Below are 55,487 nucleotides of genomic sequence, written 5' to 3' on the forward strand. Positions count from 1 at the left end.
CTTGGGCGAGGGTGCCTTCCCCCACGGCGTCAAAGGAGCGGGGGGAATGGTGGTAGCGGGAGAGGGACTTGAACCCCCGACCCCAGGATTATGATTCCCGTGCTCTAACCAACTGAGCTACCCCGCCAAGGCGGCGAAGGCCCGAAATCCAGCTTAAATCGGCAGGCATATCGGCGCGTTCGCCAAGGTCGCGCGGATATAAGGTTGCGAGGCCAAGCCTGTCAAGCATCGAAGTGGCTGCCGCGCCGGCATATTGCTGGCGCCTAAAGCTTTGCCGGGCAGACATTTGGGCGCACAGGCCGGGGTTGAGTTCAGCGAGGCACGTCGCTATGTCTCGGCCACGAAAGCCATGGTCATGAATTGATGAAACCGCGCATTGCAGTCCTCGGTTGCGGATACTGGGGCAGCAACCACATCCGCACCCTAAAGGCGCTCGGCGCGCTGCATGCGGTTTCGGACGTCAACCCCGCGCGTGCGGAGGGTTTTGCCAGCGAGCAGGATTGCCTGGCGATAGAGCCGGAGGCGCTGTTTGCCCGCGACGATGTCGACGCGATTGTCATGGCGCTGCCGCCGCAGTTCCATGCCGACATGGCGGTGCGCGCCGTGCTCGGCGGCAAGGACGTGCTGGTGGAGAAGCCGATCGCGCTGACGGTGGCCGATGCCGAACGCTCGGTGCAGGCGGCCGCCGATAATGGCCGTGTCTTCATGGTCGGCCACGTGCTGCGCTTTCATCCCGCCTTCGAGACGCTGAAGGCGCTGATCGACAATGGCGAACTCGGCGAAGTCCGCTACATCCATTCGCATCGGCTCGGCCTCGGCAAGTTCCACACCGAAAACGACGCGCTATGGGATCTGGCGCCGCACGATCTGTCGATGATCCTGGCCATCACCGGCACCGAACCGGTCGAAGTGCGCGGCGAAGGCGCTGCTCTCCTCGACAATCTCAGCGACTTTGCGCATCTGCACATGCGCTTTCCCAACGGCCTGCGCGGCCATCTGTTCGCCTCGCGGCTCAACCCTTACCGCGAACGGCGGCTGACCGTTGTCGGCACCAAGGCGATGGCGGTGTTCGACGATGTCGAGCCGTGGGAGCGCAAGCTTGCCGTCTATCGCCACGCGGTGTGGCAGGACAGCGGCCAATGGGCGTTCACCGCCAACGAGCCGTCCTATGTCGCGGTCGGTGAGGGTATGCCGCTGACGCGCGAGCTGGAGCATTTCATCCACTGCATCGAGACGCGGGCCGAACCGCGCACCAGCGGCGAGGAGGCCATCCGCGTGCTGCGCATCCTGACCGCCGGCACCGTCGCCCATACAAGGCCCGCCCATACAAGGCCCTAAGAGAAAACGCCGTCTATTCGGCGGGAACCCGCGCCGGCTGGACGGCAAGCCGCGTCAGCATCGCCTCGGCCTCGGCGCCGCGCTCGGAGCGCTCGATGAAGCCGCCGCCGAACACGCGCGCCTCGTTGCCATCGTCGGAATAGAGCACGCAAGCCTGACCGGGCGCGATGCCGGATTCGCCGTCGACCAGTTCCACCGAAGTGACACCGGCGCGGTGATGCAGCACGGCCGGGCGCGGCGGCCGCGTCGAGCGCACCTTGGCGAAAAGCTCAAGCCCGGCCGCCGGGATAGCGGTCAGCGGGCCATCGCCCAGCCAGTTCATGTTGCGCAAGAAGATCTTGTGGGTCTCCAGCGCCTCGCGCGGGCCGACGACGACGCGGGCCCGGTCGGCGTCGAGATGAACGACGTAGAGCGGCTCGCCCGAGGCGATGCCGATGCCGCGGCGCTGACCGACGGTGTAGCGCAAAATGCCCTCGTGGCGGCCAAGCACGCGCCCGTCTATATGGACGATGTCGCCCGGATTGGCGGCAGCCGGCTTTAGCTTGGCGATGATGTCGGAATACTTGCCCTGCGGCACGAAGCAGATGTCCTGGCTGTCCTGCTTGGCCGCAACCGTCAGTCCCATCTCCTCGGCGATGGCGCGAACCTCAGGCTTCGACAGGCCGCCGAGCGGAAAACGCAGATAGTCGATCTGCGCCTGGGTGGTGGCGAACAGGAAGTAGCTCTGGTCGCGGTCGGCGTCGACCGGCCGGTAAAGCGCGCGGTGGGCGCCATTGGCGCCGGAACGGATGTAGTGGCCGGTCGCCAGCGCGTCGGCGCCGAGTTCCTTGGCGGTCGCAAGAAGGTCGGCGAATTTCACCGTCTGATTGCAGGAAACGCAAGGGATCGGAGTTTCGCCGGCGACATAGCTCTCGGCGAACGGGTCGATCACCGCCTTGCGGAAGCGCTCCTCGTAATCGAGGACGTAATGCGGGATGGCGAGCGTCTCGGAGACGCGGCGGGCATCGTCGATGTCCTGGCCGGCGCAGCATGAGCCGGCCCGGTGCGTTGCCGCGCCGTGGTCATAAAGCTGCAGCGTGACGCCGACGACGTCGTAGCCCTCGCGCTTCAGGAGGCCGGCAACGACCGACGAATCGACACCGCCCGACATGGCGACGACGACGCGGGTGTTTTCGGGGCGTCCGGGAAGATCGAGGCTGTTCATGGTTCTTTCGTTCTGCGCGGCGCTTCAATGCCAATGGCCGGAATATAGGTCAAGCGTCTCGGCTGCGCCAGCTTTGCCGGGCCGGCTCATTTTTCCTGCCGGGTTCAATGCGCTTGCCGGCAGATGTTTCAAATGCCGATGAAAAGGCTAACGCCGCGTTCATGATCCTTACCTAACCATTAGGGTCTGCTTAGGCAAATTTTAAAGCTGTGGCGGTAATGTGGTGGGGATTGGGTCTTTGAGTTTTTTGTAGAGAGTACGATGACCGATCTAATTAGACCGCGAGTCAAATATGTTATCGGGCCAGACGGCAGCCCACTTACCATCGCCGATCTGCCGCCGACAAACACACGTCGCTGGGTTATCCGGCGCAAGGCGGAAGTGGTGGCGGCGGTGCGTGGCGGGCTTTTGAGCCTCGAAGAGGCATGCCAGCGCTACAAGCTCACCACCGAGGAATTCCTGTCCTGGCAAGCGTCGATCGACGAATACGGCCTTGCCGGCCTGCGCACCACGCGCATCCAGCAATACCGGCATTAGGCCGATAAGGGCGCTGATCAGCGCCCTTATGTTTGCGAGGGGCGACGATCTGCAATTTCAGACCGTCAGCACCACCTTGCCGATCGGCCTGGTGGCGAGAAAGGCATGGGCGGCACCGGCCTGTTCGAGCGGAAACGCCTTTGCCACGTGGACGGCCAGCTTTTTCGCGTCGATCAATTTGCCGAGCTCCACCAGAGCGGCACGGTCGGGCACTACGGACATGCGCTCGACGCGGATGCCTCGCGTCCTGGCCTTTGCCTTGGTGGCATCGCTGACATCGAGCAGCGACACCAGCACGCCGCCGGCCGTGAGCACTTTCAGTGATTGCTCCGCATGCACGCCGCCGAACGGGTCCAGAACCAGATCGATGTCGCGGGCCTTCCCGGTGAAATCATCCCTTGTGTAGTCGATCACCTCGTCGGCGCCGAGCGAGCGGACGAAATCGAGCTTTTCCGGGCTGGCGGTCGCGACGACGTAAGCGCCGTGCGCCTTGGCGATCTGCACCGCCAGATGGCCGACGCCGCCGGCTCCGGCGTGGATCAGCACGCGCTTGCCAGAATCGAGCCGGCCATGGCGGACAAGGCCTTGCCAGGCCGTCAGGCCGGCCAGCGGCAGCGCGGCGGCTTGCGCGTGATCTATGCCTTCAGGTTTCGGCGCAAGCTCATCAGCCGGGACAGCGGCGAGTTCGGCGTAGGCTGCCGCCTGTTTGGGAAAGCGCGTCATGCCGAACACGGCATCGCCGACCTTGAGGCCGGAGACGCCGGAGCCCAGCGCCTCGACAACTCCCGAAACGTCCCAGCCAAGGACAAAAGGCGGCTCGCCGAGCAGCGGATAGTGGCCGCCGCGCACCGCACCATCGACCGGATTGATGCCGGCCGCCTCGATGCGGACGAGCACTTCGCCGGTCTCGGGTGATGGCGCGGGGCGATCGGCAATGACGAGGACGTCGGGTCCGCCGAAGGAATTCTGGATAATGGCACGCATGGAAGGCTCTCCTGCTGGTTTTGATGTGCCACTATCATTTGGATAGTTACATTCTCTTGTCTAGTATGTACCTTTTTGATATATACGCACCTCATGGATAGTGAAGATGTTTCCCCTTTCGGCTATGACGCCTTTCGGCGGTCGTGCCCGTCACACGCCGTGCTCGAGACGCTCGCCAGCAAATGGGTCCACCTGGTGATCTGTGCGTTGCGCCGCGGCCGGCTTCGCAACGGCGAACTGGCGCGCAAGCTCGAAGGCGTCACGCCGAAAATGCTGACGCAGACGCTGCGCATCCTCGAACGCGACGGCCTTGTGCGGCGCGAAATCTTCCCGGTCATTCCACCGCGGGTCGAATACGAGCTGACCGAACTCGGCCAGAACCTGGCAGGACTGCTCGATCAGATCAGAGCCTGGTCGGAGCAGCATGTGCCCGACATCAAAAATGCGCGCGCACGGGCGGCGGAACAGCAAGAAGATCTGGATGCCTGAGGCGGCACAGTTCGGTGCGCAGCAATAGCGCGCAAGCGCGACGTGCGTTAAAATCTTGTTTTCAGCCGATCATGGCGCTGCGGCCGCCGGCTTCCGTGTCGCGCGCCTTGGTGTCGCGCGATTCCAGCATCTCGGCCTTGGAAAGCTCCGCTTCGGCTTCGCTCAACAATGATTCGGCGACATTTCGCTGCTGGGCGAGGTCGCTTTGCGAATTTCTAAGGTTGTCGCGGCGTAAACGTGCCGCCTTGGCGAAGGTCGGATAAGCAAAATGATTGATGTCGGTGATGCCGGCCTTCTTCTCTTCGGCGGCGATCTGAAGTTCCAGCTCGACGGCCATGCGCTCGAATTCGGCGATCATCATGTCGAGCTGCAGCAGCTGCCGCCGCTTCTCGCTCACCTGAAATTGCTTCAGCCGAACGAGGTTTTCACGTGACTTCATGATTCGGTACTCCCGGAAACGCACACCTGCACATATCGTCCAATTCACCCGGCAAGGCCCAGGCCTGACCCGTTTCCACCGGCTTTCCCCGAACTATGGGAAACAAACTCCTAAAGTTTTTTGCCGGCGGTAACCATTCGTTTACGGGCATTGTTAATCATACGGCTCAGGACTTAAGGGCGGGTAAAAATTCTGCTTCTCGTCGGGAAACCTGGCCAACGAGTCCGGAGAGTCACTTAGTCTGGCTTATTAATGTGCTGCATTAACGGTTTTGGTCTGTGATTCATTATTGGATTCAACAAGGTGTAGAAAGGGGTTAAAAAATCTGATACCGTCATGGACGGGGAATTAGGTTTTATTAACCATTCGATGGCAGCCTCTGCTCAGGCAATCACTGCTCCGGTCCTGGACGGGTCGTGAAATGGTCCGGCAGCAGAAAAGGGGAATGAAATGCGCGTTCTGCTGATAGAAGACGACAGTGCAACCGCACAAAGCATCGAGCTGATGCTGAAATCGGAAAGTTTCAATGTCTATACGACCGACCTTGGTGAAGAGGGTGTCGATCTAGGCAAGCTTTATGATTACGACATCATTCTCCTCGACCTCAATCTCCCCGACATGTCGGGCTACGAAGTGTTGAGAACACTCCGCCTTTCCAAGGTGAAGACGCCGATCCTCATCCTCTCCGGCATGGCCGGCATCGAGGACAAAGTGCGCGGCCTCGGCTTCGGCGCCGACGATTACATGACCAAGCCCTTCCACAAGGACGAACTGGTCGCCCGCATCCATGCCATCGTGCGGCGTTCCAAGGGCCATGCCCAGTCGGTCATCACCACCGGCGACCTGGTGGTCAATCTCGATGCCAAGACCGTTGAAGTCGGTGGCCAGCGCGTCCATCTGACCGGCAAGGAATATCAGATGCTGGAACTGCTCTCGCTGCGCAAGGGCACCACGCTGACCAAGGAAATGTTCCTCAACCATCTCTATGGCGGCATGGATGAGCCGGAGCTGAAGATCATCGACGTCTTCATCTGCAAGCTACGCAAGAAGCTCGACGCCGCGTCTGGCGGGCAGAATTACATCGAGACCGTCTGGGGCCGCGGCTATGTGCTGCGTGAGCCTGAAGATATCCGGGTCAGCGCCTGAACTGAGGGCATGATCCCAAAATGGGCGCCGTTTTTCGGAAAGAACCTGGTAAAACAACGAGATAGAGCTCATCCGATTTTCGTCGGAATGGAACAGGCTCTGATCAGGCGGCAATCTTCAAGGCGCGGAAACACTCGAGCAGTTGCGGCCGGTTGAACGGCTTCAGCAGGTAGCCCTGGGCGCCGGCGCGCTTTGCCCGCATGATCGCCCCGACGTCGACCTCGACCAGCGAAATCAAAACCTGCGGCACTACCGGGCTTTCCATGGCGCGCACGCGGCGGATGAGGTCCTGCGCCTGCATGTCCGGCAAGGCGCCGTCGGCGACGATGATATCAGGCATGTCGACCGCGCACATCTCGATCGCCTCACGGCCGCTGGCGGCTTCGATCACCATCATGCCGGAACCGCCCAGGATACGCCTTGCAACCTTCCTGATGACGCTCGAATTGTCGACGAACATGCAGCGTTTCATTCCGGGACCCTCTTGCCGTTTGGCGAACCGGCAGCGTCGTGGCATCTGCCGGGGAACATAGGCCGATCTGGTAAAGAAGCCGAAAAGCCGTTAGGTAAAATTTTCCTGAAGGTGTTTTTTAGCGAAATCTTCTTTCGCAATGCTTCACGCAATCAATCTGCAAGCGCGTCTCACAGATGTTAAGACCACGCCGTAAATATGATTTGGAGAAAATACTTTCCCGGGTCTTAGCAGAACTTCAGACTGCAGAAAGGACGATCTCGTCGGCGGTCGCATGGATCGAAATCGTCATGTTGGCTTCGCGGGCCAGGAGCAGCGTGTAATAGGGCTGCACCGAATGCGCGTCGATCGGCTCTTCCGGCCTGTGGCCGGAATGCAATTCCAGGAATTTGGGCGGCACGCGCAGCATCGGGCCGCTCGCCGCGAGCGCAAAGCGCGGCTCGGTCTCGAGGTTCTCCAGCGTGACCACCAGCCTGCCGCCGCGCGGAATGGCGGCGTTAGCGACGAGGATGAGATTGAGCAGCAGCTTGACCTTGTTCTTGGGCAACAATGCGCGGGTTCCGTTCCAGATCAGTTCCGGCTTCTCGTTCTTCAGGAAGGCGATGGCCACGGCCTCGGCGTCCCCGGTGTCGATCAGCATGCCGGCGGAACCGGCGGCGCCGAAGGCGATGCGGGCGAATTGCAGGCGAGCGGAGGCGTTTTTGGCGCTTTGGCGGATCAGCTTCATGGCGTCTTCGTCGGCGCCGCCTTCGTCGAGCAGCTCAAGCCCGTTGTTTATGGCGCCGACCGGCGAAATGATGTCGTGGCAGACCCGGCTGCACAGCAGCGCGGCCAGATCGGGTGCGGAAAGGGTGAAAAGCTCGGCCATCGGCAAAAATCCCTGCAAATTTCACAACACAATGACCGGGCGATCATGATCACGCCTGTCCACACGAATCACGCTCTCTCCCAAGCATTCTGAATACACAGCGCTTGTGCGTGCAGCAACAAATCCGAAATTAGGATTGTCGAAAATGGCGTGTTCACGCAGCAAGGTGCTGCGCGGGCGATGTGAAACAGCCTTCGAACCGCCATCTTCATGTGGGAGTTTAATGGTTGAAAAAGGATTACGGCATAGTTTGCCCCTAACAGTCATCCTTAACGGCCGCCAAAGAGCCGTACGGGTGCGAGGCGTCGGCGAAAGTGCTCCCTGACGGAGATTGGAAGCATGGTTTCCCGATTCTACGACCGGACTTTTTTCCGTGTCATCTCAATGACGATCGCCCTCATCGGCCTTGTCGCCTTTTCGGCATCGGCCGCGCGGGCGCAGGAATACACCGCGCAGGAGATCGTCGATTCCGGTCATAAATTCTTCGGCGCGACGTCGGGCGGGCTCGCCACCGTCGTCGAGAAGATTTTCGCCACCTATGGCCTGCCGAACGGCTATCTGCTCGGCGAAGAGGGGTCCGGGGCGCTGATCGGTGGCCTGACCTATGGCGAAGGCACGCTCTACACCAAGAATGCCGGCGATCACAAAGTGTTCTGGCAAGGCCCTTCGCTCGGCTGGGATTTCGGCGGCGAGGGCTCGCGCGTCATGATGCTGGTCTACAATCTCGACGATGTGAGCAGCCTCTATAATCGTTTTGGCGGCGTCGCCGGCTCCGCCTATGTCGTCGCCGGCGTCGGCTTCAACGTGCTGAAGAACAACAATGTGCTGCTCGTGCCGATCCGTACCGGCGTCGGCGCCCGTCTCGGCGTCAATCTCGGCTACCTCAAGCTCACCCAGCGCGCGACCTGGAATCCGTTCTGACCTGCATGACGGCCACTGCGATTGGACCTGTGATGCCACGGTCTGAGCTTTGCCGCGGCATACTCTTGCCGTGGCGCCGGATTTCCGTCATGCGAAGATGGCAAAGTCGACCTTTGGCGGTTGCCATGCACAACGGATAGTCATCTTGGTCCAGTCGATCCTGTTCTTTGTTCTCGGCTTTCTCTGCGCCGGCTTTCTGGCGCTGATGATTGCTCCGGCCGTGTGGCGGCGGGCGGTGGCGCTGACGCGCAAGCGCGTCGAGGGCTCGATGCCGTTGACGCTGGCCGAGATCCAGGCGGACAAGGATCGCATTCGCGCCGAGTTCGCCGTTTCGGTGCGCCGGCTTGAAATGACCGTCAAATCATTGCGCGAGAAAGCCGCCGAACAGCTGGTCGAGATCGGCCGCGACCGCGAAGCCCTGAAGGAATTGGCGGCCGAGCGACAGGACAAGAACCGGGTCGTCGCCGATCTTACAGCCAGGGGCGAGGAGCTTCGCAAGCGCGATGAGCAGCTGCAGCAGCTGTCGGAACGGCTTGCGGAGACCGAGCGCGCCCTCGAAAAGCGCGGGCTCGAACTGCGGAAACTGGAGCACATGTATGACGACGCCAGTTTTTCATCCAGCAGCCGGCAGATCGAACTTGTGGCGCGCGAATCCGAGCTGCAGAAGCTGGCGAGCGACATTTCGCTGCTGCGCGGCCAGCGCAAGGAGGCGGACAGGCGCAGCCAGGAATTGGCAGCCGAAAGCAAGGTTTTGCGGGACGCGTTGAAGGCCGAGAAGAAAAGAACCGGCGACCTGGAAAAGAAGGTCGAACGCCTGCTCGCCTCGCTGGCCGATCGCGAGGACAGGCTCGAGCGCCGCGAGAAGGAACTGGTGCGCCTTCGCGAAAAGCCGAAAGGCGCTGAAAGGACGCTTGCGGTGGGTCTTGCCGGCGTGCCAGGCAGTCAGGTTAATGTGGCCGCCAACGGCGACATCGAAAAGACAACCGCCAAGCTCGATGCCGACCGCGAGCGGCTGGAGGCCAGGCTGACATCGCTGGCACGCGAGAACAGGCGGCTGAAGACAGATCTTGCTGCCGTCGAAACGTCGAAATCACAGGCCGGAGACGATACCGGCAGCGCCAGCGCCGCATTGCGCGAAGAGATGAACGATCTGGCGGCGCAAGTCGTGGCCTTGACGGCAAAGCTCGACGGGCCGGATTCACCGATCGCCCGGGCGCTTGCAGCGCCTGAGGATCCGCGGCCGGGGAGCGGCGGACGCAGCCTTGCCGATCGGGTGCGGGCGCTGCAGAAGGCCGCTTCGACCGACTGAGATGCCGCCACTTGGCCGCAAAATGCCCGACTCTCAAATTCCGGAAAAATGATGAAGTGCGATGGCTGACGCGGCGGCGACGTTCAGGCTGTCGAAATCTTGCGCCATACCGATCCGCAGCGTCTGCAGGCGGGCAAGCAGGCTTTCCGGCAGGCCTTCGCCCTCAGTGCCGAGATAGAGCGCCAGCCGTTCGTTTGTCTTGGCATCGCGAATGTCGGTCTGCCCGCGCGGCGACAGGGCGAATTGGCTGAAGCCTTGCCGGTCGAGCATGGCGGTGCAGGCGGCGGCGTCGGCAAAGCAGGCGAAGGGAATTTTCAAGGCGGCGCCGACCGAGACGCGGATTGCCTTGCGGTACAGCGGATCGCAGCAGGTCGGATCGAGAAGCACGGCATCCGCGCCAAAGGCGGCGGCATTGCGGAAGATCGATCCTATATTGTCATGATTGGCGATGCCGACCAGCACCACGATCAGCGCGCGGGCGGGCAGTGCGCCGAGCAAAGCTTCGGCGGAGACGGCCGCGCCCTTGCGGCCGATCGCCAATATGCCGCGATGCATGTGGAATCCGGCGATCCTGTCCATGACTTCGCCGGATGCGACATAGATCGGAAGCCCGGCAGGCGCCTTGCGCAGGACGTCATCGAGGCCGGCAAGCCGGTTCTCGAGCACCAGCACCGATTCTGCCTCGAAGCGCCGGGCGGCAAGCAGCGTGTCGAGCACCACCTTGCCTTCGGCGACGAAACGGCCTTGCCGGCCGGCAAGATCTCGCTCCCGGATGTCGAGATAGGCGGCGACGCGAGGATCCTGCGGGTCGTCTATGCGGATCGGATTCATGGCTTCCTCGGCGGACCCTGGCGTCGGCCGCGAATCGGGATTCGGTTTCGGAAGGCACGATGCCCGATCCGAAGGAGTTCAGACCGTATCTCAGCGTCCAAATGGATGCACGCCGTTCTAACGGTCAAATCCAATCACTGGGCGCCGGGCCAGGATGGAATCTGCCTGGGCTTTGGCGACAAGGATATTGATTCCCGCGGCACGGCTCGTCGGCAAGCCGCTTCAATGCAGAATTTCGATGGGCGAAGGAACCACACAGGGCCATGCCGCGTCATAGAGGCGGGCTCCTGCTGCGGTCCTGGGAGGACATCGATGATCAGGCTCCTCCTCGTCTTTGCCGCCACGCTTGCCCTCGCATGCGGCGTGGCTCGCGCGGCCAAGCTCGATCCAGCCACCGTCAATCAGGCCCAATTCACTATCGGCGAACCGAAGGGTGTCGATCCGATGCTGCTGAAGGCGCAGATCCTTCTGGATCGCGCCCGCTTCTCGCCGGGCCTCATCGACGGTCGCCTTTCCCAGAATTTCGCCAAAGCCGTCGCCGCGTTTCAGGCGGCAAACGGACTTCCGCCCGATGGCAAGCTCAGTCCACAAACCTGGAGCAAACTCATCACAACCTCCGCCAAGCCGGTGCTGGTGACCTATGAGGTGATGCGCAAGGATGTGCGTGGACCGTTCACCCGGCGTATTCCGGCCCGCTTGGAGAGAATGGCCCGCTTGCGGCGGCTCGGCTACCGCAATGCGGTGGAGCGGTTGGCTGAGCGCTTCCACGTCAGCGAACAATTGCTGCGAATGCTCAATCCGGGCACCAGCCTCAGGAAACCAGGCAGGACCTTGGTGGTGCCTGGTGTCAGCAGGGGCGACCCTCCCGCCGGCGTTGCCGCCGTCGAGGTCGACAAGGGCGCCCGCCTGGTGCGTGTGCTCGACCGTGCCGGCAAATGGCTGGCGGTCTACCCCGCCTCGATTGGGAGCGACGAGAAGCCGGCGCCAAGCGGCATGGCGGAGGTCAGGCGCGTGGTGCACAACCCTACCTATCACTACGATCCGGACTTCGCTTTCAAGGGGGTCAAGACCAAGCGGCCCTTCACCATCGCTGCCGGGCCGAACAATCCCGTGGGATCGATCTGGATAGATCTCTCAATCGAAAGCTATGGCATCCACGGCGCGCCCGAACCGGGCAAGATCGGCACCACCTTTTCGCATGGCTGCATCCGGTTGACCAATTGGGATGCCGAAGACCTTGCCTCGATGGTGCAGCCGGGCACGAAGGTCGAGTTCAAGGACGAGATTGCGCAGGCCGCCGACGAGCGCGTTCAGTAGCAAGGCTGACTTGGCAGCAAGGCGGACTTGGCAGCAAAGCGGATTTGGCGGGGCGTTCTCCGCCTCGGCCGCTCAGGTCCCGGCGCGACGCAGCCGGTGAGCCATCTGCGACAGTTCACCTTCGCCGAAAATGCCGTCCAGCATGTGCAGCAATTCGCGCACCGCCGCGGACTTGCAGGAATAATAGATCATTTGCCGGTCGCGGCGGGTCTCGACAAGGTCGGAAGCCCTCAGCTTGGCCAGATGCTGTGACAGGGCGGATTGGCTGAGCGACACCTTCTCGGCTATGGCGCCGACCGACATCTCGCCCTCGGCTAGATAGCTCATGATCAACAAACGTTTTTCGTTGCCCATCAGCGTCAGAAACGCAGCCGCGGTTCCGGCGTTGGCGACTAGTTTGTTCGAGACCATAGATCCCCCATGCCTTCTTGCTCATCCGCCGCTATGGGGGCAATAGCGTCGGATTCCATAGACTTTCCCTATAGATGCACGCCAGCGATTCAGCGTCACTCGCAAAGGTAGAACATTTCGCTCAAATCTCAAGGCTTGCTTTCCATGCAAGCCGATTAACCGTGCGGCTGTGATTATTTTGCCGATCGGGCGGCCTTGGCCATGTCGACCAGGACAGGCCTGAGGTCGCGCGCCGCTCTCAGCGGCTCGGGGAAGAAAACCCGACAGACATTGTCGCCCGATACGAGATCCATCCCGTCGGCGTCGAACCCGGTGACGATCCAGCCGTCACTCTCGGCCCCGCCGAAATGACTTGCGTAGAGGGCAATCGCATCGAGATGGTCGGCGTTCATGTGGTCGAGCGCCGATTGCTCCCCGGCGGCAAGCTCTTCGACGATCGCTCCCGTCGCGACCAGATCGGTGCGGTCGAGCAGATAGGCCTTGCCGAAGCCGCCGTTCAGGCTGGCGCGCTCCGGTTCGAGCCGGAAGATCGAGAAGTCGCCGAGCCCGGCATAGAGTTTTGCCTCGGCGTTGCGGTTGAGGTAGCGCCGCTCGGCGCGGGCGTGTTCGTTCGATCTGCGTTCGAGCCGCACGGCGCGGCAGACGAGCGTCAATCGCGGATGCGCCAGCGGATCGCCCTTGCCGGGTTGGCCGACGAGCAACGAGCAGCGCGGGTCGGCAAGGATGGCGCCGGTATGGGCGGACAGCATCGATACCAGGATCAATGGCGTGCCGTCGATGTCTGTGGCGACGCCGACCCGGCTGGCCAGCGGCGAACCGGTTCCTGGTTCGAGCACTGCCAACGCGCCGAAACGGGCGCTGCGGATCAGCGTCTTTGCCAGCCTGATCGCCTCGGTATCGGTCGCGCGGATCACGTCTTTCCTGGGTTCGTCCAAGGCATCACCGTCGCATTTATTTCGGCGCCATGCGGATGGCGCCGTCGAGGCGAATGGTCTCGCCGTTGAGCATCTGGTTCTCGATGATGTGCAAGGCAAGTGCCGCGTATTCCGAAGGCTCGCCCAAACGGGAAGGGAAGGGCACAGCGGCGCCGAGCGAATCCTGCACCTCCTGCGGCATGCCGGCCATCATCGGCGTCCTGAAGATGCCGGGGGCGATGGTGCAGACGCGAATGCCGGAGCGGGCGAGATCGCGCGCCACCGGCAGCGTCATACCGACGACACCGGCCTTGGAGGCGGAATAGGCGGCCTGACCGATCTGGCCGTCATAGGCCGCGACCGACGCGGTGTTGATAATGACGCCGCGCTCGCCGCCCTGCAGCGGCTCGAGCCTGGCGATCCGGTCGGCAACCAGGCGGATCATGTTGAAGGTGCCGATCAGATTGACCTCGATCACCTTGCGGTATTGATCGAGCGGATGCGGTCCGTCCTTGCCGATCATCTTCATGCCGATAACGATGCCGGCGCAATTGACCAGGATGCGCGGTGCGCCGAGCGTCTCTGCCGCTTCCGCGACTGCGGCGGCACCGCTCTCGGCGTCGCTCACATCGCATCGGACGGCGATGCCGCCGATGTCAGCCGCCACCTTGGCCGCACGCTCGATACCGAGATCGAGGACGGCAACCCTGGCGCCGCCGGCGGCAAGAGCGCGCGCCGTCGCCTCGCCAAGGCCGGAGCCGCCACCGGTGACGATCGCAATCTGGCCGTTCGGGTTCATCTCGACGTCCTCCTCCGTGCCCAGACTATGCCGCCAAGCCACCGTGCGACAGCACCGGCACGGTCATGCCATCGCGGCGATGTGCGCGGCAACCCTTGCCTGGTCGGCGTGGCAAACCTCGCCCGCCAGCCTCGCCAACGCGCCAGGCACGATCTCGTGCGCCAAAAGCCGGTCGGGGTCGACCGGACGCGGCATCGAGATCTGCCCGCGCGCCAGCCTTTTGAAGCCGAGCGGGCCGTAATAGGGTTCGTCGCCGACCAGCATCACCGCCGGCGCGCCGGCCTTGGCGGCGGCTTCCAGCGCGATTGCCACCAGCCGGCGGCCGATGCCGAGATTTTTGAAGGCCGGCCGCACGGCGAGCGGCCCGAGCATCAGCGCGCGGCCGGCGCCGGCGGCGATGCGCGTCATCCGGACCGAGGCGACGACGATTGCGCCATCGACAGCCACGAAGGACAAAGCCCGCTCATGCGGGCCACCTTGGCGGATCTTGTAGGCGGCAAGCACGAAACGGCCCGGCCCGAAGGCCTCGTCATTGATGGCTTCGATTTCAGGATCATGCGCCGGAGTTTCCGGCAGGTATTTCACGTCGGCCAGGTATTTCAAGTCGGCAAGGCTCATGGTCTTTGCGTTCCGGTATGCGAGGAAAGGTTTGCTGCAAGCGGCAGCGTTCGCCAGTCAGCGCTTCATCAAGCGCGGGCGCTCTTTCGTCGTCGGTCGAACCGGATCATGGCAAAGTCGAACATGCGGATGTCCGCTAGCACCAATTTTCAGCCGCCGCAATCGGCCGGCGCAGCCGACCGCACTCGACGACGCAGCCGTTGACGATCTGTTCAGCATCGGGGATTTCCGCGGCGCCGCTTGGTGCCCTACATCGGGTAGGAACGCGAAAGGATATTGCATGGGATTGCTAGTCGAAGGCCAATGGCAGGACCGCCGGTACGATAGCGGGGAGAGCGGCGGCAAATTCGTGCGCGCGCAGTCGCAGTGGCGCGACTGGGTGACCCGCGACGGCGCGTCGGCCGAAGGGCGAAAACGCGGCTTCAAGGCCGAGCCCGGCCGCTACCACCTCTATGTCTCGCTCGCCTGCCCGTGGGCGCATCGGACGTTGATCTTTCGCGTGCTCAAAAAACTCGAGGACGTGATTTCCGTCTCGGTCGTCCATCATTTCATGGGCGCCGACGGCTGGACGTTCCTGGCCGAGGACGGCGCCACCGGCGACACGCTCTACGGCCTCGATTTCCTGCACCAGATCTACACCAGGGCCGATCCCGGCTATTCGGGCCGGGTCACCGTTCCCGTGCTGTGGGACAAACGCGAGCAGACCATCGTTTCCAACGAATCCTCCGAGATCATCCGCATGCTCAATTCGGCCTTCGACGAATGGGGCGATGCCAAGCTCGATTTTTATCCGCAACCGTTGCGCGGCGAGATCGATGCGGTCAATGCGCTGGTCTATCCCGCGGTCAACAACGGCGTCTACCGTGCCGGCTTCGCCACCACGCAGGCAGCCTACGAGGAGGCGTTCGGCGAATTGTTCTCGGCGCTCGACATGCTGGAGGACCGTCTGTCAAGGCAGCGCTATCTCATCGGCGGCCGCATCACCGAGGCGGACTGGCGGCTGTTCACGACACTGGTCCGCTTCGACCCGGTCTATGTCGGCCATTTCAAGTGCAATCTGCGCCGCATCGCCGACTATCCGAACCTGTCGAATTACCTGCGCGATCTCTACCAGGTGCCGGGCGTCGCCGGCACGGTGAATTTGCACCACATCAAGTCGCATTATTACGGCAGCCACGAGACGATCAACCCGACGCGCATCGTGCCGGTCGGGCCAGAGCTCGACTATTCCGCGCCGCACGACCGCGCGCGCTTCAGGAAGGCTGCGTGAGACCGGCGACCTAGCGGAAGGTTTCGGAGTCCATCTTTGCCCTTCTAACGAGTTCAGCTTTCAATATGGTATTTCCAAATCGATTGGAGTAGCCGAGCGACGTTGCAAGGAACGCAACGATGCCGCCGATCATGACGGCCAGGACCGACGTCTGGGGCGGGATTGCGCGTAACAATCCCGACGGCAGAAGCACAGCCATTCCCAAAATCATTTCTATCAGGGTTGAGAAGCCGACCATTTTCCAGAATTCAGTGCGAGTAAAAAGCTGAGCATGTCGCTTTATAAAAACGAAATATGTCACGAATGCCGCAACTAATTGTATTGAGAATTGGATAAATCTTCCAATTTTTGCTAACATATATGGATCTATCGCAAGAACTATTGTAGAAATTAAGGCTGCCACAGAAAATGTTATCACATACATTCCCGTGTACAGTGATACATAGAGCGCGATTCTAAATCTATCGTTTTGGCTGTGTTGCATTTTTTCTCCTCATCGCTCAGCATTTATCTCTCTGAGAACAATGGATGCTGCCGGTCTATACCGACGCAGCCAAAGCTGTTGAAGAGATGATCTACCAGTAAGGCGATGCCGAATTCCCCTCAAAAACCTCGGCAATCCGCCGCAAAGTTGCCGGTGTCGTGCCCACCGGCAAGCGGTCGAGCGGGAAGAAGCCGGCTTCGGCGATCTCGCGGTCGGGCAGCTTGGGTGCTGGCTGGTCGAACTCCTCGACCAGATAGAGGCCGACATGGTCGCGCCGGCTGGCGCGGTGGTTGAAATGCAGGGATTTCAACACCGGCGGTCCGGTCAGCGCGATGTTGCCTTCCTCGAACAGTTCGCGCGTCAGCGCTTCGATCATCGTCTCGCCCAACTCGACGCCACCGCCCGGAAGGTGCCAGCCCGGGACATAGGTGTGGCGGATGAGGAAGACGGAATTGGAGGGGCGTTCGTGGATCAAGCCGCGCACGCCGAGCGTCATCGGCCGCCGCAGTACGAAATACAGGTGAAACAGCCTTGCCCTGACGCCCGGCCAGCCGGTCTGGCGCAGGGCTTGCTCCGGATCCGGCATCATCGTCCGCGAAACCGTGAGTGGAAAGCCGCGCGCGGCTCGCCTATGAAGAAAAGATGTTCAGGCTCGCGCATATTTCCGATGTCCATCTGGGGCCGCTTCCCGATGTAACCTATCGCGATCTCGCCTCCAAGCGCGTGGTCGGTTACGTCAATTGGCAGCGCAACCGCCGCCGCTACATGCACGATGCCGTCATCGACACGATCGTCGCCGACATGAAGGCCAGCGGGCCGGACCATCTCGCCATCACCGGTGATCTTGTCAATCTGGCGCTCGACGGTGAGCTCGAGATGGCCAAGCACTGGCTGGAGACGCTGGGCTCGCCCAACGACGTGTCGGTGGTGCCTGGAAACCATGACGCCTATGTGCCGGGCGCCTTCGACAAGACCTGCCGGTCCTGGGCGGCGTGGATGACCGGCGACGGCGTCAATACGCCGGTCGACCGCAACACCTTTCCGTATCTGCGGGTGCGCGGCGAAGTTGCGCTGATCGGCGTCTCGACGGCGCGCGCCACGGCTCCCTTCATGGCCAACGGCTTCTTTCTGGAAGGCCAGGCGGAAAGGCTGCGCGGCATGCTCGACGCCACGGGCAAGCAGGGCCTGTTCCGAGTGATCATGATCCACCACCCGCCGGTGCGCGGCGCCGTTTCGCAGAACAAGCGGCTGTTCGGCATCTCGCGCTTCCACAAGGTTCTTCACCGGCACGGCGCCGAGCTTGTGCTGCACGGCCATTCGCATGTGCCGTCGCTCTTCTTCATCGGCGCCCGCAAGACCAAAATCCCGGTGGTCGGGGTCGCCGCCGCCGGGCAGGCGCCCGGCAGTTCGCATGCGCCGGCGCAATACAATCTGCTCGACATCGACGGTGAAAAGGACAAGTGGCGGATCAGGCTGACGCGCCGCGGCCTGACCGGGCCGGCATTGCCGCCCAGCGACCTGCAGACGCTGGAGCTTGGCGTCGAAGCCGAGGCCTCGGTGGCTAGAACAATTCCAGGAAAAGTGTGAAACGGTTTTCCGTCCGGAATTGCGTCAAAACAAAGAGATAGTGCGGTTCAGCGTTTCCGTGAACGCTGAACCGCTCTAGAAGCTGATTTTCATTGCAACGATGCGGTCCCAGAACAACACGAGCGAAATCGCTAGGCCGACCAGGGCGCCGGCGGCGATCAGGCCGAGGCCCGAGAAGAACGCCGACCAGCCGTTGCTGCGTGCAGGGACATGCAGCGGCGGCTCGGCCTCCGCCACCAGGGCGCGTTTCAGGCCGGCGACGGCTTGCTCGATGCCGCCTTCCATCATCCTCTGGCGTTCGACGACGCGCTCGGCGACATAGCGCGTCACCTGATCGGCAACGACCTTCATCTCGGTCGACTCGGCGAGCACGACGCGGCCGATGCGCGTGTCCTTGAGAAAGCGATAGGTGCGGCGGTCGCGTCCCATGGCGACATGGCTGATCGCGTCGATCCACAGCCGTGGCTGCAGGCCGGACGAGACGGCGAAGTCGAAACTGTCCATGTCGGTGGGTACGTCGCCGAAGACCGGCGCGAGTTCGGCGGCAAGCAGATCGAGCCGCATGCGATGCGCTTCGCGCATCTCGACGACGACGTCGTCGCGGTCGGCGAAGGCGTTCTTGACGTCGCGAATGGCATCGGACAGTTTTCGCGACTGATCGATCTGGGTGATGTTCTCGCCTGCGTCCTTCATCGGCGTTGCCTCGCGGGGTTTGGTTAACACCGAATTAACACAGCCGCCGGCAAATTGCACTTGCGAGATCGATGAGCGGGCAAGGGTTCGCTGGATGAGCACCAGCGCCGCCGCCGTGCCTGCGCGAAGACCGATCAGCTCGCCGCAGCGGCGAATCCCCGACGAAGCCGCCTGCTGCGGCGTCGCATATTGCGACGGACGGCCTCGACGACCAGGCCGGGCGCTTCCTCGACCAGCATATGGCCGGCTTCCAGCACGTGGTGCAGATGAAAATGCTTCGGCACGCCGTCCGCCTGGCTGACCGGCAGCACCGCGTCGTCGGTTCCCCAAACCACCATGACCGGCATGTTTAGCGTTTCCAGCCGTTCGCGCTGAATGACGCCTTGCCGATCATCCCTGGTCATGGCGGCTGCGAACTCGACAAGTGTCCGCGACTGGCCGGGACGCCGGCGCATCTCGTTGACGAGATCGACCCTGTGCTGCAAGGGCCGGCTTTGCGGTCCCGACATGGCGGTAAGACAGGCGCGGATTTCATCCGTGCCGGCAGCGGCGGCGTAGCGACGCAGCAGCGGACCATTGATCTCAGGACCAAAACCGCCCGGCGACAGCAGCGTCAGCGAGGCCATCTTTTCCGGCTCGCTCAATGCCATCAGGGCGGCCACGGCGCCGCCCATCGAATGACCGACGAGATGAGCCCGCTTTATCCCGCGAGCGGAAAGATCGGCAAGGACGGCACTGGCTGCAATCCTGGCCGGACCGCCGCCCGGAAAATCGAGCGACAGCCCATGTCCCGGCAGATCATAGGCCAGGGTCCGCGCGCCGGGCGCCAGAGACTCGGCCACATCGCGCCAGTCGTCGTGGCAGCCACCGAAACCATGCAGGAAGGCAATCGTTGTCGGGCCGGTGCCCCGTTCGGCAGCGTAAAGGGATGGGGTCATGCAAACTTTATGGCTTGGTGCCGGGATCAGTCAGGATGCCGGGGGCGGTCTTATGCGGATCAGTCTTTGCGGGAGGTCAGACTTATGTGGAGATCAGTCTATGCGGGATCAGACCTATGCGGGATCAGATTGGCCGGTTCAAATTGTGTCTGAATTGCGCTTTGGCCGTCCGGATGGCCAGTAAAATCTTCGCGATCACCTGACGTCGTGCACGCGCCGGGAGACGTCAGCTGGCGCCGCCAAGGCCGGCGGCGCGCAGGGCTTCCACCAGCCGGTTGGTCAGATCGGCGGGATATCTTCGTTCGACGAAAGTTGCGCGCGGATCGGCTGCGAATTTCGGGAATTTGGCGGTCAGTTCCTGCAGCAGCCTGCTCGCCAGCTTCTCGCGGCCGGCAGCCTTGGCGCCGATCAGCCGCGCCGCCAGATAATGCGATTTCATTTCCGTCGTTCGCAAGCCGTCGCTGGCGAGCGTGGCCTTGTTCATGTCGCCCATCATGAACTCTCCGGCGAACAGCCCGTAATCCCACCATGTCGGATGGGCGCTGGCGATGTCCACCGCGTGAGCGATGATCGGGGTGCCCTCGCTGTACCTGCCGGCGAAAACCAGCCCGTAGCCATAGGCGGCGGCCATTGCGAGATCGTAGGGATTGAGCTCATAGGCCCTGCGCATCCAGCGGATCGATTCCGCGGAATCGCCCATGCGCGAATTGAGATAACCAAGGGCGCGGTGCGCGTAGGGGCTGGTCGGGCCCATCTGGATGGCGCGATGGGCAAACGTCATCGCTTTGTCGATCGTCGCGTCGGCGGGATAGGGATAGTGGTCGGTGACCGCTTCGAGATGCAAGGAAGCGAGTTCCGAATAGACGAGCGACGACTTCGCCTCCCGGTTGGCAAGATCTTCGAGGCAGCGGTAAGCGGCTTCGTGCGTCTGGGCGTTCTGGTCGAGATAATATTTGCCGTTGAGCACCAGACACGCCGTCAGCCCGGTCTGGATGCCGCTCTGCTCGATGTAGTTGTAGATCGTGCCCGAGGCGGGAAGAGCCGAGCTCAAAATGCCGGAGATCTGGTCCTCGATGGCGGTGTTCGCGCTGTCGCCGGCGGTCAGGTTGCGTGAGAGCAGCACGCGGCCGGTCGCCACGCTTTGCAGCTCGAGCATGATGTCGCCGCTACGCGGCCCGGGCAGGACATCGAATACGAAGCTGGCGGCGTCGGTTACTGGATCGGGCGGGCTGTCGGCATCACGGCCGATGAAATTGATGGTATCGAAGCCGCTGAGGCCGGCGCGCAGCGATGCGGCGACACGGCGAGCCAGGTCGCTGTCGGCCTTGATGGCGATGTAGACCTGGGGGAGGTTTTCAACGGGAGGCGCTGCAATGCTGCCGGTCGCCACCGCGGTCTCGACCGCCGTGTCGCCGCCGGTCAGCAATACCACGCTGCCCTGGCGAAGGATCAGCACACCCAGCATGAGGATGACCAGCGCGATCGCCAGCCAGAAGAACTGCAAATGGCGTTGCAGCGAAGGAGCAGCAGGGGCGACGGCTGGAACGCTCAGCAATGCAGCCGGATGTGCCCGGTTGCGGGCGTCCTCCAGCGATCCGGGCGGGGCGGTCGTCGCCGCTTCCTCTGTTGCCAGCTCCGGCTTGTTTTCTGCCTTGGGCTCCACCTCCGCCGGCAAGCGAATGGCGTTGAGTTCGTAGGACGGAACATAGCCGCCGCGCGGAATGGCGATGCGGACCGGTTCGGCAACGCCCTCATTGGCGAAATACTGCTGCAGAAGCTCGCGCAGCCTGCCGGCCTGCACCCGCACCACCGCATCGGTCGACGGATCGAAATCGCCGTCCTTGCCGAACACGTCCATCGCGATGGAGAAGCCCTTGAGCCTGTCGGCTTCGCCTGCCTGCTCGCGCTCGACCAGGTAGCGGAGCAGCTTGCGCGCGCGCTCGGATCGTCCGAACGTTTCGCTGGCAAGCAATCGCTCCAACGTTTCGCGCACTGCGGGGGCGGCAGGCGTGGTATGCTGCAAGTGTCGATCCCTTCGAATTCGGCACAGGTTGAGGTACAATCATATCGCGCTGGCGGCGCCTTACAAGCATGTGCTTATGGTGCGATAGCGTACCCACCGGATAAATTCCGGTGGGCCGATGGCGGGAGCCTGACCGTTTCGGCTAGCCGCGCTTTCGACCGACGATGCGGTTGGCGGCCGAAACCACGGCTTCTAGCGAGGCGGCGACGATGTTGGTGTTGATGCCGGCGCCGAACAGCTTGCCGCCCGGATGTTCCATCTCGACATAGGAAATGGCCGAGGCATTCGAGCCGCGCTGCATGGAATGCTCGGAATAATCCAGCACCGACATCGGCACCCCGACATGGCGCGACAGCGCATCGACGAAGCCGTCGATCGGGCCGGTGCCGGTGCCTGATATGGTCACCTCCTTGCCTTTGTCGAGGATCACCGCTTCGACCACACGCCGGCCCTTGACCTCGGTGTCGGGGTAGGTGTGGTGGTCGAGGAACTTCAGCCGCGCGCCGGGCTGGTCGACATAGGTGTCGAGAAAGCGCTCGTAGATGCGCTTGACCGGCACCTCCTTGCCTTCGGCGTCGGTGATCGCCTGGATAGCCTGGCTGAACTCGATCTGCAGGTTGCGCGGCAGGTTGAGGCCGTAATCCGCATGCAGCACATAGGCGATGCCGCCCTTGCCGGACTGCGAGTTGATGCGGATGATGGCTTCATAGCTGCGGCCGACATCGGCCGGGTCGATCGGCAGATAGGGCACCTCCCAGTGCGGCGTGTTGGCCTTGCGCAGCGCCTTCATGCCCTTGTTGATGGCATCCTGGTGCGAGCCGGAAAAGGCGGTGTAGACGAGCTCGCCGACATAGGGATGGCGTTCGGGGATCTTCAGCTGGTTGGAGTATTCGTAGACGTCCTTCATGCGGTTGATGTCGGAGCAGTCGAGCCCGGGATCGACGCCTTGCGTGTACATGTTGAGCGCCAGCGTGACGATGTCGACATTGCCGGTGCGCTCGCCGTTGCCGAACAGGGTGCCTTCGACGCGGTCGGCGCCCGCCATCAGGCCGAGTTCGGTGGTGGCGATGCCGGTGCCGCGGTCATTGTGCGGATGCAGCGAGATCAACAGGTTCTCGCGATTGTCGAGGTTGCGGCACATCCATTCAATGCGGTCGGCATAGATGTTGGGCGTCGACATCTCGACCGTGGAGGGCAGGTTGATGATCAGCTTGTTCTCCGCCGTCGGCTTGACGATCTCGGTGACGGCGTTGCAGATCTCCAGCGCCACGTCGAGCTCGGTGCCGGTAAAGCTCTCCGGCGAATATTCGAAACGGTAGCCGCCGCCGGCCTTGGCCGCCATGTCGGTGATCATCTTGGCCGCATCTGTGGCGATGCGCTTGATGCCGGCGACGTCCTTCTCGAAGACGACGCGGCGCTGCAATTCGCTGGTCGAGTTGTAGAAATGGACGATCGGGTTGGTGGCGCCCTTCAGCGCCTCGAAAGTGCGGGTGATCAGTTCGGGCCGGCACTGCACCAGCACCTGCAGCGAGACGTCGGCGGGCACGTTGCCTTGTTCGATGCACCAGCGGGCGAAATCGAAGTCGGTCTGCGAGGCCGACGGGAAGCCGATCTCGATCTCCTTGAAGCCCATGTCGAGCAGCAGGGCGAACATGCGCGCCTTGCGTTCCTGGCCCATCGGATCGATCAGCGCCTGGTTGCCGTCGCGCAGGTCGACCGAGCACCAGATCGGCGCCTTGTCGATCACTTTCGAAGGCCAGGTGCGATCGGCGAGGCCGACGGTCGGATAGGGCTGGTATTTCCGGGCGGCGTCCGGCATGCCCCTCGCGGGCTTGGCGGTTTCCTCTACATTCAGACGGATATCTTCTCGTGCGTTCATCGTCTTTTCTCCCGGCGGCTCGCGGATCCAGCTTCAGGCGGATTGGTGGCGAGCGGCGCCTTTACCAGAATTTCGTTCGCTTGATGTGACGTGCCAATTTGGCCAAGGAGCGTGCGCGTGAGCGGCGAATTCGACCGCCGGGCGCTCCTTCAGCGAACCCGGCGATCGCCGATAAGGCCGAGAAGCAGCAGGGTGGAGGCAAGCGCGCGAACGGTCTGGCCGGCAATGCCGGTCGGACGGGACGCAAAAGAGGTGGCGCGCGGGCTCATGGCGGTTTTCATACAGGAGCGGGCAAAGCGAGGCAAGTGGGAGCCTCGCTGTCGCAGAAGCTGCCGATCCAGCCTCAAGACCTGGGTTCCTCGCCGTCGCGAAACGGGGGAGAGGTGGCCGCCCACGGGTCTTGCCTTCGGCAAGCCCGAGGACAGGCTCCGCGGCCGGAGAGAGGGCCTTCGTAGGGCGCAGTCCCCTCTCCGTCTCGGCTTCGCCGAGCCACCTCTCCCCATTTTCGTGGGGCGAGGAACCCAAGCTGCAATGAAGGCGCGGCGCCGACATGAAAGCGATTTTTGCTGATTATAGCAACTTTGTTCTTGCTTTGTGCCGGCAGCTATGCTACTAATTTGGGTATGGTGCTGATTGGCGCCGAGGACCCGCCGTCGAGGCGGGTTTTTTATTTCACGGTTTTGGCGTCACCTTTCGCGGACCCAGCCGCTCACCTGATCCAGTTGCTCTTCCCCGAGCCCGGCAAATGCGCCAGAGTCGATTGTCGGCGGGGGTACGATGGCTCGCCGCCGGGAGGGATCGTCCATGAACTTCGTGTTCTTCTCGCCGCATTTTCCGGCCAATGGCGCCGATTTCTGCGACCGGCTGAAGAAGGCCGGCGCCACCGTGCTCGGCATTGGCGACGCGCCGTTCGATGCGCTGGACGGCAAATTGAAGGCAGCCCTTTCGGAATATTACCGCATCGACGACATGGAGGAGTACGAGCCGGTGTTCCGGGCGATCGGCCATTTCATCCACAAATGGGGCCGCATCGACCGGTTCGAATCGCTCAACGAGCATTGGCTGGAGCTGGAAGCCAATATCCGCACCGACTTCAACATCTTCGGCACCAAGCTCGACTTCGTGAAGAATTTGAAACGCAAGAGCCGCATGCGGGCGTTCTTCCGCAAGAGCGGCGTCGAAACCATCCCGCAACGCAAGTGCTCCGACCGCGCCGGCGCCATGACCTTCATCCGCCGTGTCGGCTATCCCGTGGTGGTGAAGCCGGATTCCGGCTCCGGCGCCTCGAACACTTTCAAAATCTCCAACGCCGGCGAACTCGACAGGTTCTTCAGGGACAAGCCGGAAGGCGTCAGCTTCGTCATGGAGCAATTCATCGAAGGACTGGTGGTGACCTATGACGGGCTGGTCAACCGCGACGGCGAGGTGGTGCTGGCCGCCAGCCACCGCTACGACCAGAGCGTCATGGAGGTGGTCAACCGCGACCGCCATATGAGCTATGTCTGTTTTCCCGAGATCAGCCGGGCGGTCGAGGAGGCCGGCAGGAAAATCCTCAAGGCGTTCGACGTGCGCGAGCGCTTCTTCCACATCGAGCTGTTCGAAACCAGGGACGACAGGGTCATCGCGCTGGAGGTCAACATGCGGCCGCCTGGCGCCTGGATGACCGATGCCATCAATTACACCTTCGATATCGATGTCTATGCCGCATGGGCCGACATGGTGGTCAAGGACGCCGCCGGCGGCCCTTACAAGGGCAAGTATTTCACCGCCTATGCCAGCCGCAAGCGGCATCTCAACTATGTGCACAGCCATGCCGACGTGCTGGCCGCCCATGGCGACATGATCGTCCATCATCACGCCATCGAGGAGGTTTTCAGCCGCGCCATGGGAAACTACGCCTATCAGCTGCGCTCCACCGACCCGAAGGCGCTGCGCCGGGCGGTCGACTACATCCATGCGGAAAAGGCGTGAGGCGATGGACGTTTCCTACCACAAGGGTTTTGGCTGCAACCTCGGCCGCGACATGGAATACAAGCGCTACGGCCATGCCGGCCGACCCGTGGTTGTGTTCCCGACTTCGCAAGGGCGGTTCTACCAGTTCGAGGATTCCGGCGCCGTCTCGGCTCTCGCCGAGTTCGTCGACACCGGTCGCATCCAGTTGTTCACGCTGGACGGCATCGATGCGGAATCCTTCTTCGACCGCCATGCCGAGCCGGCCCATCGCATCGCCCGGCATGAAGCGTATTTCCGCTATGTGCGCGAAGAGGCGCTGCCGGAACTCCTGTCTGTCGCGGCCGAGGCCAATGGCGGGCGTACGCTGAAGCCGCTGTTTTGCGGCTGCTCGATGGGCGGCTATCATTCGTCGAATTTCGTCTTCCGCTTTCCGGAACTGGCCAGCGGCGTCATCGCGCTGTCGGGGGTTTATTCGACCCACGATTTCTTCGGCAGCGCGCTCGACGGACAGATTTTCTTCAACTCGCCGCTCGACTACCTGCCGGGTATCGTCGATCCGGGGCTGCTTGGCCGGCTGAAGGCGCTGCGGCTGATCTTCTGCTGCGGGCAGGGTGCCTGGGAGGAACGGATGCTGGCCGATACGCAGGCGCTGGAACAGATCCTGCGTGACAAGTCGATTCCGGCCTGGGTCGACTACTGGGGCGGCGATGTCGCCCATGAATGGCCGTGGTGGCACAAGCAACTGGTCTATTTCTTCGCCCGCTGGCTGGACGACGATCTGATGCACCGGCTGGATTAGGCCACCTGGAGGAAGGAAATGACCACGCCCGATGCCATCCGCCGCTTTGTCGAAGCTACCAACGCCGGCGACACCAAAGCTTTCCTCGAGACGTTCACGCCCGATGCCTTCCTGAGCGACTGGGGCCGGTCGTTCAAGGGCCGCGAGCAGATTGCGCGCTGGAACCAGTCGGACAATATCGGCGTGCAGTCCAAACTTAGCATCATTCGTATCGAACCGGCGGGCGAGACCTATCACGTCCGCATTGCCGTCACAGGCAACGGCTTCGACGGCGAGGGCGACATGGCGTTCACCCTGGACGGCGACCGCATCTCAAGCCTGGTGATCAGCTGAAGGATATTTTGAAGGCCCTTTAGGCCACCTCGCCGACACGGCCGCCGTTGCTCGCGCGGGACTCATTGGCTTGATGCAAAAACATGACTCTCTTTATCATCTTTTAGTGGAAACGCCAGGCCGGCTGTGGCATGCCGCAAAGGCGCCGACGTCTAGGGCGATCTCGAATTCAAACGGCATCGAAAGGCTGAGCGATGGAGCAATTGCGTGCGCAAACCCGGATCAGCGGTGCCGCCATCCGGTCGGTGATGGACAGGCTGCGCGCCGAGCACGGCGAATCCGAGATCGCTACCGGCCTTGCCGATCATTGGGAATTTCGCACGCATTACGGTTCGTTGAAGGCGACGCTCGGTGACGACAGCGTGCTGATTAGCGTCGCGGCCGAGGATCAGACCTGCCTGTCCTACATGAAGATGGCGGTCGCGGGCCATTTTTCGCAACATCTCGGCACGACCAGGGGCATCGCCTGGCAGGGCGACGGCAGCGATGCCGGTACGCCGGTGTTCTTCCGCGAGATCACGGTGCTGTCCTCGACGCGGATTTCTCCGCATATGCAGCGCGTCCGCTTCACCGGCAACGATCTCGGCCGCTTTGGCCGTGGCGGCCTGCATGTGCGGCTGCTGCTGCCGCCGCGCGGCAGGCTGCCGGTGTGGCCGTCGATGGGCGCCGACGGCCTGATGGTCTGGCCGTCGGGCGAGGACGCGCTCGTCGTGCGGGTCTACACGATCCGGGCGCTGGACGCCGCAAGCGGCTGGCTGGATGTCGATTTCGTCCTCCACCCCGGTATGGATACGCCGGCGGCCGCTTTCGCCGAAAAGGCAGTTGCCGGCGAGATCATCGGCATGATCGGACCGGGCGGAGGTGGCGTGCCCGAGGCGCAAAACCTGCTGCTGCTCGGCGACGACACCGCGCTTCCGGCGATCGGCAGGATCCTGGAGCAGCTTTCGCCGTCAGCCCGCGCCGAAGCGTTCATCGAGGTCGACGGCCCGGACGACCGGATCGCGCTGGCCGCGGGCGAGACCGTTGCCGTCACCTGGCTCTATCGGCATGGGCGCGAGGCCGGCACAGCCAGGCTGTTACCGGGGGTGCTGCAGCAGCGGAACCGCACCGCCCTTATCGACAATCTCTATGTCTGGGCCGGATGCGAGTTCGGTGATTTCCGCGAGATCCGCAGGATCGTCCGCAAGGAATGGGGTGTGCCGCGCGACCGGCACCTGGTCACCGCCTACTGGCGCCGCGGGACGCAAGCGGCGGACGGCGGCGAAGAATAGTGCGCGACGATGCTCCGCGGTCAGCGGCGGTCGGATACGAAGGCAATCGCCGGCACCGCCAGCAGCGCGACGAGGCCGGCGCCTGCGAAGAACGCGCCATAGCCGAAATACTTCGCCGCGTAGCCGGCCGCGATCCCGCCGGCCATGCTCATCAGTGCGTCCATGCACTGGAACAGCGTGAAGTCGACGCCCGCCTGTCTTGGATCTGACCAGCGCATGAACTGCGCGTAAAGCGCGACGAAACCGAGAGCCATGAAGCCGGACGAGCTGAGCACCGCGACGGCCATCAAAGCGGTGGTCGAGAAGCCACCAAGAAAATCGAAGACCGAAAAGAAGAACAGCGATCCGGCCTGCAGGAAAAGCGCCAGGACGAGCACGTTGCGCGGGCCGAACCATTTGACGAGAGCGCCGCCGGCGAGTGCGGCAGCCAGGCCGACGAACATGCTGCCGACGCCGTTGACAAGCCCGACCATCGAGAGGTCGAGCCCGGCGTCGATCAGGAATGGTCCGAGCATGGCGAGCGCCGCCTTCTGGGCCAGGACATAGATGGCCGACGCTGCCAGGCCGCGCCGAATTTCGGGACGCTTCAACGCGTCGAGGAGGCTGGGAACATGCTCGCGCGTCTCCTCGCGCGCGCGGTTGGCCACGCCGAGCAGGAAGGGAAGGCCGAGCGGCAGGAGCAGCAAGGCCATCGCCCAAACGGCGATGCGCCAGCCATAAGCGTCGACCAGAAGCAGAAACAGGCCGGCGCCGATGGCCGAGCCGAGATAGGCGCCGCCGACCTGCGCGGCATTGCCCCAGCCGTAGTTTTCCTGCGCCAGGCTCTGCACGGCGAAACCATCGCAGGCAATGTCGACGGTCGAGGCGGCGAAGGCGACGACGGTCAGGCAGGCCAGAACCGGCCACCAGGCCTCCGGGCCGAGCGCGCCGACGGCCCACAGCCCGGCGATGGACACGAGCCCACCGGCGGCGACGATCGCGCCGGTGCGGTTCTTGCCGACCGGCGGCAGCCGATAGCGCTCGACGGCCGGCGCCCATAGAAACTTGAGCGCCCATGGCAGCGCGATCAGCGAAACCAGGCCGATCCGGTCGAGCGGCAGGCCCTGGTCGCGCATCACCGCCGGCAGGCCCGCCCAGGTGATGCCGCCGATCACACTCTGCGCGACGTAGAGCCCGCCGATCGCCAGGACGATCGCGACAGGCGTCGATGCCCGGCTGGAAACGGCGATCGACATCAGAAGCGGTAGCGCAGGCTAGCGAACAGCGAGCGGCCCTCGTCGCGGTAGCAATAGCCGGCCGAGCAGATGGATTTTTGAGTGTCGAACAGGTTCTTGGCGTTGACCTGCAGCTTCACGCCCTCGAGCTTGGGGTTGCGGTAGCCGAAATCATAGGAGAGCGAGGCGTCGACGAAGGCGCGCGCGTCGTTCTTGAAGGTGTTGGTGTCGTCGCCATAGCTCGAGCCGGCGACGCGAACGCCGCTGCCCAGCCCGAGCCCCTGCAGCGTGCCGTCCTCGAACTGGTACTGCCCCCAGAGCGACAGGATGTGATTTGGCGTTGCCGACAGTTCCTTGCCTGCGGTTCCCGTGGCGCCGCGTTCGATTTTCACGCGCAGATAGGTGTAAGAGGCGAGTATGCTGAGGCCGTTGTCGAGCGAGGCGCTGGCTTCCAGCTCGACGCCGCGCGAGTTGAGGTCGAGCTGGCGCTGCTTGTTGATGCCGGTCGAGGCGTCGAAGACGACGCCATCCTTCTGGTCGATGTCGAACAGAGCGGCGCTGATGGCGGCGTTGTAATCGGCAAACTCGTATTTGACGCCGATTTCCTTCTGCGTCGCGATGGTCGGACGGGCGACACGACCGATGGGGCTGCTGACATCGTCATAGACGAAGCCGATATTGGGCGAGAACGACGTCGAATAGTTGACATAGGGCGTGATGCCCCATTCGGTCTGGTAAGACAGGCCGAGCCGCCCGGAAAGGGCACTGTCGTCCTGCTTGGACTTGGTGAAGTCGGCGGCGGTCGAGGTGGTGTCGGCCCAGTCGTAGCGACCGCTGGCGAACAGGGTGAAATCGTTCCACTCCATCTGGTCATGCAGATAGGCGCCGAGCTGGTTCATCTCCTGCCCGCCATAGTAAGGAACCGGAGCAGCCTTGATGTCGTCGACGGAGACATAGGAGATACCGCTGTCGGCGTCATAATTAGACCAGGCGTAGTCGATGCCGGCTACCGCCGTGTGCCTGACCTGGCCGGTATCGAATTCGAACTGCGCCATGTTGTCGACGACGAAGTTCTTCATGGTCTCGGTGTAGTGGCCCCAGTAGCGTTTTAGATCCGGGCCGTCCGGGTAATGGCCGCTGTACTCGATGTCGCTGTCGACGGCGCTGTAGCGAAGATTCTGCCGGACGGTCAGCACGTCGTTGAAACGGTGCTCGAACTCGTAGCCGATACGGCCCTGGGTCTGGTCGAAGTCGTTCCAGACGGGATCGCCCTCGTAGAGGTTCGTCAGAGCGCCGCCTGAATTGTAGAAGGCAGCGGTGCCGCCGGTGACGGATTTCGAATATTCGCCGAGGATGGTCAGCTTGGTGTCCTCATCCGGCTTGAAGGTGACTGCCGGCGCCAGATAGATCTTGTCGTCGGGATAACCGGGCAGGTCGGTGTCGCTGGTGCGGCCGAGGCTGGTGAAGCGATAGAGGATGCTGTCGTCTTCGTTCACCGGGCCGGAAGCGTCGAGTGCGGCCTGGAAGCGATTGTGCTCGCCGAGCAGCATTTCGACCTCGCGGAACTGTTCTTCCTTGGGGCGCTTGGTGACCAGATTGACGATGCCGCCCGGACCGCTGATGCCGTAAAGCGAGGAGGCCGGACCCTTCAGGATGGTGACGCCTTCGATGCCGTAGGGCTCGGTCTTGAACCAGGCCGAGGGGCCGTTGTACTGGCGCAGCCCGTCGCGAAACATGCCGTTGTAAAAGGCCTGGAAGCCGCGCAGGAAGAAGGCATCGTAGCGGGTGTCGAAGCCGAAGCTGTTCGGATTGGCGCTTGCGACATAGCCGAGCGATTCGTTCAGCGTGCGTGGCTTCTGGTCCTCGATCTGCTTTTGCGTCACAACCGAAACGGCTTGCGGAATCTTGACCATCGGCGTGTCGGTCTTTGTGCCGATGCGGTCCTTCTTGGCGACGTAGCCGTCCTGCACGAGGATCTCGTCGCTCTCGGCATCGACCTCGATCTTGTTGAGAACGGTGACGCCGCCCTGGTCCTGGGCGTGAGCCGGCCCGGACAGGTCGAGCAGGGCCATGCTGCCCGGCAATGATAACCCCAGGAGCCATGTCATCGTCCGTTTCCGCATCAACTCGTCTCCACTCTTCCGTACATTGACGGAAGGGGCTCTCAAATCTGAGTATTTGAGTCAAGTTATTTTTTGAGCTCGTGCGGGTGCTGGCCCGCTACGGTCGGCGACAGCAAAGTGCGACCGGTTTCAGGAAAACCGGCTGCGAATCAGGGAGAGGCAAGCTGCTATGGTTTGAGGCTTCTCGCCACCAGCCGCGCCACGCTTGGGCCGACCAGAAGCACGATCAGGAAGCGTGCCGATTGCAGCGCCATGACGAAGGATATGTCGACATGCTGCGCGGCGGCGGCGATGATGGCGACGCTGTCCATGCCGCCGGGGCTGGTTGCCAGATAGGCGGTCAGCGGATCGATGCCGAGCAGGCGGCTGATCAGGAAGGCGAGGCCGCCGCAAAAGACGATCAGGGCAATGATCGAGCCGACGATCTGCGGCAGCGCGCGGGCCGCGTGGCGCAAAATGGCCCTGGTGAAATTCAGGCCGATGCTCCAGCCGATCATCGTATAGCTCAAGGCAAGCAGCCAGGGCGGCAACTGCATGGTCACGCCGAGTCCGAGATGGATCACGGTGCCGAAAATGAAGGTGCCGAGGAATAACGGCGACGGCAGCCGGAAAAGCTTTCCGGCGAGGCCGCCGACCAGCGCCACGCCGAATGTTGCGGCCAAGCCTTGCGGGTCGACCGGTGGGAACCAGACGATGGCCGGCACCTCGATGCCTGAGGTGTCGACCCAGAGCTTGGCCACCAGGGCTGCCGTCATCGAGACGCAGATGACGCGCAGATATAGCATAAAGGCGACGAGGCGCTGGTCGGCGCCGAAGGCACCGGCCATCAGCACCATGGCGGTGGCGGCGCCCGGCGACGAACCCCAGACGGCGGTGGTGCCGGGCAGGATGCGCCAGCGGCTGATCAGCCAGCCGAGCAGGCTGGATGCCGCGACCGTCGCCATCACGACGCCGAGGAACAGCGGCCATTCCTTGTAGAAGACGCGGGAAAGATATCGGCCGAGATGGAACTGGCGACCAGGCAGCCGACGACCGCCTGGGCTGAGCCGAACAGAACCCGCGGCACGCGCACCGTGGCGCCGTTGGTGCCGGCAGCTATGGCCGCCAGCATCGGTCCGATCAAGAGCGCGGCGGGCAGGGCGGCGAGTTCCAGCGCGCCGGCAAACAGCACCGAGACCACCACCAGGACCGGCCACTGCCAAGCCTTGTGGATCCGCGCCAGGTGCTCGATGGCCGGCGGGTTCGGGGAAGAATCCATAGATGGGCTCTTAGACCGGTGGCGAAAAAATGCGAACCCTTTTTGCGCGGAAAAGGGCTTGGGTGGTAATGGCACCAACCATCCGCAGCGATCCTTCGCGCCCCCCTCTGTCCTGCCGGACATCTCCCCCTCAAGTGGGGAGATTGGATGTCACGTCGGCCTTCGCCAATCTCCAAAAAAGAGCGCTGTCGGCGAAGCTGCCAATCTCCCCACTTGAGGGGGAGATGGCCGGCAGGCCAGAGGGGGGCGCTGTCCCGCCGGCCTCTCCTCTATCCCGCCTTCGCCGCCGCCAACCCGAACCCGCCAACAGGATGCGTCTCCACCTGGAACTCGAAGCCGGCAATGATCGGCCGGGCCTTGGCGATTGCCGCCTGGACTTCGGGCAGCTGCAGCGAAGCCTTGTGGCTTTCGGCGTCGGTCCACACTTCGGTCACCCAGATCGCGTCGGCATCGGCCGGGTCGGTGGCGATGATGTAGTTCAGGCAGCCGGGCATGGCGCCGGTGCTGGCGAGCAGGATATCCATCATTGCGTCACGCTGGCCGCGCATCGCCCGCATCTTGCCGATCAGTCCGTACATTCGCTTTGCTCCGTTGAGATGACGCAACCAGGAGTATGCAGTTCGCCGTCTACGGCATCAACTGCCCGCCATTGACCTCGATCACCTGGCCGATGATGTAGCCACTCAACAGATCGGAGGAGAGGAACAGATAGGCGCCGACGCAGTCCTCGGCGGTGCCGGCGCGGCCCTGCGGGATGGTGGCGATCATGCCTTTCATCTGGTCGTCGGTCGAGTAGCGCTCGTGGAAAGGTGTCGCGATCGTGCCGGGCGCCACCGCGTTGACGCGGATGTTGAAACCGATCAGCTCCTTGGCCATGCCGCGCGTGACGTTGGAGACGAAGGCCTTGGCCGAGCCGTAAAGGCCGGCGCCGCCGCCGGCGCCGTTGCGCGCGGCGATCGAGGAGGTGTTGACGATGAAGCCGCCCTGCCGCTTCAGCCATGGGATTGCCTTGCGCGAAGCTGTCAGCACGGAACGCGCGTTGAGGTCCATCACCGCGTCGTAATGCGCCTCGGTCTGCCCGGCATAGGGCACGCGGCCGAGCATGCCGCCGGCATTGTTGACGAGGCCGTCGAGCCGGCCGAAATGTTGCGCACTGTCCTCGACGACGCGCTCGACATCGGCGGGGATCGAGAAATCGCCCTGGGCGAGGAACACGTCGCCGCCGCCGTTGGGAATGGTCGCTGCAAGGTTTTCGGCAGCCGCGCGGCTCGAATTGTAATGCAGCGCGACGCGGCATTTCTGCGCGGCGTAGGCGAGTGCGAGCGCCGCGCCGATGCCGGTCGAGGCGCCGGTGACCAGCACCGCCTTTCCGGCAAGGTCGGGGATGACCAGAGAGGGGCTGACAAGGGTGGTGGTGGCTGGCACGTCTATTCCTCCGGGGACTCTGCCTGCTCTTCGTAGGCCCTCGCAGTCCTCGCGTTCAAGTCCGTAAAAGTTTAGAGCGGTTCACCGTTTCACGGAAACGGCGAACCGCTCCCTCTTTGTCTTGACGCAATTCCGGACGGAAAACCGTTTCACACTTTTCCTGGAATTGCCCTATGGCCTGAGATAGGCATAGCCCTGGCGTTGCAATTCGGCGAGCTTGACGACGCCGCCCCTGTCGGCTGCATGGAAGCCGTCGAGCAGGTCGGCCAGGCCGATATCCATGCCGTGCATGGTGTTGGCGCAAGCGTGCGGGCTGAGCCCATCCTGGACAAGGCCGGCGAACCGCCCGGAAATGGCGGCCGATATGCCCTTCGACTTGAAGGCGGCAAGTGCCGGGCCGTGCACGACAAGCGCGATGTCGACCTTGCCGTCGGTGCCTTCGAAGTGGTTCTTGATGTTGCCGAGCACGAAATTGACCTTGTCGAGGTCGCTGAGGTGATAGGCGACCTTTTGCCTTTCCTCTTCGGCAGCCGCCGGCTTGACTTCACTAGCTGCGGCCTTGATGGGGCGCAGCCCGAACAGCCCGGCGGCCCCGGCAAGACCGACGCGGAAAATATCGCGGCGTCGCATGGCTTCATCTCCCATTTGGTCGGCCCGCGCAATTTGCGTGGCCTCGACCTCAATCCTAGCATAAATTGAAGCCACGTCTTGTCGGGGCAGGGGGAGCCAGCATGATATCAAGGACCGTGATGGGCGCCGGAGTTGGGGTTGCCTTGCTTGCCGCCGTCGCCGGTGCTGCTTTCGCCGACGACACGCTCAAACTCACCGAGCTCAGCCCCGACGGCAAGGACGCTTGCTTCGGCCGCGTCTACGACGCCGCGCATCTCAAGTCGCATCCGCAGCAGAAGGTGGCGCGCATCTTCTTCTATTACGGCCGCGATCCGGTCAGCCGACCAAACGAGGAGCCAAGCACCGGCATCGATTCCTCCTACAATGGCTTCATGGCGACGACGGTACGCGGCGCCGAGGCGCCTGAATGGCTCGGCGGCTGGTGCAGTCATGAGTCGGAGGACGGCAAGACCGGGCCGATCCGTTGCGGCATGGACTGCGACCGCACCATGGCTTCGCTGAAGGTCGACGACAAAGGCCGGCTGATCGTCTCGGACGTGCAGCCCGATCTCTATCTCGACGCCGGATCGGAAGACGAGCTCGGCAAGGCGGAGTACGAAAGGCAGGCGCTGGGCAAGGACGACAACGGCTTCAGGCTCGACCCGATGCCGGCCGCCACCTGCAAGGCGGAGTTCGCGCGCATCGACCCGATCGACCCGGCCCTTGGCCCGCCATTGCGCGAGCGGCTGAAGCCGGACCAGCCCTTCTGCTACGGACGCGACTACGATGCCGCGCATCTCGGCTCGCATCCAGACCAGCTGACCCAGTCGATCAGGGTGTTCCGCGGACCGGTCGAGCTGGCGTCTTTCGCCAAGGAGGGCGATCCGGCCAATTGGCCAAGCGGCGCCGATATCGCCGTTTCGGTTACCACGCGGCAGAAATCGGCCAAGGTCACGCAGGTCTATAACTGTCAGGGCGAGGGCGACCAGTGGCGCTGCGCGGCGAGCACGAAGACGGGTGCTGCGTCCTGCGATATCGCGCAACAGGAGGTCTTCCTTCGCCGCGGCGCCAACGGCACGATGATGCTGGCCAACCCGAACAGCGGCCTGCCGATCATCGATTTGTGCTCGGCGGAGGGCGACACCAGGTCCGACGACAAGGTCTACCGGCTGGAGCCGATGCCGCAGGCTGCCTGCGGGCAGTAGCAGTTCAGAGACGCGATGCCGGCGAGACAGCACCCCCCTCTGTCCTGCCGGACATCTCCCCCTCAAGGGGGGAGATCGGCAGCTTCACCGACAGCGTTCTTCTTTGAAGATTGGCGAAAGCCAAAGCGACATCCAATCTCCCCCCTTGAGGGGGAGATGTCCGGCAGGACAGAGGGGGGCGCGAAGGATCACGACTGAGCGATTTTTCTCCGCGACGCCACCTCACGCGAAGGGCACGGCGGTCGTGCCTTTGGGCAGTTTCGCCTCGTCGTCGGGCTCGACATGGATGATGACGCGGACGGAAGGGATCTCTGCCTGCAACGCGTCCTCGATGCGGTCGCAGATGACGTGGCTGGCGCCGACCGACATGTCGGCGTCGACGACCAGGTGGAACTCGATGAAGGTGGCGCGGCCGGCGATGCGCGTCTTCAGGTCGTGGACCTCGAGCGCGCCCTTGCAATTGGCCGAGATGATGTCGCGTATGCGGATATGTTCCTGGGTGTCGACGGCGCGGTCCATCAGCCCGTTCATCGACGAGCCGATGACGTGCCAGCCCTGCCACAGAATGTTCAGCGCCACGATCACCGCAAGAGCCGGATCGAGAACCTGCCAGCCGGTCAGCACGGCGCCGACCAGGCCGATGAACACACCGACCGAGGTCGCCACGTCGGTCATGATGTGCCTGCCGTCGGCAACGAGAGCCGGCGATTTTTCGCTTCGGCCGGTGCGGATCAGCGTCAAGGCCCAGACGGCGTTGATGACCGTTGCGACGCCATTGACGGCAAGGCCGGTCCATGGCTGTTCGAGCGGGGCCGGATGCTGCCACGACCACCAGACCTCGTTGAGGATCAGCAGGGCGGCAAGCACGATCAGCACGCCTTCGAGGACGGCCGAGAAATACTCGGCCTTGTGGTGGCCGAACGGATGGTCCTGGTCGGCCGGCTTGTAGCTGACCTGGATCGCCCAATAGGCGGCGGCAGAGGCAATGACGTTGACGATCGATTCCAGCGCGTCCGAATAAAGCGCGACCGAACCGGTGACGTACCAGGCCACCAGCTTCAGGCCGAGCACGACGCAGGCGACGACGATCGACCAGAAGGCGAGGCTGGCGACCTTCTGCCTGGCGGCGGCTTTGATTTCTGCCGCGGTCACTGGGGAAAAGATCCCAACGCTGAGCCCTCGAATTAAGCGGCCTTTTCCTTGGCCTTGCGCGGCAGGTGCGCGACAATGTTCTCGATGATGCGCATGCCGGCATTGTGGCCGAGCGTCATGATCGACTCCGGGTGGAACTGCACTGCGGCGATCGGCTCCTTGCGGTGCTCGAAGGCCATGATGATGCCGTCCTCGGTCTCGGCGGTGACGACAAAACCATCGGGCAGCCGCACCGGATCTGCAAAGATCGAATGATAGCGGCCGACCGTCACCTCCTTGGGCAGGCCGGAGAAGATGATGCCCGGCTTCGACACGCGGATGCGCGACGGCTTGCCATGCATCGGGATGTGCAGTTGGCGCAGCTCGCCGCCATAGGCCTCGGCCAGCGCCTGCAGCCCGAGGCAGACGCCGAAGATCGGCAGGTTGCGCGCACGGGCCCGCTTGATGGTGGCGGCGCAGTCGAAGTCCTTCGGCGTGCCGGGGCCGGGCGACAGCACGACCAGGTTTGGCTTCAGCCGGTCGAAGATCTCGTCCGGCACCGGCGTGCGCACCGTCGAGACGTTGGCGCCGGTCTGGCGGAAATAGTTGGCGAGCGTATGGACGAAGGAGTCCTCGTGGTCGACCAGCAGGATGTTGACGCCGTCGCCGACACGCGCGGTGCTGCGTTCGGTGCTGGCGGCATTGCCTGATTTGGCGTCGCGGATGGCGGAGAGCATGGCGGATGCCTTCAGTTCGGTTTCGGCTTCTTCTTCCTCGGGAATGCTGTCGAAGAGCAGCGTGGCGCCGGCGCGCACCTCGGCGATGCCGTCCTTGATGCGAATGGTGCGAAGCGTCAGGCCGGTGTTCATGTCACCGTTGAAATTGACCATGCCGATCGCCCCGCCATACCAGGCGCGCGGGCTCTTCTCGTTCTGCTCGATGAAGCGCATGGCCCATAATTTCGGCGCGCCGGTGACGGTGACCGCCCAGGCATGCGACAGAAAGGCGTCGAAGGCGTCCATGCCTTCGCGCAGCCGCCCCTCGATGTGGTCGACGGTGTGGATCAGGCGGGAGTACATTTCGATCTGGCGGCGGCCGATGACGCGCACCGAGCCCGGCTCGCAGACCCTCGACTTGTCGTTGCGGTCGACGTCCGAGCACATGGTGAGTTCGGATTCGTCCTTCTTCGAATTGAGCAGCTTCAGGATCTGCTCGCTGTCGGAGATGGCGTCGTCGCCGCGCTTGATGGTACCGGAGATCGGGCAGGTCTCGACGCGGCGGCCGTTGACGCGCACGAACATTTCCGGCGAGGCGCCGATCAGATATTCGCCCTCGCCGAGATTGATGAAGAAGGAATAGGGCGAAGGGTTGATGCTCTTCAGCTTGCGGGAAATCTCGGAGGGCTGGGTTTCGCAGCGTTCGTAGAACATCTGCCCCGGCACCACTTCGAACAGGTCGCCGCGCTCGAAGCTCTTCATCGCCTTGCGCACCAGCTTGGCATATTCGCCGGGCTCGTGGTCGCCGCGCGGCGGGATGCGGTCGGCGGTCCTGAACGGCTCGACGATTTCGTCGCGCGGCAGGCCTTCGGTCGAGAAGCCATCGCCGGAATAGTCGTAGCGGTCGGTCCAGGCCTTGGTCGAATAGTGGTCGACGACGAGGATCTCGTCGGGCAGGAACAGCACGAGATCGCGCTGGCTTGGCTTGCGCTCGAGCTTGTAGTCGACCGGATCGAACTGGAAGGCGAGGTCGTAGCCGAAGGCGCCATAGAGGCCGAGATTGGCGTCTTCCTCGGTCTTGAACAAAGCCGTGATGGCGCGCAGCACGGTGAAGACGGAGGGAACGCGGCTGCGTTCCTCTTCGGTAAAGATACGACCGGGCTTGGCGACCTCGAGGCGGATGAGTTTGTTGGACGTCTCGGCGATCGTGACATCGTCAAGGCCGGCAAGCACCGTGCCGATCACCGGCAAAAGCACCTCGCCGCGGCGGTTCAGCGCCTCGATGCGCATGGCGCGGCCGCGTGCCGAGATCACCACCGGCGGATCGATGATGGCGGTGTCCCAGCGCGTATAGCGGCCGGGATATTCGTAATTCGAGGAAAACACGGCGCCGCGGCGCGAATTCAGCCCATCGACATAGCCGTCGATCGCCCCCTCGTAAGGCCGGTCATGGCGCTGGCGGGTAATCGCCACGCCACCCGCCGTGACGAAGCGCTCGGCGCCATTCTCCAGAATTTTCGTCGTCATTGCCGTCTCCATCAGCGTCTTTGGGGCAACGGACCCGGGAATGGCTTGAAAAAACAAATGGCCGCCCGGACATTCCGCTGCGGCCACCCTCTATTGTCACGCGAACGCGTTCGAACAGGCCGCTGTCAGCGAGCCCACCACCAAATGGTCTTGATCGAACGCATATTCATGGCGAAATCCATAGCCGCGAAAAGCGGTATGCGCAACAGGTTTGAAAGTCTGTGGGGTGGCTGCCGCTTTCGCAACCCATGGCACATGGCCAAGACCGGCAGTCCTGCCTAGACTCTGCATCAAACAGCAGGAAGACGGGAAACATCAAATGACCCAGCAGTTCGACCGCGCACGGACGTTCCATTCCCTCCATGTCAAGGGAAACCCGATTGTCCTCTACAATGCCTGGGACCCAGGCTCCGCCAAGATCATCGAGAAAGCAGGGGCCAAGGCCATCGCCACCGGAAGCTGGCCGGTCGCGGCCGCTTTCGGATTCGCCGATGGCGAGAAAATCCCGTTGGAACTGGCGCTCGAAAACATCAAACGCATCGTTGCGGCGGTGGATGTGCCGGTAACCATGGACCTCGAGGGGGGTTACGGGGTCGCTCCGGAGGTTGTCGCCCGCAGCGTGACGCTCGCCGTGCAGGCTGGAGCCGTCGGCTTTAATTTCGAGGATCAGATCGTCGGCGGCAGTGGGCTGCACGACATCGCCATACAGGTGAGGCGCATCGAAGCGGCTGCAGCGGCGGTGAAGACGTCGGGGATCCCGGCCTTCATTAACACCCGAACCGACATTTTCCTGAAGACTAAACCGAATGCGCACGACAAGGCTCTTCTCGATCAGGCGATCGAGCGGGCGCACGCCTACGAAAGGGCCGGAGCGCATGGCTTCTTTGCGCCGGGGCTTGCCGATGAAGGCCTGATCGAGGCGCTCTGCGAGGCAACGGCATTGCCGGTCAACATCATTGCCCTGGCGCATGTGCCGCCGCGCCAGAGGCTTGCCGAACTCGGCGTCGCCCGCGTGAGCCATGGTCCGGTGCCGTACCGGCAGATGGCCGAATGGCTGGAGGCCAAGGCGCGACAGGCGATTTCGGGGTAGCCTGGCGGGGTGCGTCAGTCCTCCAGCGTTCCCGACCTTGCATCGGCGCTCGTCCCGTCGCCGACCAGCTTCAAGAGGTCTTCGCCGGCGCGGATGATGCGGCGGGAACGCCGCGTCAGGATGAGGCCCGCCTGCGGCGCCAACACTTCCGTGCGGCCGTCGGGCTCGCCGGGCGCGTGGACGATGGTGGCAAGGCGCGCACCCTTGGTGACGCGGTCGCCCGGTTTCACGTCGTAAAGGATCGCGCCCGAGCGGGGCGCCGGCATCATCTCGATGTTTTCGAGCGGCGCGACGAGCCCAACGAAGCTGCCAGGCGCGGGCAGCGCCTGGTCCTGGATGACGCCGCGCGCCACCAGCAGCCGGTAGAGCCCTTCGGCATCGGCGCCGGCGAGGGCGCCGTCGACATCGAGTATGCCGCGATATTCGACGGTGGTGGCGACGCGCCGGTCGAGGCACGCGACGCCGGCGGGAACGTTCTGATACGGCATGATCGAGGCGCCTTCGAAGGTGCCGTCGGGGTCTTCGTCCCACAGCATCACCGCGTCGACGCCCATGGCCGCTGCACAATCCGCCATGGCCGGCCACAGGCTGGTGTGGACGTAAAGATAGGCGAGGCCCTCATCGTCGCAATGCAGGTCGAGCACGATGTCGTGGCCGATGGAGAGCTGCAGCAGCCGCGTTTTCAGCCGCTGGTCGACCGTGCCGTGCGCCGGCAGCAGCGTGAGGTCGGGCGCGGCGAGCCGCGGAAAGCCGCGATTGAAATTGGTGCGCGTGCCCAGATGAAAGCGGCCCTGATGGTCGCCGTAAAGATATTGCGCGCGGCCGATCGGATTAGCCCAGGGCACGATGGTCATATTGCCGGTGATGCGGCCTTCGGCTTCCGCCTTGCAGAGCATCGGCATCAGCGTGTCGATGGCGACGACGCCCGGCAATTCGCCGGCATGAAGTGCCGCCTGCAGATAGACGGAAGGCGCCGTCTTGTCCGTTCCGGCGAAGCGGAAGACGGGGAATTCGTAGGAAACGCCTTCGCTGTCGCCGGCGACGCGTTCGATGGACTTCTGCATGGGATGCCTCCGGGAGAAGAGGCGGAACACATGCCCTTTTGCCGCTGGGCTGTCGATTGGTCCAGCCGGCGCCGCCATGGGCGCACGATTCTACCCGGCCGTCACACCAGCGGCTTGAGTTCCTGGGCGATGGTCGGCAGAAGCTCCGAGACATTCGGGTGGATGTGCACGGCGCGCGCCAACGTGCTGACCGGCGCCTTGGCATACATCAGGTCGAGCACGCAGTGCACCGCCTCGTCGCCGCCCGGGCCGAGCACCGAACAGCCGAGGATCTCCTTGGTGTCGGCATCGACCAGGATCTTCATGAAGCCTTGCGTCTCACCTTTTTCGACTGCACGGCTGACGCGGGTCATTGGCCGCTGGCCGACCAAGGCGCGGCGGCCGGATTTCCTTACCGCGGCTTCGGTCATGCCGCAGCGGCCGAGTGGTGGGTCGATATAGAGCGCATAGGCCTCGATGCGGTCGCTGACCTTGCGCGGATCGTTGTCGAGCAGGTTGGCGGCGACGATCTCGTAATCGTTGTACGAGGTGTGGGTGAAGGCGCCCTTGCCGTTGCAGTCGCCCATCGCCCAGATGCCGGGCACGCTGGTGCGCAACTGGTCGTCGACGACGATGAAGCCGCGTTTGTCGACCTCGATGCCGGCTTTGTCGAGGCCGAGATCGTCGGTGTTTGGCGTGCGGCCGAGCGCCAGCAGCACATGCGAGCCGACCGCAGCCGCCTTGCCTGGCGAGAAGGTCACGGCGATTTCGTTGCCTCGCCTGGCGAAGCGGATGTCGTCGGCGCCGAGATGGACGGCAATGGCTTCGTTTTCGAGGATCGACAAAATGGCGTCCGAGACATCCTCGTCCTCGCGACCGATCAGACGCGGGCTTTTTTCGATGACCGTGACTTCGGAACCGAAGCGGCGGAACATCTGCGCGAATTCGAGCGAGACATAGCTGCCGCCGACAACGATGAGATGGCGCGGCAGCACGTCGAGATCCATCATCGAGGAATTGGTCAGGTAAGAAATGCCGTCGATGCCGGGCAGGTCGGGCACCGAGGCGCGGCCGCCGGTGTTGAGGAATATCTTTTCGGCGCTCAGCAGATCGTCGCCGACGCGCACCGTGTTGGCGCTTACGAAGCGCGCATGGCCGCGATAGAGCGTGCATTTGTCCATGCCGGCAATCCAGTCTTCGAGATTGCCGCGGGCGTCGTTGGAGACCTTGTCCTTGCGCGCCTTGATCGCCTTGTAGTTTACGCCGACAGGACCGGACAGCGTCACCCCGTAATCCGCGGCGGAGCGGGCGAGATGCGCGGCATAGGCGCTTGCCACCATCGTTTTGGTCGGCGTGCAGCCGGTGTTGACGCAAGTGCCGCCGACCAGCTTTCGCTCGATCAGCGCCACGCTCATGCCGGCCGCATTCAGCCTGCCGGCGAGCGGTGGGCCGGCCTGCCCGGCACCGACGATGATGGCGTCGAATGTCTTTGCCGTCATGCCACCGCCGCCACGATCAGAAGCCCGCCGACGATCGCCACCGCGTCCTCGATGAAGGCGGCGGGCGGGTCCTTGCCGAATGCGGCGGCCAGGCGTTTACGCGCCTCGGCGCCCCCCAGCGTGCCGATCACCGCGCCAACGGCGCCGGCGATCAGGCCGCCGATGGTGGCGCCGCCGGTCGCTCCGATCACCGCGCCGGTGAAAGCGCCCAAGACGATACGCGTGCCGAATTGCTGCGGCACCTTGCGGCTCGGCGCCGAGGGCAGCTGGTCGGTGACCAGTTCGGCGATGGCCAGGATGGTGAAGATGCCGACGGCGATCCAGTGGCCCATGAAGCTCGCCCAGGTGTCCGCGACCGGCAACCAGCCAAGCCAGGCGCCCCAGGCGACGGCGGCGGGCGCGGTCATGGCGCGAAGCCCGGCAACGATGCCAATCAGGAGTGCAAAAATGTACAGCATGATTGATCCCCTCGATGGCCGGCTTGGGACAGGTCCGAGAGAGCAAGCTACCATAGGTCCGGTATTTGACCAGAGGTGGTGTCGCCGCCGGCGCTTCCGTATTTTCACCACTTGTGCTTTGGCAAAGTTGAAACTGGAGTTGCAGCCATGGCCGGAAGCGAACGCATGAAAATGGCGGCGGGCGAGTGGTATTGCTGCCTCGATCCGGAACTGGAGGCGTTGCGCATCACGGCGCGAGACGCGGTGTTCGAGCACAACAGCCTGCCGCCCCGGCAGCGTCGCGACATCGGGCCTGGATTGCGGACGCTGCTCGGCGCTGCGGGCGAGGGCGCCCGGATCGAGGCGCAGTTCCACTGCGCTTATGGGTTCAACATCTTTCTCGGCGACCGCGTTTTTCTCAATGCCGGCTGCATCATTCTCGACACGGCGCCAGTGCGCATCGGTAAGGGAACGCTGCTCGGCCCGAATGTGCAGATCTATTGCGCCGAGCACCACAAGGAGGCTGCCGGGCGACGGGCAGGGCTGGAGATCGCCAAGCCGGTCGAGATCGGCGACAATGCCTGGATCGGCGGCAGTGCCGTCATCCTCGGCGGAGTCAGGATCGGCGATGGCGCCATCGTCGGCGCCGGTGCTGTGGTGACGCGCGACGTGGCGGCGAACACCACGGTGGTCGGCAATCCGGCACGGGTAATCAGCAACAACTGAGCACCGTGCTTCTGTCGCCGGTCACGTCCTCGTTCTGATGGACATGGGGGCGGCTATGTCACTTGGCCGGAGGTGGATGCAACCGTGTGTCGAGCGCAAACGCCTCCTGGGTCTTCATGGCGTATGCCCCTCTGGCGAGGCTCGCGTCGAAGATCAGGTTCCAGCTATGCTGCGATACCGCGCTCGGAATTACCACGAACCGATGCCGTTGCAGAAGATCGTCGCCAAACGCCTGTTGCCCGGAGCTCGGAATGCCCGGGCGCAACCAGTTGGGGTTGGGCACGGCGGCGGGGTCGACGATATGCACATCCGCGACATCGCTGACGATCGCTGCCGTCATGACATGCGCTATCGTGTCGAGCGCCCTGAAGCCCTTATGGACCGCAACCTCGAGGATCGCAGTCGACGGATCGATCGAGCAGTAGACGGCGCGCACGCCCTTGCTGTTCCAGCGTCCGCCCACCCTGTATGCGCCCTCGCCACTATCCCATGTAGGCGCAAACGCGGCTCGATCGAGGCGCCATCCGATGAGGTCGGAGCCACCAAGCGCCGCCGGCAGCGGCGTCATGCATAAACGCCATATTCAAGCCGTTCCAGATAGTCTTCTACAAGCTCGATCCCCGCCGGCGTCGCCAGAAGGTCGATTGGACGACGCTGGTCGAGCCCAATCGCCGGGCGCTCCAGCCATTGCTCTGCCTCCGCCTGCGAACCGAACACGTCGGTCGCTTTCGACAGGATCTCCGCGAACTTCCAGGTGCGTCCGCTCTGGTCCTGACTGAGAGGCTTGGACGGAGCATCCTTGCGGCGCTGGTAGGTGCGCAGGCTCATGCCGACGGCCTTCTCCAGCGAATCGGTCTTCTGGATGAAGACGAGTTGCCCGATAAGATGGTCCAGCGCTGAAGCCGGCAGGCCGTGCAGAAGCAACTCGTGGGCATCCAAAGCGCTGCTGAGGCGCCTTGCCAGAATGCGGCTGCCGCCTAGCAATTTCGCCACCTTCTGAAGTTCATTGTTTTTTGCTGCTGGCGCAGCCTTTTCCAATGCCATCGCCACGGCGAGCCCTCTTCGCGTCATCTGTCGCTTTAATATATGACAGATGACGCAGAGCCTTTCAAGCACGACAGGATCGAGAGCAGGGCAATCGCTTCGAGAGAAAAGATAGCCTACTCGGGCCAGATGGCAGTCCAACGTCGGCACTGAAGCGATTGCCCTGGAATCGAGCGCGAGCCGAATTTCACCTCGGCATGTGCGCCACGCGCTCCTCCTGAGCACTCTTCGAGAATTCGCGCCGGTATTGCGCCGGCGAGGTTCTGAGGCGCGCTGCGAAATGCTGGCGCAGCGAGGTAGCGCTGCCGAAGCCGGCCTCGAAGGCAACCGTGTCCATCGATTTTTCCGTTGCTTCCAGCAGCCGCTGCGCCAGCTGGACGCGCTGGTCGGTCAGCCAGTCGCCGAAACTGGTGCCGATCGTTTTCTGGAAACGGCGCGTGAACGTCCGGCGGGTGAGGCCGGCGAGACCGGCAACGCTGTCCAGACTGTGCGGCTCACCCAGGGTTTTGCGCACCGTTTCGAGAGCCTGGGTAAAGCGGTCCGCATTGCCGGTCCTGGCGATGGGACGTTCGATGAATTGCGCCTGCCCACCCTGCCTATGCGGAGAAAGCACGATCTGCCGGGCAAGGCGAAGTGCCGCCTCGGCGCCGTAACGAGCCCGTACGACGTGCAGGCAGCAGTCGAGCCCGGCGGCGACGCCGGCGGATGTCACGACATCGCCATTGTCGATGTAGAGCACTTCCGGTTCGACGAGAATGTCGGGATAGAGTTCCTGCAGCTGATCCGCGTAGGCCCAGTGCGTCGCCGCTCGCCGCCCCGAAAGCAGTCCGGTCGCCGCAACAGCGAACGTTCCCAAGCACAGTCCGACGATCAGCGCGCCGCGCTCGTGCGCGCCAAGCAACGCGTCGATCAATGCGGCTGGAGGCGAGCTCCCGAGATCCTTCCAGCTTGGCACGATGACGATGTCGGCGTCATCGAGCGCGGAAAGCCCGTGCGGGACGCTGATGGTCAGCCCGGCATCGGTGCGGATCGGCCCGTCCTCAATCGCGCAGACCCGGAAGTCGAAGCGCGGCAGGCCGAGCTCCGTGCGATCCGCGCCGAACACGAGACACGGCACGGAGAGATGAAACGGGCTGATGCCATCGAAGGCGATAGCGGCAACGGCAGGATCGGTCATGGGAGCTCCAGCAACGGGTGAGGCCGATTGTCCCAATTCTTTCGAATAATGTCAATCGGGACACTTTTTGCAATCCGGTGCCAAGCTTATCGTCCACCCGTCAATGTCGAACGGGAAAGGAAAACCCCATGTCGCAACCAGCCAAAGGCAAAGCTCCACGCCGCGCCCTCATCGTCATCGATGTTCAAAACGACTATGACGGCGGCAACCTCGCCATCCACCATCCGCCCTTCCGCGACAGCGTCGTCAATGTAGCGCGAGCGATGGATGCGGCCACCGAGGCAGGCGTCAAGGTGGTGGTCATCAAACAGTTGGCGCCGGAAACCTCACCGGTCTTCGCCAAGGGCAGCCATGGCGCCGAGTTGCACCCGGAAATCGCCAGGCGAAACCGCGACCACTACATCGAAAAGAACTTGCCCAGCGCCTTCACCGGCACGGACCTCGAGGAGTGGCTGCGCGCCAACTCTATCGATACGATCACAGTCATCGGCTACATGACGCACAATTGCGATCTGTCGACGGTCATCCACGCCGTGCATATGGGTTTTGAGGTCGAGTTCCTGTCGGACGCAACGGGGTCGTTGCCGTACGCCAACAGCGCCGGCTACGCTTCGGGGGAGGAAATCCATCGCGTCGTGACGATCGTATTGCAGTCGCGCTTCGCGGCCGTTCTCAAAACCGCCGAGTGGATCGATTGCCTGAAGACCGGCGTGGTACCCCAGCACGACACACCCTATGCCTCCAACCAGCGCGCGCTGGCGCGAAGCGCGGCGTAGGAGACTGTTGCGAACAGGCAGAAGGGCGCCACAGCGTTGCGGCGCCCTTTGCCGTTCAAGCTTGATTATCCCTAAAACAGGCCTTCGATCTGGCCCATTTCGTTCAGGAAAATCTTTTCCGAGGATGGCGCTTTGGGCAGGCCGGGCATGGTCATCACCTCGCCGCAGATGATGACGACGAAGCCGGCGCCGGCAGACAGCCTGACCTCGCGCACCGGTACGGTGTGGCCGGTCGGCGCGCCGCGCAGATTCGGATCGGTGGAGAAGGAATATTGCGTCTTGGCCATGCAGACCGGCAAATGACCGTAGCCGGCGTGCTCCCAGGCGTGGAGTTGGTCGCGCACCGATTTGTCGGCGATCGCTTCGGAACCGCGATAGATGCGCTGGACGATGGTGTTGATCTTCTCGAACAGCGGCATGGCGTCCGGATAGAGCGGGGCGAATTGCGACGCGCCGGATTCGGCCAACGCCACGACTCTTTTGGCCAGTTCCTCGATGCCGGCCGATCCCTGAGCCCAGTGCTTGCACAGGATCGCCTCTTCGCCCATCGAGGCGACGTAGTCCTTCATCGCCTGGACCTCGGCCTCGGTATCGGAGTAGAAATGGTTGATGGCGACCACTGCCGGCACACCGAACTGGCGGATGTTCTCGATGTGGCGGCCGAGATTCGCACATCCCTTCTTGACCGCCTCGACGTTCTCCTTGCCGAGGTCCTCCTTCTTGACGCCGCCGTTCATCTTCATGGCGCGAACCGTGGCGACGATGACCGCCGCGGCGGGCCTCAGGCCGGCCTTGCGGCATTTGATGTCGAAGAACTTTTCGGCACCGAGATCGGCGCCGAAACCGGCTTCGGTGACGACGTAGTCGGCAAGCTTCAGCGCCGTCGTCGTGGCAACGACGGAGTTGCAGCCATGCGCGATGTTGGCGAAGGGGCCGCCATGGACGAAAGCCGGGTTGTTCTCCAGCGTCTGCACGAGATTGGGCTGCATGGCGTCCTTCAAGAGTACGGCCATGGCGCCGTCGGCCTTGAGGTCGCGGGCATAGACGGCCGACTTGTCGCGACGATAGGCGACGATGATGTCGCCGAGGCGCTTTTCCAGGTCCTTCAGGTCGGTCGACAGGCACAGGATGGCCATGACTTCCGAGGCGACTGTGATGTCGAAACCGGCCTCGCGCGGGAAACCGTTGGCGACGCCGCCGAGCGAACAGATGATCTCGCGCAGCGACCGGTCGTTCATGTCCATGACGCGGCGCCAGACGACACGGCGGGTGTCGATGCCGAGCTCGTTGCCCCAGTAGATGTGGTTGTCGATCAGCGCCGACAGCAAGTTATGGGCGGTGGTGATGGCGTGGAAATCGCCGGTGAAGTGGAGGTTCATGTCCTCCATCGGCACGACCTGCGCGTAGCCACCGCCGGCGGCACCGCCCTTGACGCCGAAATTCGGTCCGAGCGAAGCCTCACGGATGCAGACGATGGCCTTCTTGCCGAGGCGGTTGAGGCCATCGCCCAAGCCCACCGTCGTCGTCGTCTTGCCTTCGCCGGCCGGTGTCGGGTTGATGGCGGTGACGAGGATCAGCTTGCCATCCTTGTTGCCCTTCACCGACTTGATGAACTCGGCCGAGATCTTCGCCTTGTCGTGGCCGTAGGGCAGAAGATGTTCGCTCGGAATGCCGATCTTCTGGCCGATCTCCTGGATCTGCTTCTTCCTGGCGCCGCGCGCGATCTCGATGTCGGACTTCACTTCGGCCATGGACGACTTCCCTCTGAATTGGACGGATTTGACTAGTGTGGTCGCAAGAATAGCCCGGCATTGCAGGCGCGGGCATATTCTACCTCTGTCGCTGCCGCGACGTCAACTTTCATGCAACTATGTTTCCTACGAAGAAAATGCCTCTGCGGCCGGCTGCCCTGCTACAGGTTCTTTTCGCGCCGGTTGCCGCGCCGTATAGAAGCCAGAGCAGGCGCGGTTCCGCCGTCTCAAAACAGCCGCGCAATACGCGAAAAGCGACAGAAGCAACGGCGCAAATTCACCAGCGCCGGCTGTGCGGGACGATCCGCTACTGCGTCAGCACGTTGCTGATCTCGACCATGTTCGAGCGCACCCTGAGTATGTAAAACCCCATCGTCGTCAGATGTGTCGGCAACAGCCAGCCGTCCTCGCGGCCATTGGCGATGATGAAGGGCTGGATGCGCAGCGCCGAGACGAATTGCGCGTCCATCGTATCCCACAGGTTCTGCAGGTGCTTTTCCTTGATGACGTCCTCGAAGTCGGCCTGTGCGCCCTTCATCAGCCCGTAATAGGCATAGAGCTGGCCATAGGCGAACCAGAAGCGGTCGTCGGCGCGTGTGTCGAACCAGCCATTATTGTGGTTTTCGGCACGCTCCTTGAGGATCGCCGAGGTCGAACCGATATCGGACGAAATGCGGTCGATATACTGCTTGAGATTGTCGGCGCGGGCATCGAACGTCGCCTGGCAGGCTGCGAGGCGGGCGTTGAAGGAACGCAGCTTGCGCACCGCGTCGCGATAGTAGCTCGGCGTCGGCGTCTTGGGCCCGAACGGGTTCAAGCCGAAATACCAGGTTTCCTCATCGAACTGCAGATTGCCGCGGGCGTCCTGCAGGTCGGCGTCGATCTGCGAGGTGGTGCGGACGCGGCCGAGATTGTCGGCAAGCTCGGTCGCCGTGCGCCGTACCGCCTGGTTGATGCCGCGCTGGAACGACGCCTTGTTGTCCATGAACGGCGTGTGGTCCCAGTCGATGCCGAACAGGCCGAGCTTGTAGAGGATCATCGACGACACCCAGGCATTCTGGTTGACGTTGAAGTCGGTCAGGTCGGCAGCGACCTGGGCAATGGCTGAATTTCCGCAGGTCTTGGCCGTGTCGGTGCCGGCGCCGGCGGAAACCTGTTCACCGGCGGAGCTGTTGCGTTTTTCGAACGTGTATTTGTCGACGTAATTCGGGTCGAAATTGTTCCACCACTGAGTGGCGTAGAAGAAGTTGACATAGAGACCGATCAGCACGAGCACAGCCAGGCCGAGCACCGCCTTCAGGATCCAGCCGCGTTGCGTGTACCAGCGCCCCGCCCACAGGAACGGCCACAGGATCGCGCCGATAAGCAGGCCGATGCCGCGGCCAATCCACTGGAAAATCCGGGTGAAGAAATTCACGATCGGATCAAGCATGGCGATGTCACCCCCTCAGTCAGTCAAGCCGTAGAGGCGTGTGCGAAACGCCACCTTGTCCTTCAGATATGTGGTTTTCAGAACGTCCACAACATGCGATCGCCAGGCGTCGCTGAAGCCTTCATAGTCTCTGTAGAGGCCCGGCTTGTTGAAGACGTAACGCGAAACGAAGTCCTGCGGCACGAAGTCCGAGATCAGCTGGTTGGTCAGCCAGGCGTCGGGATGGTCCGGCTTGGCGCGGATGACCAGGAAGCGCTGCTGCGGGAAGACATCCTCGATCTTGAGATGGCCGAGCTGGGCGATCTCGCGCTTGGCGGCGTTGAGGAAGGGAAAATTGCCGTCCCTGGTGATCAGATCGGTATGGCCGTGGATCCAGGTCTGCAGCCAGACCTTATCGACGTCGGTCAGATTGCGGTCGGGCTCGGCGTCGCGGATCAGCGCGCGCACCACCATTTCGGCGCGATGCTCGAGATAGCCGGAGGTTTCGATCCATGAGGCGCGCGGCAGCTCGATGCGGCCGGTCGAAGCGAGGAATTTGAACACCTTGTCGGCGTCGTGGATCGAGAGGTAGCTCACCTGCCAGGGCCGCGAACGGCGGAAACCCGGCGCTGCCGGGTCGCTGATCACCGTCGTCACGTCGGGATCGACGAACACATAAAGTCCGCCGAAATGGCTGGTCCAATAGGCATTGTGGCGGAAGATCACCTGGTCCGGCACCAGCGCATTCTCGCGGATGTCGCCGCAGATCTTCGCCAGCTCGACCATGTGGGCAAGCATGGCGTTGTCGCGCCAGGCATCCGGTTCCTGCTTCAGCCGGTCGACCAGCTTGCCGAGTTCAGCGGCCTTGCCGAGCACATCCTCGGCCGACAGCACCTTGAATTCGACCTGATTGATCGACAGCAGGTCCTCGATGTCGTCGACCTTGGGGACCGAATCCTCGATCTCGCCGTAGATGACGTCCTTGATCGTCAGCGCATCGATGGCGCGCTGGTTCTTGGACATGAACTCGTACATCAGCAGCGAAGTGTTGGAGAACGCCGTGTGCACCACCGGCAGGTCGATCTGCGACGGCGTCAGGATGATGAAGCGACGGTTGACCTCGTTCGGATCGAGGTAGCTGTAGTCGCCGCATTCCTCGGCGACCTGCGGCGAGAAGCCGGTGCGATCGATCTCGAAGCTTTTCAACTTGGTCGGCTTCAAGCCGAACGCGACCATCGCCTTGTTGTAGCGCTGGATCAGGTGCGGCTCGTCGATCGTCAGCAGCCGGCCGTAGATCAGCTCGTTGTCGCGCAACAGATCGGGTTTCTTGGCGGGGCTCATGCTTTCTTCTTCCCGTTCACGGGGAGAAGGTGTCCGAACGGCGGATGAGGGGCGCGAACGCTCCTTCTCCCCTTGTGGGAGAAGGTGGCCGAGCGAAGCTCGGTCGGATGAGGGGTGTTCCAGCTTGACGAATACCCCTCATCCGTCGCCTTCGGCGACACCTTCTCCCACAAGGGGAGAAGGGGGCGTCGGCGCATCTCACGCATTCCACAGCCCCTTTTTCTTCATATCCTCGATCTCGCGGACGGCACGCTCCCGCAGACGGGTGTCGCGGATCATCTTGGTCACCGCCGCATCATCGGACTTGTCGGAATAGCGGAACTCGGAATCCGCGTAGCGGTTGATCTCCTGCATGACCATGTCCATCGAGAATGGCCCGCGCAGCTCCTCGATCATCGCTTTCTTGTCGTCGTAACCCTTGTGCATGAAGGCTTCCGGCTTTTCGAACCACTCGTCCGGCAATTCGATGTCCATGGCGCGCATCTTGATGGCATCGGTGACGTTCTTGATGGCGCGACCGGTAAAGCGCGGCTCGGCATCCTTGATCATATGCAGATAAGTGCCGATGTCGGCCATCGTCTTTGGCGCGCCATTCTCCTTCATGTAGCGCTCATAGACCTTCATCAACCCGTCTTCCTGTGGCTTCTCATGCTCCTCGTAAGCTTCCATCACCGCGCGCTGGATCTCTTGCGCCACATAGAGCTTGTGGTCGCCGAGCGGGATCTTGTGGTTCTTGCCGGCGAGCAGAACGAAGATGTCGATGTAGTCGTCGCGGCTCTGCGGGCCGTCGACCAGCCAGCGCGCGCCGGCGCGCTGGCGTAGCGCGTCGTCGACGTTTTCGGGATAGTTGGAGAACATGCCGAACGAGCAGTTGCCGCGCACCACGGTCGCCGCACCTCCAAAGGCGTCCATCAGGACGCCGGTGATTTCCTGCTGGCCGGCCGAGGCGCGGTCGTCGGACCGGCGTGCCGCCACCTGGTCGATATCGTCGATGGTGCCGAAGCCGATGACGCGCGGGTTCAGCACATTGTTGATGAACTGGCGGCAGTTCTGGCCCGACTTGCCCTGGTAGGAGGAGATCTGGTCGACGCCGAAATTCTCGTAGGCGAAGGGATAGCCGGCGACCTGGCAATAACCATTGAGAAGACCGGCGATCATCTGGATCAACGTTGTCTTGCCGGTGCCGGGCGCGCCATCGCCGATAAAAGTGAACAGGAAGCCGCCGAGCTCGACGAACGGGTTCAGCTCGCGCTCGAAGTCATAGGCCATCAGCATCTTGGCAAGCTTGACCGACTGGTATTTGGCGATGTGGTTGCCGACGACCTCTTCCGGTTTTTTGAAGGTCATCACCAGCGGCTTTGCCCGCTTACCCGGCGCGACGTCGAAGCCGTCAAGGGTAAAATCGTCGACGTCGATGCGGATATGCGCGTTCTCGAACGGACCGATGCCGTCGAAGCGGCCCTTTCGCGCCAACAGCCCGTCGATGGCGACGCGGGCAAAGGCGCGGGCGCGGGTCATCAGGTCGGCATCGTCCTTCGAACCTGCTATCGCCCTGTCGAGCCCGGCCACGATCGACTTCACCGCATCCTGTGGCGTGTCGAACAGAAAGTCCGGCTCGGGCGTGTCGTTCGGCGCCTCGCCGTCGCTGTCGATCAGCTGGAACAAATAGGAGGCAAGGCTGAAGGCGGAGATGTAGGCAGAGGCCGACAGCAGCTTCTTGAAGGTGGCAGCTTCATCGCCTTCGAGCGGCGCGCGGGCGTTTTTCGCCTGCAGACTTTCGAGGTCCGAGCCCTCGGCGAAGACATCCGATATGGCCAGCGCTATCGCTGTGCCGCGCCGGGCGCGAAACAACAGCGTGTGCTGCGGGATGGTCAGCAACTGGTCGTCGGAATGGACGGCGGCGACGGTTTTGGAGAGCTCGACCTCGCGCGTGCGGCGCACCGAGCCGACCGAGACGGTAGAGACGAAGCGGCGGTTGGTGCCGGCAAGCGCGGTGCCGGACTCGCGCGATGGGTCCTCCAGCACGACGATGCGAGTGATGAAACTTTGCGCAGTGGCACGGTGCTTTTCAATTGCCGCTTCCGGGATGGTGGTCAGGCCGGTGTCCATGGAGGATGCTCCGCGATTTGACGGTCAGACGTCGCTGATGACCTGCCCTTTGGACAGGATGTGGACCTTGTAGCCCGAAAAGATCTTCTGCGCCTCGCCAGCGGCATAGAGCGCCTGATAGGCCTCGTGCGGAATCAGCGCATGGTTCTCATAGCTCGACACGCCTTGCCGCGCCGCCTCGAGATCGTCGGTATTGATGAAGAATTCCTGCGTCGTCTTTTCGCTCGAAAACAGCCCCTTGCGGCCTGGCTTTTCGGCCTTGGAAAAGACCTCCTGGATGGTCCAGGTCAGCAGCCAGGCGTTTTCCGGCTTGCGCACTTTGGCCAGCACTTCGCTCACCGTCGAATTGTTATCGGTAATCCCTGCAGAATAGAACGGGCCGAGCACGACGCGACGCAGCTGCTTGGGATGCAGCGGCTCGAAATCCTTGTCGAGGTTGACCGCGATGGTCGCCGGCGACAGCGCGTAGGCGGAATTCTTCTCGGTGAAATCGTCGAAACGGTGGGCAAGCTCGGGATTGAGCAAGCCGTCGACCGGCAGCGGAATGTCGACCCTCTCATTAAGTTTGCCGCTGGAGTCGACAAGCTGCCGGATCATGTCGTCCGAGGAATCCTCGACCGTCACCATATACACAAGCGGCAGGTTGGCGCTGCCGTCGAAGCAGGCCCAGTGGACCAGATAATAGGGCCGCAACGTCTTCGGATTGACCGACACCTTGACCGTCTGGGCCAGCGTGAACGGGCCGAAGGTGGTCTCGCTCTTGACGTCCTCGAGGTAAAGCCGCTCGGCCATCGACTTCTGCAGCGCTTCGGGAAATTCCTTGTGGCGCAGGATGAAGTCCGCCATTTCCTCGCGCAACTCATCGGCCAGCGGAAGGTTGGCGAGTCGCGCATCGGCCTGGAGCCGGTCGTTCTCCAACTCGAGCAGGTTCTGGAAGACCGGAAAACCGCTTTCGGCGCGCGAGATGCGGAACGTCTCGGTGAAGCCCAGCCGGTTGCGCCAGCACGAGAACGACTTGTCGAGCCGCGCAATATATTCGGCCACGACCTTGGTGACGATGCCGTGCCGGTAGAGCGGCGAGCGATCGTCGCGCATGAACACTTCGAGGCCGCCAAGTGCCGCCGCGATCGCCGAGAAATAGCGCGCCGCCGCTTCGTTTTCGGGGGTCATGCTGCCAGCCCTTGGGAGCAGTGCACGTGCAGCAATTACGATTGCACGTAATTTGCCGAATTGTGCTTCTTCATCACATCGTCGAAGCGGCGGGCGAAGGCATCGTCGGCGAGCTTCTTGCGGCGCTGGATGTCGGCGGTGGCGACCATGTTCTTCTCGTGCATTTCAAGCAGATCGCCGATGTGCTTTTGCGAGGCGGCACCAATGCCGGCCATGGTCTCTTCGGCGGTGTTGTCGACCTGGCTGCCCAGCGTGTTGATCTTGTGGGCGACATCCTGTTGGGCGGCGGTCTTCAGCGAATCTTCCAGCGCCTTGTACAGAACGATGCGCTGCTCGGTATCGATGGTCAGCTTGTTGATCAGCGTCGATTGCGCCGCGATCTGGTTGTTGAGCGAGTCAACGAAGGTCTGGAACATCGAGGTGTAGCGCTCCAGCGTCTGGCTTTCGGCCAGCAATTCCTGCTCCTTGGCCTGCTTCTCGTTGTATTCCGTGGCCAGTTTCGAGCGTTCGCCTTCCAGCTGCGTGCGCACCTTCTGGCTGGTCGAGGCGGCGATCTTGTTCTCGATGTCGAGCAGCATCGGGTTGAGCTCCTCGATGCGCTTCTGCACGGTCTCGAGATTGGACATGGTGGTCTTGCGGCGCTCGATCACCTGCGACAGGCTGGCCTCGGAGGTCTTGTAGCGCGTGTCGAGAACCTGCTTCTGCGCCTTGAGGATGCCGACGATGGTGTCGGATTTCGCCAGCAGCTCCTGCAGATTGCCGGCCAGCGACATGTTGCGGACGCGGTCGGTGCGCAGGCGCTGCTTGCGCTGGCTGGAGAAGACACCGACGAAATTTTCCCAGCCGGTGTAGTTCTTCATGCTCTCGAATTCGGCGCC

53 protein-coding genes, 1 tRNA gene and 1 pseudogene (2 of these 55 cut by a window edge) are annotated in these 55,487 nt (G+C 62.9%); 18 read left to right on the top strand and 37 right to left on the bottom strand.

All coding sequences use genetic code 11. The features are described 5' to 3' along the window. A protein-coding gene (locus NKJ91_RS16320; protein WP_352456459.1) for a recombinase family protein crosses the window boundary here: on the top strand, nt 1–94 show its 3' portion. Its footprint begins 1,535 nt before the window's first position; the window shows 94 of its 1,629 coding nt (coding positions 1,536–1,629); its start codon lies beyond the left edge, outside the window; its stop codon occupies nt 92–94. Here the strand turns inward: NKJ91_RS16320 and NKJ91_RS16325 are convergent. Beyond that, nucleotides 51–127 (bottom strand) — tRNA-Met (locus tag NKJ91_RS16325). The genes NKJ91_RS16320 and NKJ91_RS16325 overlap by 44 nt on opposite strands. Nucleotides 128–363: 236 nt before the next feature. Between NKJ91_RS16325 and NKJ91_RS16330 the strand changes: the two genes are divergently transcribed. Further along, complete coding sequence (locus tag NKJ91_RS16330) at nt 364–1,338, top strand: Gfo/Idh/MocA family protein (RefSeq protein ID WP_352452922.1); 975 nt, start codon at nt 364–366, stop codon at nt 1,336–1,338. 13 nt (nt 1,339–1,351) lie between these two features. Here NKJ91_RS16330 and mnmA read toward each other — a convergent pair whose 3' ends face one another. Next, nucleotides 1,352–2,542: a tRNA 2-thiouridine(34) synthase MnmA gene (mnmA, locus tag NKJ91_RS16335; RefSeq protein ID WP_352456412.1), complete on the bottom strand. Its 1,191-nt coding sequence runs from the start codon at nt 2,540–2,542 to the stop codon at nt 1,352–1,354. A 261-nt stretch (nt 2,543–2,803) separates the two neighbouring features. Between mnmA and sciP the strand changes: the two genes are divergently transcribed. After that, complete coding sequence (gene sciP / locus NKJ91_RS16340) at nt 2,804–3,079, top strand: CtrA inhibitor SciP (protein ID WP_023679563.1); 276 nt, start codon at nt 2,804–2,806, stop codon at nt 3,077–3,079. Nucleotides 3,080–3,136: 57 nt separating this feature from the next. On the opposite strand, the gene NKJ91_RS16345 is transcribed toward sciP, so the two are convergent. Further along, nucleotides 3,137–4,063 (bottom strand): NADP-dependent oxidoreductase, encoded by a 927-nt coding sequence (locus NKJ91_RS16345; RefSeq protein ID WP_352456413.1) that lies wholly within the window; start codon nt 4,061–4,063, stop codon nt 3,137–3,139. Between the two features lie 93 nt (nt 4,064–4,156). Between NKJ91_RS16345 and NKJ91_RS16350 the strand changes: the two genes are divergently transcribed. Next, entirely contained in the window at nt 4,157–4,552 is a 396-nt protein-coding gene (locus NKJ91_RS16350) for a winged helix-turn-helix transcriptional regulator (RefSeq protein WP_352456414.1), read from the top strand. Between the two features lie 61 nt (nt 4,553–4,613). On the opposite strand, the gene NKJ91_RS16355 is transcribed toward NKJ91_RS16350, so the two are convergent. Next, nucleotides 4,614–4,991: a flagellar export protein FliJ gene (locus NKJ91_RS16355; protein WP_023719275.1), complete on the bottom strand. Its 378-nt coding sequence runs from the start codon at nt 4,989–4,991 to the stop codon at nt 4,614–4,616. A gap of 450 nt (nt 4,992–5,441) precedes the next feature. On the opposite strand from NKJ91_RS16355, the gene ctrA reads away from it, so the two are divergent. Continuing rightward, on the top strand, nt 5,442–6,137 hold the full coding sequence (gene ctrA, locus NKJ91_RS16360; RefSeq protein WP_006203583.1) for a response regulator transcription factor CtrA: 696 nt from the start codon (nt 5,442–5,444) through the stop codon (nt 6,135–6,137). A 103-nt stretch (nt 6,138–6,240) separates the two neighbouring features. Here the strand turns inward: ctrA and NKJ91_RS16365 are convergent, their stop codons facing one another. Together NKJ91_RS16365 and chpT are read right to left on the bottom strand one after the other, a co-directional pair. After that, the gene (locus NKJ91_RS16365; protein ID WP_352456415.1) at nt 6,241–6,609 is read right to left on the bottom strand and encodes a response regulator; all 369 of its coding nucleotides are present in this window, start codon (nt 6,607–6,609) and stop codon (nt 6,241–6,243) included. A gap of 238 nt (nt 6,610–6,847) precedes the next feature. After that, nucleotides 6,848–7,477, bottom strand: a complete 630-nt coding sequence (chpT, locus tag NKJ91_RS16370; RefSeq protein WP_023679558.1) for a histidine phosphotransferase ChpT — start codon at nt 7,475–7,477, stop codon at nt 6,848–6,850. A gap of 339 nt (nt 7,478–7,816) precedes the next feature. On the opposite strand from chpT, the gene NKJ91_RS16375 reads away from it, so the two are divergent. Both NKJ91_RS16375 and NKJ91_RS16380 read left to right on the top strand, forming a co-directional pair. Further along, on the top strand, nt 7,817–8,398 hold the full coding sequence (locus NKJ91_RS16375) for a DUF1134 domain-containing protein (protein WP_023679557.1): 582 nt from the start codon (nt 7,817–7,819) through the stop codon (nt 8,396–8,398). A 145-nt stretch (nt 8,399–8,543) separates the two neighbouring features. Then, a complete protein-coding gene (locus tag NKJ91_RS16380; RefSeq protein ID WP_352456416.1) occupies nt 8,544–9,707 on the top strand; it encodes a coiled-coil domain-containing protein in 1,164 nt (387 codons plus the stop codon). A 33-nt stretch (nt 9,708–9,740) separates the two neighbouring features. Here NKJ91_RS16380 and NKJ91_RS16385 read toward each other — a convergent pair whose 3' ends face one another. Then, entirely contained in the window at nt 9,741–10,538 is a 798-nt protein-coding gene (locus NKJ91_RS16385; RefSeq protein WP_352456417.1) for a TrmH family RNA methyltransferase, read from the bottom strand. 312 nt (nt 10,539–10,850) lie between these two features. Here NKJ91_RS16385 and NKJ91_RS16390 point away from each other — a divergent pair, with 312 nt between their 5' ends. Beyond that, the gene (locus NKJ91_RS16390; protein ID WP_352456418.1) at nt 10,851–11,855 is read left to right on the top strand and encodes a L,D-transpeptidase; all 1,005 of its coding nucleotides are present in this window, start codon (nt 10,851–10,853) and stop codon (nt 11,853–11,855) included. A gap of 72 nt (nt 11,856–11,927) precedes the next feature. On the opposite strand, the gene NKJ91_RS16395 is transcribed toward NKJ91_RS16390, so the two are convergent. The 4 genes from NKJ91_RS16395 to NKJ91_RS16410 all read right to left on the bottom strand — a co-directional run bounded on the left by NKJ91_RS16395 (nt 11,928) and on the right by NKJ91_RS16410 (nt 14,597). Beyond that, nucleotides 11,928–12,266 carry an ArsR/SmtB family transcription factor gene (locus tag NKJ91_RS16395; protein WP_023679553.1) on the bottom strand — a complete coding sequence of 113 codons (339 nt, stop codon included), beginning with the start codon at nt 12,264–12,266 and terminating at the stop codon, nt 11,928–11,930. A gap of 173 nt (nt 12,267–12,439) precedes the next feature. Continuing rightward, nucleotides 12,440–13,201 (bottom strand): HugZ family pyridoxamine 5'-phosphate oxidase, encoded by a 762-nt coding sequence (locus NKJ91_RS16400; protein ID WP_352456419.1) that lies wholly within the window; start codon nt 13,199–13,201, stop codon nt 12,440–12,442. A 16-nt stretch (nt 13,202–13,217) separates the two neighbouring features. After that, nucleotides 13,218–13,979: a 3-hydroxyacyl-CoA dehydrogenase gene (locus NKJ91_RS16405; protein ID WP_352456420.1), complete on the bottom strand. Its 762-nt coding sequence runs from the start codon at nt 13,977–13,979 to the stop codon at nt 13,218–13,220. A gap of 63 nt (nt 13,980–14,042) precedes the next feature. After that, nucleotides 14,043–14,597 (bottom strand): GNAT family N-acetyltransferase, encoded by a 555-nt coding sequence (locus NKJ91_RS16410; protein ID WP_352456421.1) that lies wholly within the window; start codon nt 14,595–14,597, stop codon nt 14,043–14,045. A 280-nt stretch (nt 14,598–14,877) separates the two neighbouring features. Between NKJ91_RS16410 and NKJ91_RS16415 the strand changes: the two genes are divergently transcribed. Next, nucleotides 14,878–15,867: a glutathione S-transferase family protein gene (locus tag NKJ91_RS16415; RefSeq protein WP_352456422.1), complete on the top strand. Its 990-nt coding sequence runs from the start codon at nt 14,878–14,880 to the stop codon at nt 15,865–15,867. Between the two features lie 10 nt (nt 15,868–15,877). Here the strand turns inward: NKJ91_RS16415 and NKJ91_RS16420 are convergent, their stop codons facing one another. Beyond that, nucleotides 15,878–16,351 (bottom strand): hypothetical protein, encoded by a 474-nt coding sequence (locus tag NKJ91_RS16420; protein WP_352456423.1) that lies wholly within the window; start codon nt 16,349–16,351, stop codon nt 15,878–15,880. Nucleotides 16,352–16,442: 91 nt separating this feature from the next. Continuing rightward, entirely contained in the window at nt 16,443–16,937 is a 495-nt protein-coding gene (locus tag NKJ91_RS16425; protein ID WP_352456460.1) for an NUDIX domain-containing protein, read from the bottom strand. A 56-nt stretch (nt 16,938–16,993) separates the two neighbouring features. On the opposite strand from NKJ91_RS16425, the gene NKJ91_RS16430 reads away from it, so the two are divergent. Further along, nucleotides 16,994–17,938 carry a metallophosphoesterase family protein gene (locus tag NKJ91_RS16430; RefSeq protein WP_352456461.1) on the top strand — a complete coding sequence of 315 codons (945 nt, stop codon included), beginning with the start codon at nt 16,994–16,996 and terminating at the stop codon, nt 17,936–17,938. A gap of 75 nt (nt 17,939–18,013) precedes the next feature. On the opposite strand, the gene NKJ91_RS16435 is transcribed toward NKJ91_RS16430, so the two are convergent. From NKJ91_RS16435 to leuA, 4 genes are all read right to left on the bottom strand, one after another. Further along, nucleotides 18,014–18,631 (bottom strand): hypothetical protein, encoded by a 618-nt coding sequence (locus NKJ91_RS16435; protein WP_352456424.1) that lies wholly within the window; start codon nt 18,629–18,631, stop codon nt 18,014–18,016. A gap of 134 nt (nt 18,632–18,765) precedes the next feature. Next, a complete protein-coding gene (locus tag NKJ91_RS16440; protein ID WP_352456425.1) occupies nt 18,766–19,569 on the bottom strand; it encodes an alpha/beta fold hydrolase in 804 nt (267 codons plus the stop codon). Between the two features lie 226 nt (nt 19,570–19,795). Beyond that, a complete protein-coding gene (locus tag NKJ91_RS16445) occupies nt 19,796–21,592 on the bottom strand; it encodes a tetratricopeptide repeat protein (protein WP_352456426.1) in 1,797 nt (598 codons plus the stop codon). A 142-nt stretch (nt 21,593–21,734) separates the two neighbouring features. Next, nucleotides 21,735–23,471 (bottom strand): 2-isopropylmalate synthase, encoded by a 1,737-nt coding sequence (gene leuA / locus NKJ91_RS16450; protein WP_352456427.1) that lies wholly within the window; start codon nt 23,469–23,471, stop codon nt 21,735–21,737. Between the two features lie 804 nt (nt 23,472–24,275). On the opposite strand from leuA, the gene NKJ91_RS16455 reads away from it, so the two are divergent. From NKJ91_RS16455 to NKJ91_RS16470, 4 genes are all read left to right on the top strand, one after another. Then, the gene (locus NKJ91_RS16455) at nt 24,276–25,442 is read left to right on the top strand and encodes an ATP-grasp domain-containing protein (RefSeq protein WP_352456428.1); all 1,167 of its coding nucleotides are present in this window, start codon (nt 24,276–24,278) and stop codon (nt 25,440–25,442) included. Nucleotides 25,443–25,446: 4 nt separating this feature from the next. Continuing rightward, nucleotides 25,447–26,223 carry an esterase family protein gene (locus NKJ91_RS16460; protein WP_352456429.1) on the top strand — a complete coding sequence of 259 codons (777 nt, stop codon included), beginning with the start codon at nt 25,447–25,449 and terminating at the stop codon, nt 26,221–26,223. Nucleotides 26,224–26,241: 18 nt separating this feature from the next. Then, nucleotides 26,242–26,556, top strand: coding sequence for a nuclear transport factor 2 family protein (locus NKJ91_RS16465; RefSeq protein WP_352456430.1), 315 nt, complete (start codon nt 26,242–26,244; stop codon nt 26,554–26,556). A gap of 194 nt (nt 26,557–26,750) precedes the next feature. Beyond that, nucleotides 26,751–27,827: a siderophore-interacting protein gene (locus NKJ91_RS16470; protein ID WP_352456431.1), complete on the top strand. Its 1,077-nt coding sequence runs from the start codon at nt 26,751–26,753 to the stop codon at nt 27,825–27,827. A gap of 20 nt (nt 27,828–27,847) precedes the next feature. Here NKJ91_RS16470 and NKJ91_RS16475 read toward each other — a convergent pair whose 3' ends face one another. The 6 genes and pseudogenes from NKJ91_RS16475 to NKJ91_RS16500 form a co-directional block, all read right to left on the bottom strand. Further along, the gene (locus NKJ91_RS16475) at nt 27,848–29,062 is read right to left on the bottom strand and encodes an MFS transporter (protein WP_352456432.1); all 1,215 of its coding nucleotides are present in this window, start codon (nt 29,060–29,062) and stop codon (nt 27,848–27,850) included. Then, nucleotides 29,062–31,149, bottom strand: a complete 2,088-nt coding sequence (locus NKJ91_RS16480) for a TonB-dependent siderophore receptor (RefSeq protein ID WP_352456433.1) — start codon at nt 31,147–31,149, stop codon at nt 29,062–29,064. The genes NKJ91_RS16475 and NKJ91_RS16480 overlap by 1 nt, the downstream gene beginning before the upstream one ends. Nucleotides 31,150–31,331: 182 nt before the next feature. Beyond that, nucleotides 31,332–32,422 (bottom strand): annotated as a pseudogene (locus tag NKJ91_RS16485) (AbrB family transcriptional regulator). Nucleotides 32,423–32,691: 269 nt separating this feature from the next. Then, nucleotides 32,692–33,000, bottom strand: a complete 309-nt coding sequence (locus NKJ91_RS16490) for a putative quinol monooxygenase (protein ID WP_023679530.1) — start codon at nt 32,998–33,000, stop codon at nt 32,692–32,694. Nucleotides 33,001–33,049: 49 nt separating this feature from the next. Beyond that, a complete protein-coding gene (locus tag NKJ91_RS16495; protein WP_352456434.1) occupies nt 33,050–33,847 on the bottom strand; it encodes an SDR family NAD(P)-dependent oxidoreductase in 798 nt (265 codons plus the stop codon). A 171-nt stretch (nt 33,848–34,018) separates the two neighbouring features. After that, on the bottom strand, nt 34,019–34,477 hold the full coding sequence (locus NKJ91_RS16500; RefSeq protein ID WP_352456435.1) for a DsrE family protein: 459 nt from the start codon (nt 34,475–34,477) through the stop codon (nt 34,019–34,021). Nucleotides 34,478–34,578: 101 nt separating this feature from the next. On the opposite strand from NKJ91_RS16500, the gene NKJ91_RS16505 reads away from it, so the two are divergent. Next, entirely contained in the window at nt 34,579–35,661 is a 1,083-nt protein-coding gene (locus NKJ91_RS16505) for a hypothetical protein (RefSeq protein ID WP_352456436.1), read from the top strand. 222 nt (nt 35,662–35,883) lie between these two features. On the opposite strand, the gene NKJ91_RS16510 is transcribed toward NKJ91_RS16505, so the two are convergent. Together NKJ91_RS16510 and NKJ91_RS16515 are read right to left on the bottom strand one after the other, a co-directional pair. Continuing rightward, complete coding sequence (locus NKJ91_RS16510) at nt 35,884–36,813, bottom strand: cation diffusion facilitator family transporter (protein WP_502894484.1); 930 nt, start codon at nt 36,811–36,813, stop codon at nt 35,884–35,886. 32 nt (nt 36,814–36,845) lie between these two features. Further along, on the bottom strand, nt 36,846–39,035 hold the full coding sequence (locus NKJ91_RS16515; protein ID WP_352456437.1) for an anthranilate synthase: 2,190 nt from the start codon (nt 39,033–39,035) through the stop codon (nt 36,846–36,848). Nucleotides 39,036–39,354: 319 nt separating this feature from the next. On the opposite strand from NKJ91_RS16515, the gene NKJ91_RS16520 reads away from it, so the two are divergent. Further along, nucleotides 39,355–40,125, top strand: a complete 771-nt coding sequence (locus NKJ91_RS16520; protein ID WP_352456438.1) for an isocitrate lyase/PEP mutase family protein — start codon at nt 39,355–39,357, stop codon at nt 40,123–40,125. Nucleotides 40,126–40,139: 14 nt separating this feature from the next. On the opposite strand, the gene NKJ91_RS16525 is transcribed toward NKJ91_RS16520, so the two are convergent. The 3 genes from NKJ91_RS16525 to NKJ91_RS16535 form a co-directional block, all read right to left on the bottom strand. Next, nucleotides 40,140–41,189, bottom strand: a complete 1,050-nt coding sequence (locus tag NKJ91_RS16525) for a M14 family metallopeptidase (protein WP_352456439.1) — start codon at nt 41,187–41,189, stop codon at nt 40,140–40,142. A 101-nt stretch (nt 41,190–41,290) separates the two neighbouring features. Continuing rightward, complete coding sequence (locus NKJ91_RS16530) at nt 41,291–42,667, bottom strand: FAD-containing oxidoreductase (RefSeq protein WP_352456440.1); 1,377 nt, start codon at nt 42,665–42,667, stop codon at nt 41,291–41,293. Next, the gene (locus NKJ91_RS16535) at nt 42,664–43,125 is read right to left on the bottom strand and encodes a DUF4126 domain-containing protein (protein WP_352456441.1); all 462 of its coding nucleotides are present in this window, start codon (nt 43,123–43,125) and stop codon (nt 42,664–42,666) included. Before NKJ91_RS16535 ends, NKJ91_RS16530 begins: the two co-directional genes overlap by 4 nt. 147 nt (nt 43,126–43,272) lie before the next feature. Here NKJ91_RS16535 and NKJ91_RS16540 point away from each other — a divergent pair, with 147 nt between their 5' ends. Then, entirely contained in the window at nt 43,273–43,830 is a 558-nt protein-coding gene (locus NKJ91_RS16540) for a sugar O-acetyltransferase (RefSeq protein WP_352456442.1), read from the top strand. Between the two features lie 58 nt (nt 43,831–43,888). Here NKJ91_RS16540 and NKJ91_RS16545 read toward each other — a convergent pair whose 3' ends face one another. The 3 genes from NKJ91_RS16545 to NKJ91_RS16555 all read right to left on the bottom strand — a co-directional run bounded on the left by NKJ91_RS16545 (nt 43,889) and on the right by NKJ91_RS16555 (nt 46,051). Then, nucleotides 43,889–44,398, bottom strand: a complete 510-nt coding sequence (locus NKJ91_RS16545; RefSeq protein WP_352456443.1) for an RES family NAD+ phosphorylase — start codon at nt 44,396–44,398, stop codon at nt 43,889–43,891. After that, entirely contained in the window at nt 44,395–44,874 is a 480-nt protein-coding gene (gene parS, locus NKJ91_RS16550) for a type II RES/Xre toxin-antitoxin system antitoxin (RefSeq protein ID WP_352638288.1), read from the bottom strand. Before parS ends, NKJ91_RS16545 begins: the two co-directional genes overlap by 4 nt. Nucleotides 44,875–45,061: 187 nt before the next feature. Next, on the bottom strand, nt 45,062–46,051 hold the full coding sequence (locus NKJ91_RS16555) for a helix-turn-helix domain-containing protein (protein ID WP_352456444.1): 990 nt from the start codon (nt 46,049–46,051) through the stop codon (nt 45,062–45,064). Between the two features lie 128 nt (nt 46,052–46,179). On the opposite strand from NKJ91_RS16555, the gene NKJ91_RS16560 reads away from it, so the two are divergent. Beyond that, nucleotides 46,180–46,827, top strand: coding sequence for a cysteine hydrolase family protein (locus tag NKJ91_RS16560; protein WP_352456445.1), 648 nt, complete (start codon nt 46,180–46,182; stop codon nt 46,825–46,827). 71 nt (nt 46,828–46,898) lie between these two features. Here NKJ91_RS16560 and NKJ91_RS16565 read toward each other — a convergent pair whose 3' ends face one another. From NKJ91_RS16565 to NKJ91_RS16590, 6 genes are all read right to left on the bottom strand, one after another. Further along, complete coding sequence (locus NKJ91_RS16565; RefSeq protein ID WP_352456446.1) at nt 46,899–48,578, bottom strand: formate--tetrahydrofolate ligase; 1,680 nt, start codon at nt 48,576–48,578, stop codon at nt 46,899–46,901. Nucleotides 48,579–48,885: 307 nt separating this feature from the next. Beyond that, a complete protein-coding gene (locus NKJ91_RS16570) occupies nt 48,886–50,010 on the bottom strand; it encodes a DUF2333 family protein (protein ID WP_023679513.1) in 1,125 nt (374 codons plus the stop codon). A 15-nt stretch (nt 50,011–50,025) separates the two neighbouring features. Then, nucleotides 50,026–51,330 carry a DUF6638 family protein gene (locus NKJ91_RS16575; protein ID WP_352456447.1) on the bottom strand — a complete coding sequence of 435 codons (1,305 nt, stop codon included), beginning with the start codon at nt 51,328–51,330 and terminating at the stop codon, nt 50,026–50,028. Between the two features lie 198 nt (nt 51,331–51,528). Beyond that, nucleotides 51,529–53,439, bottom strand: a complete 1,911-nt coding sequence (locus NKJ91_RS16580) for an AAA family ATPase (protein WP_023679510.1) — start codon at nt 53,437–53,439, stop codon at nt 51,529–51,531. A 24-nt stretch (nt 53,440–53,463) separates the two neighbouring features. Next, the gene (locus NKJ91_RS16585) at nt 53,464–54,609 is read right to left on the bottom strand and encodes a hypothetical protein (protein ID WP_352456448.1); all 1,146 of its coding nucleotides are present in this window, start codon (nt 54,607–54,609) and stop codon (nt 53,464–53,466) included. A gap of 35 nt (nt 54,610–54,644) precedes the next feature. After that, a protein-coding gene (locus tag NKJ91_RS16590) for a hypothetical protein (protein ID WP_352456449.1) crosses the window boundary here: on the bottom strand, nt 54,645–55,487 show its 3' portion. It continues 246 nt past the right edge of the window; 843 of the gene's 1,089 nt are visible here — the last part of the coding sequence; its start codon lies beyond the right edge, outside the window; the stop codon is at nt 54,645–54,647.

Source organism: Mesorhizobium sp. M0040 (genome assembly GCF_040323505.1).
Taxonomy (GTDB): domain Bacteria; phylum Pseudomonadota; class Alphaproteobacteria; order Rhizobiales; family Rhizobiaceae; genus Mesorhizobium.

Excerpts from the sequence above, each read along its gene's own strand:
- NKJ91_RS16530 (WP_352456440.1), bottom strand. The coding sequence starts at position 42,667 with ATGACGGCAAAGACATTCGACGCCATCATCGTCGGTGCCGGGCAGGCC.
- NKJ91_RS16505 (WP_352456436.1), top strand. The coding sequence starts at position 34,579 with ATGATATCAAGGACCGTGATGGGCGCCGGAGTTGGGGTTGCCTTGCTT.
- leuA (WP_352456427.1), bottom strand. The coding sequence starts at position 23,471 with ATGAACGCACGAGAAGATATCCGTCTGAATGTAGAGGAAACCGCCAAG.
- NKJ91_RS16330 (WP_352452922.1), top strand. The coding sequence starts at position 364 with ATGAAACCGCGCATTGCAGTCCTCGGTTGCGGATACTGGGGCAGCAAC.
- NKJ91_RS16405 (WP_352456420.1), bottom strand. The coding sequence starts at position 13,979 with ATGAACCCGAACGGCCAGATTGCGATCGTCACCGGTGGCGGCTCCGGC.
- NKJ91_RS16465 (WP_352456430.1), top strand. The coding sequence starts at position 26,242 with ATGACCACGCCCGATGCCATCCGCCGCTTTGTCGAAGCTACCAACGCC.
- chpT (WP_023679558.1), bottom strand. The coding sequence starts at position 7,477 with ATGGCCGAGCTTTTCACCCTTTCCGCACCCGATCTGGCCGCGCTGCTG.
- NKJ91_RS16375 (WP_023679557.1), top strand. The coding sequence starts at position 7,817 with ATGGTTTCCCGATTCTACGACCGGACTTTTTTCCGTGTCATCTCAATG.
- NKJ91_RS16475 (WP_352456432.1), bottom strand. The coding sequence starts at position 29,062 with ATGTCGATCGCCGTTTCCAGCCGGGCATCGACGCCTGTCGCGATCGTC.
- NKJ91_RS16580 (WP_023679510.1), bottom strand. The coding sequence starts at position 53,439 with ATGGACACCGGCCTGACCACCATCCCGGAAGCGGCAATTGAAAAGCAC.
- NKJ91_RS16480 (WP_352456433.1), bottom strand. The coding sequence starts at position 31,149 with ATGACATGGCTCCTGGGGTTATCATTGCCGGGCAGCATGGCCCTGCTC.
- NKJ91_RS16585 (WP_352456448.1), bottom strand. The coding sequence starts at position 54,609 with ATGACCCCCGAAAACGAAGCGGCGGCGCGCTATTTCTCGGCGATCGCG.
- NKJ91_RS16560 (WP_352456445.1), top strand. The coding sequence starts at position 46,180 with ATGTCGCAACCAGCCAAAGGCAAAGCTCCACGCCGCGCCCTCATCGTC.
- NKJ91_RS16430 (WP_352456461.1), top strand. The coding sequence starts at position 16,994 with ATGTTCAGGCTCGCGCATATTTCCGATGTCCATCTGGGGCCGCTTCCC.
- NKJ91_RS16385 (WP_352456417.1), bottom strand. The coding sequence starts at position 10,538 with ATGAATCCGATCCGCATAGACGACCCGCAGGATCCTCGCGTCGCCGCC.
- NKJ91_RS16440 (WP_352456425.1), bottom strand. The coding sequence starts at position 19,569 with ATGACCCCATCCCTTTACGCTGCCGAACGGGGCACCGGCCCGACAACG.
- NKJ91_RS16410 (WP_352456421.1), bottom strand. The coding sequence starts at position 14,597 with ATGAGCCTTGCCGACTTGAAATACCTGGCCGACGTGAAATACCTGCCG.
- NKJ91_RS16575 (WP_352456447.1), bottom strand. The coding sequence starts at position 51,330 with ATGAGCCCCGCCAAGAAACCCGATCTGTTGCGCGACAACGAGCTGATC.
- NKJ91_RS16455 (WP_352456428.1), top strand. The coding sequence starts at position 24,276 with ATGAACTTCGTGTTCTTCTCGCCGCATTTTCCGGCCAATGGCGCCGAT.
- NKJ91_RS16515 (WP_352456437.1), bottom strand. The coding sequence starts at position 39,035 with ATGACGACGAAAATTCTGGAGAATGGCGCCGAGCGCTTCGTCACGGCG.
- NKJ91_RS16355 (WP_023719275.1), bottom strand. The coding sequence starts at position 4,991 with ATGAAGTCACGTGAAAACCTCGTTCGGCTGAAGCAATTTCAGGTGAGC.
- NKJ91_RS16565 (WP_352456446.1), bottom strand. The coding sequence starts at position 48,578 with ATGGCCGAAGTGAAGTCCGACATCGAGATCGCGCGCGGCGCCAGGAAG.
- NKJ91_RS16350 (WP_352456414.1), top strand. The coding sequence starts at position 4,157 with ATGGATAGTGAAGATGTTTCCCCTTTCGGCTATGACGCCTTTCGGCGG.
- NKJ91_RS16490 (WP_023679530.1), bottom strand. The coding sequence starts at position 33,000 with ATGTACGGACTGATCGGCAAGATGCGGGCGATGCGCGGCCAGCGTGAC.
- NKJ91_RS16525 (WP_352456439.1), bottom strand. The coding sequence starts at position 41,189 with ATGCAGAAGTCCATCGAACGCGTCGCCGGCGACAGCGAAGGCGTTTCC.
- NKJ91_RS16570 (WP_023679513.1), bottom strand. The coding sequence starts at position 50,010 with ATGCTTGATCCGATCGTGAATTTCTTCACCCGGATTTTCCAGTGGATT.
- NKJ91_RS16425 (WP_352456460.1), bottom strand. The coding sequence starts at position 16,937 with ATGCCGGATCCGGAGCAAGCCCTGCGCCAGACCGGCTGGCCGGGCGTC.
- NKJ91_RS16535 (WP_352456441.1), bottom strand. The coding sequence starts at position 43,125 with ATGCTGTACATTTTTGCACTCCTGATTGGCATCGTTGCCGGGCTTCGC.
- NKJ91_RS16365 (WP_352456415.1), bottom strand. The coding sequence starts at position 6,609 with ATGAAACGCTGCATGTTCGTCGACAATTCGAGCGTCATCAGGAAGGTT.
- NKJ91_RS16555 (WP_352456444.1), bottom strand. The coding sequence starts at position 46,051 with ATGACCGATCCTGCCGTTGCCGCTATCGCCTTCGATGGCATCAGCCCG.
- NKJ91_RS16415 (WP_352456422.1), top strand. The coding sequence starts at position 14,878 with ATGGGATTGCTAGTCGAAGGCCAATGGCAGGACCGCCGGTACGATAGC.
- parS (WP_352638288.1), bottom strand. The coding sequence starts at position 44,874 with ATGGCATTGGAAAAGGCTGCGCCAGCAGCAAAAAACAATGAACTTCAG.
- ctrA (WP_006203583.1), top strand. The coding sequence starts at position 5,442 with ATGCGCGTTCTGCTGATAGAAGACGACAGTGCAACCGCACAAAGCATC.
- NKJ91_RS16520 (WP_352456438.1), top strand. The coding sequence starts at position 39,355 with ATGACCCAGCAGTTCGACCGCGCACGGACGTTCCATTCCCTCCATGTC.
- sciP (WP_023679563.1), top strand. The coding sequence starts at position 2,804 with ATGACCGATCTAATTAGACCGCGAGTCAAATATGTTATCGGGCCAGAC.
- NKJ91_RS16345 (WP_352456413.1), bottom strand. The coding sequence starts at position 4,063 with ATGCGTGCCATTATCCAGAATTCCTTCGGCGGACCCGACGTCCTCGTC.
- NKJ91_RS16420 (WP_352456423.1), bottom strand. The coding sequence starts at position 16,351 with ATGCAACACAGCCAAAACGATAGATTTAGAATCGCGCTCTATGTATCA.
- NKJ91_RS16390 (WP_352456418.1), top strand. The coding sequence starts at position 10,851 with ATGATCAGGCTCCTCCTCGTCTTTGCCGCCACGCTTGCCCTCGCATGC.
- NKJ91_RS16500 (WP_352456435.1), bottom strand. The coding sequence starts at position 34,477 with ATGCGACGCCGCGATATTTTCCGCGTCGGTCTTGCCGGGGCCGCCGGG.
- NKJ91_RS16540 (WP_352456442.1), top strand. The coding sequence starts at position 43,273 with ATGGCCGGAAGCGAACGCATGAAAATGGCGGCGGGCGAGTGGTATTGC.
- mnmA (WP_352456412.1), bottom strand. The coding sequence starts at position 2,542 with ATGAACAGCCTCGATCTTCCCGGACGCCCCGAAAACACCCGCGTCGTC.
- NKJ91_RS16460 (WP_352456429.1), top strand. The coding sequence starts at position 25,447 with ATGGACGTTTCCTACCACAAGGGTTTTGGCTGCAACCTCGGCCGCGAC.
- NKJ91_RS16395 (WP_023679553.1), bottom strand. The coding sequence starts at position 12,266 with ATGGTCTCGAACAAACTAGTCGCCAACGCCGGAACCGCGGCTGCGTTT.
- NKJ91_RS16435 (WP_352456424.1), bottom strand. The coding sequence starts at position 18,631 with ATGAAGGACGCAGGCGAGAACATCACCCAGATCGATCAGTCGCGAAAA.
- NKJ91_RS16545 (WP_352456443.1), bottom strand. The coding sequence starts at position 44,398 with ATGACGCCGCTGCCGGCGGCGCTTGGTGGCTCCGACCTCATCGGATGG.
- NKJ91_RS16470 (WP_352456431.1), top strand. The coding sequence starts at position 26,751 with ATGGAGCAATTGCGTGCGCAAACCCGGATCAGCGGTGCCGCCATCCGG.